This is a genomic window from Burkholderia sp. BKH01 (genome assembly GCF_025685725.1).
Taxonomy (GTDB): domain Bacteria; phylum Pseudomonadota; class Gammaproteobacteria; order Burkholderiales; family Burkholderiaceae; genus Burkholderia; species Burkholderia pyrrocinia_C.
Window position 1 is genome coordinate 399591 of the sequence record NZ_JAOTQT010000004.1, and the last position, 53797, is coordinate 453387.

The 53797-nt window shown below is 68.1% G+C and carries 56 protein-coding genes, 1 pseudogene and 2 riboswitches (1 of these 59 running past the window's edge); of the genes and pseudogenes, 32 read left to right on the forward strand and 25 right to left on the reverse strand.

Annotated elements, in window-relative coordinates; all coding sequences use genetic code 11:
* The 3 genes from OEJ37_RS09595 to OEJ37_RS09605 form a co-directional block, all read left to right on the forward strand.
* Positions 1 to 1085: the end of a GH36-type glycosyl hydrolase domain-containing protein gene (locus OEJ37_RS09595; protein ID WP_263344129.1), read on the forward strand. Its footprint begins 7561 nt before the window's first position; 1085 of the gene's 8646 nt are visible here — the last part of the coding sequence; its start codon lies off the left edge, out of view; the stop codon is at positions 1083 to 1085.
* Between the two features lie 168 nt (positions 1086 to 1253).
* Positions 1254 to 1472 (forward strand): glycine zipper 2TM domain-containing protein, encoded by a 219-nt coding sequence (locus tag OEJ37_RS09600; RefSeq protein WP_174417027.1) that lies wholly within the window; start codon positions 1254 to 1256, stop codon positions 1470 to 1472.
* Between the two features lie 92 nt (positions 1473 to 1564).
* Positions 1565 to 2746 (forward strand): acyl-CoA desaturase, encoded by a 1182-nt coding sequence (locus OEJ37_RS09605; RefSeq protein WP_263344130.1) that lies wholly within the window; start codon positions 1565 to 1567, stop codon positions 2744 to 2746.
* Between the two features lie 55 nt (positions 2747 to 2801).
* Here OEJ37_RS09605 and OEJ37_RS09610 read toward each other — a convergent pair whose 3' ends face one another.
* Together OEJ37_RS09610 and OEJ37_RS09615 are read right to left on the reverse strand one after the other, a co-directional pair.
* On the reverse strand, positions 2802 to 2981 hold the full coding sequence (locus OEJ37_RS09610; protein ID WP_175920078.1) for a hypothetical protein: 180 nt from the start codon (positions 2979 to 2981) through the stop codon (positions 2802 to 2804).
* 306 nt (positions 2982 to 3287) lie between these two features.
* The gene (locus OEJ37_RS09615) at positions 3288 to 3569 is read right to left on the reverse strand and encodes a hypothetical protein (protein ID WP_263344131.1); all 282 of its coding nucleotides are present in this window, start codon (positions 3567 to 3569) and stop codon (positions 3288 to 3290) included.
* A 24-nt stretch (positions 3570 to 3593) separates the two neighbouring features.
* Here OEJ37_RS09615 and OEJ37_RS09620 point away from each other — a divergent pair, with 24 nt between their 5' ends.
* Complete coding sequence (locus OEJ37_RS09620; RefSeq protein ID WP_175920145.1) at positions 3594 to 3788, forward strand: hypothetical protein; 195 nt, start codon at positions 3594 to 3596, stop codon at positions 3786 to 3788.
* Between the two features lie 66 nt (positions 3789 to 3854).
* Positions 3855 to 4190 carry a hypothetical protein gene (locus tag OEJ37_RS09625; RefSeq protein ID WP_174417230.1) on the forward strand — a complete coding sequence of 112 codons (336 nt, stop codon included), beginning with the start codon at positions 3855 to 3857 and terminating at the stop codon, positions 4188 to 4190.
* Positions 4191 to 4285: 95 nt separating this feature from the next.
* On the opposite strand, the gene OEJ37_RS09630 is transcribed toward OEJ37_RS09625, so the two are convergent.
* Positions 4286 to 4462, reverse strand: a complete 177-nt coding sequence (locus OEJ37_RS09630) for a CsbD family protein (RefSeq protein ID WP_174417024.1) — start codon at positions 4460 to 4462, stop codon at positions 4286 to 4288.
* Between the two features lie 597 nt (positions 4463 to 5059).
* Between OEJ37_RS09630 and OEJ37_RS09635 the strand changes: the two genes are divergently transcribed.
* Positions 5060 to 5206 carry a DUF3096 domain-containing protein gene (locus OEJ37_RS09635; protein ID WP_012328534.1) on the forward strand — a complete coding sequence of 49 codons (147 nt, stop codon included), beginning with the start codon at positions 5060 to 5062 and terminating at the stop codon, positions 5204 to 5206.
* A gap of 191 nt (positions 5207 to 5397) precedes the next feature.
* On the opposite strand, the gene OEJ37_RS09640 is transcribed toward OEJ37_RS09635, so the two are convergent.
* Entirely contained in the window at positions 5398 to 6687 is a 1290-nt protein-coding gene (locus tag OEJ37_RS09640; protein ID WP_174417229.1) for a cation:proton antiporter, read from the reverse strand.
* Positions 6688 to 6914: 227 nt separating this feature from the next.
* Complete coding sequence (locus OEJ37_RS09645; protein WP_174417023.1) at positions 6915 to 7700, reverse strand: PRC-barrel domain-containing protein; 786 nt, start codon at positions 7698 to 7700, stop codon at positions 6915 to 6917.
* 455 nt (positions 7701 to 8155) lie between these two features.
* On the opposite strand from OEJ37_RS09645, the gene OEJ37_RS09650 reads away from it, so the two are divergent.
* Positions 8156 to 8494, forward strand: a complete 339-nt coding sequence (locus OEJ37_RS09650; RefSeq protein WP_254624481.1) for a PRC-barrel domain-containing protein — start codon at positions 8156 to 8158, stop codon at positions 8492 to 8494.
* Between the two features lie 120 nt (positions 8495 to 8614).
* On the opposite strand, the gene OEJ37_RS09655 is transcribed toward OEJ37_RS09650, so the two are convergent.
* Positions 8615 to 9334, reverse strand: a complete 720-nt coding sequence (locus OEJ37_RS09655; protein WP_175920079.1) for a Crp/Fnr family transcriptional regulator — start codon at positions 9332 to 9334, stop codon at positions 8615 to 8617.
* A gap of 583 nt (positions 9335 to 9917) precedes the next feature.
* The gene (locus OEJ37_RS09660) at positions 9918 to 10949 is read right to left on the reverse strand and encodes an ABC transporter substrate-binding protein (RefSeq protein ID WP_263344132.1); all 1032 of its coding nucleotides are present in this window, start codon (positions 10947 to 10949) and stop codon (positions 9918 to 9920) included.
* Positions 10950 to 11085: 136 nt separating this feature from the next.
* Positions 11086 to 11208: riboswitch (guanidine-I (ykkC/yxkD leader) on the reverse strand.
* Between the two features lie 457 nt (positions 11209 to 11665).
* Positions 11666 to 11801, forward strand: a riboswitch (guanidine-I (ykkC/yxkD leader).
* A 58-nt stretch (positions 11802 to 11859) separates the two neighbouring features.
* Between OEJ37_RS09660 and OEJ37_RS09665 the strand changes: the two genes are divergently transcribed.
* From OEJ37_RS09665 to OEJ37_RS09690, 6 genes are read left to right on the forward strand one after another with little or no spacing between them, the layout of a single operon-like run.
* A complete protein-coding gene (locus OEJ37_RS09665) occupies positions 11860 to 12615 on the forward strand; it encodes an urea amidolyase associated protein UAAP1 (protein WP_263344133.1) in 756 nt (251 codons plus the stop codon).
* 11 nt (positions 12616 to 12626) lie between these two features.
* Complete coding sequence (locus OEJ37_RS09670) at positions 12627 to 13283, forward strand: urea amidolyase associated protein UAAP2 (RefSeq protein WP_174417019.1); 657 nt, start codon at positions 12627 to 12629, stop codon at positions 13281 to 13283.
* On the forward strand, positions 13280 to 16900 hold the full coding sequence (gene uca / locus OEJ37_RS09675; protein WP_263344134.1) for an urea carboxylase: 3621 nt from the start codon (positions 13280 to 13282) through the stop codon (positions 16898 to 16900). The genes OEJ37_RS09670 and uca overlap by 4 nt, the downstream gene beginning before the upstream one ends.
* On the forward strand, positions 16897 to 18843 hold the full coding sequence (atzF, locus tag OEJ37_RS09680; protein WP_263344135.1) for an allophanate hydrolase: 1947 nt from the start codon (positions 16897 to 16899) through the stop codon (positions 18841 to 18843). Before uca ends, atzF begins: the two co-directional genes overlap by 4 nt.
* A 48-nt stretch (positions 18844 to 18891) precedes the next feature.
* Positions 18892 to 19866, forward strand: coding sequence for an ABC transporter permease (locus OEJ37_RS09685; protein WP_174417016.1), 975 nt, complete (start codon positions 18892 to 18894; stop codon positions 19864 to 19866).
* Positions 19867 to 19911: 45 nt separating this feature from the next.
* Positions 19912 to 20826 (forward strand): ABC transporter ATP-binding protein, encoded by a 915-nt coding sequence (locus OEJ37_RS09690; RefSeq protein ID WP_175920147.1) that lies wholly within the window; start codon positions 19912 to 19914, stop codon positions 20824 to 20826.
* Positions 20827 to 20899: 73 nt separating this feature from the next.
* Here OEJ37_RS09690 and OEJ37_RS09695 read toward each other — a convergent pair whose 3' ends face one another.
* The 15 genes from OEJ37_RS09695 to OEJ37_RS09765 form a co-directional block, all read right to left on the reverse strand.
* Complete coding sequence (locus OEJ37_RS09695; protein ID WP_174417015.1) at positions 20900 to 21742, reverse strand: formate/nitrite transporter family protein; 843 nt, start codon at positions 21740 to 21742, stop codon at positions 20900 to 20902.
* Between the two features lie 335 nt (positions 21743 to 22077).
* On the reverse strand, positions 22078 to 23433 hold the full coding sequence (locus tag OEJ37_RS09700; RefSeq protein WP_263344136.1) for a nitrate regulatory protein: 1356 nt from the start codon (positions 23431 to 23433) through the stop codon (positions 22078 to 22080).
* Positions 23434 to 23795: 362 nt separating this feature from the next.
* Entirely contained in the window at positions 23796 to 25493 is a 1698-nt protein-coding gene (locus OEJ37_RS09705; RefSeq protein WP_263344137.1) for a M4 family metallopeptidase, read from the reverse strand.
* 351 nt (positions 25494 to 25844) lie between these two features.
* The gene (locus tag OEJ37_RS09710; protein ID WP_263344138.1) at positions 25845 to 26267 is read right to left on the reverse strand and encodes a hypothetical protein; all 423 of its coding nucleotides are present in this window, start codon (positions 26265 to 26267) and stop codon (positions 25845 to 25847) included.
* Positions 26264 to 26851, reverse strand: a complete 588-nt coding sequence (locus tag OEJ37_RS09715; RefSeq protein ID WP_174417003.1) for a hypothetical protein — start codon at positions 26849 to 26851, stop codon at positions 26264 to 26266. Before OEJ37_RS09715 ends, OEJ37_RS09710 begins: the two co-directional genes overlap by 4 nt.
* Before the next feature lie 220 nt (positions 26852 to 27071).
* Complete coding sequence (locus OEJ37_RS09720; RefSeq protein WP_263344163.1) at positions 27072 to 27212, reverse strand: hypothetical protein; 141 nt, start codon at positions 27210 to 27212, stop codon at positions 27072 to 27074.
* Between the two features lie 4 nt (positions 27213 to 27216).
* Positions 27217 to 27384, reverse strand: a complete 168-nt coding sequence (locus OEJ37_RS09725) for a hypothetical protein (protein WP_263344139.1) — start codon at positions 27382 to 27384, stop codon at positions 27217 to 27219.
* Positions 27371 to 28177, reverse strand: a complete 807-nt coding sequence (sctT, locus tag OEJ37_RS09730; protein WP_174417002.1) for a type III secretion system export apparatus subunit SctT — start codon at positions 28175 to 28177, stop codon at positions 27371 to 27373. The genes OEJ37_RS09725 and sctT overlap by 14 nt, the downstream gene beginning before the upstream one ends.
* A gap of 75 nt (positions 28178 to 28252) precedes the next feature.
* Positions 28253 to 28759 (reverse strand): type III secretion protein HrpB7, encoded by a 507-nt coding sequence (locus OEJ37_RS09735; protein ID WP_263344140.1) that lies wholly within the window; start codon positions 28757 to 28759, stop codon positions 28253 to 28255.
* Positions 28756 to 30084: a type III secretion system ATPase SctN gene (gene sctN, locus OEJ37_RS09740; protein WP_175920095.1), complete on the reverse strand. Its 1329-nt coding sequence runs from the start codon at positions 30082 to 30084 to the stop codon at positions 28756 to 28758. Before sctN ends, OEJ37_RS09735 begins: the two co-directional genes overlap by 4 nt.
* Complete coding sequence (gene sctL / locus OEJ37_RS09745; RefSeq protein ID WP_263344141.1) at positions 30081 to 30797, reverse strand: type III secretion system stator protein SctL; 717 nt, start codon at positions 30795 to 30797, stop codon at positions 30081 to 30083. The genes sctN and sctL overlap by 4 nt, the downstream gene beginning before the upstream one ends.
* Positions 30782 to 31456 carry a type III secretion protein HrpB4 gene (locus OEJ37_RS09750; RefSeq protein ID WP_174416998.1) on the reverse strand — a complete coding sequence of 225 codons (675 nt, stop codon included), beginning with the start codon at positions 31454 to 31456 and terminating at the stop codon, positions 30782 to 30784. The genes sctL and OEJ37_RS09750 overlap by 16 nt, the downstream gene beginning before the upstream one ends.
* Entirely contained in the window at positions 31453 to 32301 is an 849-nt protein-coding gene (gene sctJ / locus OEJ37_RS09755) for a type III secretion system inner membrane ring lipoprotein SctJ (protein WP_263344142.1), read from the reverse strand. Before sctJ ends, OEJ37_RS09750 begins: the two co-directional genes overlap by 4 nt.
* A 2-nt stretch (positions 32302 to 32303) precedes the next feature.
* Positions 32304 to 32720 carry a type III secretion protein HrpB2 gene (locus OEJ37_RS09760; protein WP_072436863.1) on the reverse strand — a complete coding sequence of 139 codons (417 nt, stop codon included), beginning with the start codon at positions 32718 to 32720 and terminating at the stop codon, positions 32304 to 32306.
* A gap of 13 nt (positions 32721 to 32733) precedes the next feature.
* Positions 32734 to 33303, reverse strand: coding sequence for an HrpB1 family type III secretion system apparatus protein (locus OEJ37_RS09765; protein ID WP_174416996.1), 570 nt, complete (start codon positions 33301 to 33303; stop codon positions 32734 to 32736).
* Positions 33304 to 33538: 235 nt separating this feature from the next.
* On the opposite strand from OEJ37_RS09765, the gene sctU reads away from it, so the two are divergent.
* The 12 genes from sctU (at position 33539) to OEJ37_RS09825 (ending at position 44238) form a co-directional block, all read left to right on the forward strand.
* Positions 33539 to 34621 (forward strand): type III secretion system export apparatus subunit SctU, encoded by a 1083-nt coding sequence (sctU, locus tag OEJ37_RS09770; RefSeq protein ID WP_175920101.1) that lies wholly within the window; start codon positions 33539 to 33541, stop codon positions 34619 to 34621.
* Complete coding sequence (gene sctV, locus OEJ37_RS09775; RefSeq protein ID WP_072436860.1) at positions 34618 to 36690, forward strand: type III secretion system export apparatus subunit SctV; 2073 nt, start codon at positions 34618 to 34620, stop codon at positions 36688 to 36690. Before sctU ends, sctV begins: the two co-directional genes overlap by 4 nt.
* A complete protein-coding gene (sctP, locus tag OEJ37_RS09780) occupies positions 36687 to 37295 on the forward strand; it encodes a type III secretion system protein SctP (RefSeq protein ID WP_174416994.1) in 609 nt (202 codons plus the stop codon). Before sctV ends, sctP begins: the two co-directional genes overlap by 4 nt.
* A gap of 34 nt (positions 37296 to 37329) precedes the next feature.
* Positions 37330 to 38472: a type III secretion system cytoplasmic ring protein SctQ gene (gene sctQ / locus OEJ37_RS09785; RefSeq protein WP_263344143.1), complete on the forward strand. Its 1143-nt coding sequence runs from the start codon at positions 37330 to 37332 to the stop codon at positions 38470 to 38472.
* Positions 38459 to 39109: a type III secretion system export apparatus subunit SctR gene (gene sctR / locus OEJ37_RS09790; protein WP_010109702.1), complete on the forward strand. Its 651-nt coding sequence runs from the start codon at positions 38459 to 38461 to the stop codon at positions 39107 to 39109. The genes sctQ and sctR overlap by 14 nt, the downstream gene beginning before the upstream one ends.
* 27 nt (positions 39110 to 39136) lie before the next feature.
* Complete coding sequence (sctS, locus tag OEJ37_RS09795) at positions 39137 to 39400, forward strand: type III secretion system export apparatus subunit SctS (protein ID WP_174416992.1); 264 nt, start codon at positions 39137 to 39139, stop codon at positions 39398 to 39400.
* Positions 39397 to 40269 (forward strand): type III secretion system protein, encoded by an 873-nt coding sequence (locus OEJ37_RS09800; RefSeq protein WP_263344144.1) that lies wholly within the window; start codon positions 39397 to 39399, stop codon positions 40267 to 40269. The genes sctS and OEJ37_RS09800 overlap by 4 nt, the downstream gene beginning before the upstream one ends.
* Positions 40270 to 40455: 186 nt before the next feature.
* On the forward strand, positions 40456 to 41454 hold the full coding sequence (gene hrpD5, locus OEJ37_RS09805; protein WP_263344145.1) for an HrpD5 family protein: 999 nt from the start codon (positions 40456 to 40458) through the stop codon (positions 41452 to 41454).
* A gap of 13 nt (positions 41455 to 41467) precedes the next feature.
* Positions 41468 to 41719 carry a type III secretion protein gene (locus OEJ37_RS09810; RefSeq protein ID WP_174384132.1) on the forward strand — a complete coding sequence of 84 codons (252 nt, stop codon included), beginning with the start codon at positions 41468 to 41470 and terminating at the stop codon, positions 41717 to 41719.
* Between the two features lie 167 nt (positions 41720 to 41886).
* Complete coding sequence (locus tag OEJ37_RS09815) at positions 41887 to 42063, forward strand: hypothetical protein (protein WP_006762820.1); 177 nt, start codon at positions 41887 to 41889, stop codon at positions 42061 to 42063.
* Between the two features lie 91 nt (positions 42064 to 42154).
* Positions 42155 to 42610, forward strand: coding sequence for a CesT family type III secretion system chaperone (locus OEJ37_RS09820; RefSeq protein WP_174416989.1), 456 nt, complete (start codon positions 42155 to 42157; stop codon positions 42608 to 42610).
* A gap of 191 nt (positions 42611 to 42801) precedes the next feature.
* Positions 42802 to 44238: a helix-turn-helix transcriptional regulator gene (locus OEJ37_RS09825; RefSeq protein WP_174416988.1), complete on the forward strand. Its 1437-nt coding sequence runs from the start codon at positions 42802 to 42804 to the stop codon at positions 44236 to 44238.
* A 137-nt stretch (positions 44239 to 44375) separates the two neighbouring features.
* Here the strand turns inward: OEJ37_RS09825 and OEJ37_RS09830 are convergent, their stop codons facing one another.
* The gene (locus tag OEJ37_RS09830; protein WP_263344146.1) at positions 44376 to 45203 is read right to left on the reverse strand and encodes a hypothetical protein; all 828 of its coding nucleotides are present in this window, start codon (positions 45201 to 45203) and stop codon (positions 44376 to 44378) included.
* 263 nt (positions 45204 to 45466) lie between these two features.
* Here OEJ37_RS09830 and OEJ37_RS09835 point away from each other — a divergent pair, with 263 nt between their 5' ends.
* Positions 45467 to 46078 carry a GNAT family N-acetyltransferase gene (locus OEJ37_RS09835; RefSeq protein WP_263344147.1) on the forward strand — a complete coding sequence of 204 codons (612 nt, stop codon included), beginning with the start codon at positions 45467 to 45469 and terminating at the stop codon, positions 46076 to 46078.
* Positions 46079 to 46386: 308 nt separating this feature from the next.
* Here the strand turns inward: OEJ37_RS09835 and OEJ37_RS09840 are convergent, their stop codons facing one another.
* Positions 46387 to 46872: an HrpB1 family type III secretion system apparatus protein gene (locus tag OEJ37_RS09840; RefSeq protein WP_006761741.1), complete on the reverse strand. Its 486-nt coding sequence runs from the start codon at positions 46870 to 46872 to the stop codon at positions 46387 to 46389.
* Positions 46873 to 47099: 227 nt separating this feature from the next.
* Between OEJ37_RS09840 and OEJ37_RS09845 the strand changes: the two genes are divergently transcribed.
* The 4 genes from OEJ37_RS09845 (at position 47100) to OEJ37_RS09860 (ending at position 51274) form a co-directional block, all read left to right on the forward strand.
* Positions 47100 to 47705, forward strand: a complete 606-nt coding sequence (locus OEJ37_RS09845) for a hypothetical protein (protein ID WP_174417223.1) — start codon at positions 47100 to 47102, stop codon at positions 47703 to 47705.
* Between the two features lie 133 nt (positions 47706 to 47838).
* Complete coding sequence (locus OEJ37_RS09850) at positions 47839 to 48915, forward strand: sensor histidine kinase (protein ID WP_175920152.1); 1077 nt, start codon at positions 47839 to 47841, stop codon at positions 48913 to 48915.
* A 50-nt stretch (positions 48916 to 48965) separates the two neighbouring features.
* On the forward strand, positions 48966 to 49715 hold the full coding sequence (locus tag OEJ37_RS09855) for a response regulator transcription factor (protein WP_174416986.1): 750 nt from the start codon (positions 48966 to 48968) through the stop codon (positions 49713 to 49715).
* Complete coding sequence (locus OEJ37_RS09860; protein ID WP_263344148.1) at positions 49712 to 51274, forward strand: secretion protein; 1563 nt, start codon at positions 49712 to 49714, stop codon at positions 51272 to 51274. Before OEJ37_RS09855 ends, OEJ37_RS09860 begins: the two co-directional genes overlap by 4 nt.
* Before the next feature lie 166 nt (positions 51275 to 51440).
* Here the strand turns inward: OEJ37_RS09860 and OEJ37_RS09865 are convergent, their stop codons facing one another.
* A complete protein-coding gene (locus OEJ37_RS09865; protein ID WP_263344149.1) occupies positions 51441 to 52547 on the reverse strand; it encodes a type IV pilus twitching motility protein PilT in 1107 nt (368 codons plus the stop codon).
* Positions 52548 to 52859: 312 nt separating this feature from the next.
* Between OEJ37_RS09865 and OEJ37_RS09870 the strand changes: the two genes are divergently transcribed.
* Positions 52860 to 53363 carry a toxin co-regulated pilus biosynthesis Q family protein gene (locus OEJ37_RS09870; RefSeq protein ID WP_263344150.1) on the forward strand — a complete coding sequence of 168 codons (504 nt, stop codon included), beginning with the start codon at positions 52860 to 52862 and terminating at the stop codon, positions 53361 to 53363.
* Positions 53363 to 53797 (forward strand): annotated as a pseudogene (locus tag OEJ37_RS09875) (PilN family type IVB pilus formation outer membrane protein); the annotation flags it as partial. The gene OEJ37_RS09870 and the pseudogene OEJ37_RS09875, both read left to right, overlap by 1 nt.

Sequence of the window (53797 nt, forward strand, 5' to 3'; positions counted from 1 at the left end):
AAACGAGCGCGTCGCTGTTCGAGCATTGCGTGCGCGGGCTGGAGTCCAGCCTCGCGCATGTCGGCGAGCATGGCCTGCCGCTGATCGGCACGGGCGACTGGAACGACGGCATGAACCGCGTCGGCGAGGCCGGGCGGGGCGAAAGCGTCTGGCTCGGGTGGTTCCTGCATGCGACCCTCACGGCGTTCGCGCCGCTCGCCGCGGCGCGCGGCTCGGGCGATCTGGCGGCGCGCTGGCTGACGCGCGCCGACGCGTTGCGCGACGCGCTCGCCGATGCGGGGTGGGATGGCGAATGGTATCGGCGCGGCTACTTCGACGACGGTACGCCGCTCGGCTCGGCCGGCAACGCCGAATGTTCGATCGACGCGATCGCGCAGTCGTGGAGCGTGCTGTCGGGCGCGGCGGACCCGGCGCGCGCCACGCAGGCGATGGACGCGCTGGACGCGCGGCTGATCCGCCGCGACGATGGCCTGGCGCTGCTGTTCGCGCCGCCGTTCGATCGTTCGCCGGTCGATCCCGGCTATATCAAGGGCTACCCGCCGGGCATCCGGGAAAACGGCGGCCAGTACACGCATGCGGCCACGTGGTCGGTGCTTGCGTTCGCGCAAATGGGGGACGGCGATCGCGCCGCGAAGCTGTTCGCGCTGCTCAACCCGGTCAATCGCAGCCGCACGCGCAGCGGCGCGAATCGCTATCGGGTGGAGCCGTACGTGGTCGCGGCCGACGTCTATTCGGTCGCGCCGCATGTCGGCCGCGGCGGATGGACCTGGTACACGGGCTCGGCGGGCTGGCTGTATCGCGCGGGCGTCGAAGGCCTGCTCGGCCTGCGCAGGCATGGCGACATGCTGTCCATTCAACCGTGCATACCGCGATCCTGGCCGGGCTTCAGGGCCACGCTGCGCCACGGGGCGTCGCACTACGACATCGTCGTCGAGAATCCGGACGACGTCAGCAGCGGCGTGTCGCGTCTCGTCGTGGATGGCGTGCGGCTCGCCACCGGCGAGGCGGCGGTGCGGCTCGTGGACGACGGGCGGCGCCATAGCGTGGTCGTGACGCTGGGGGCTGCGCAGGCGGTGCTGCTGTGAGCCGGCAGGCCGGCATCCCGGCCGGTACGTTAGCGGACGGACTTTGCGCAATTTACCGCCCATCATGAAACATGAACCGACGTCCCGAATTTGATCGGGATGTCGGCGCATGGGCTTCCGTGCGTCGTGCCGGGTCGGACGGCGCGGCGGCAACCCGAGGAGATGATCATGAGAAAGCTACATTCCATGGCTGTCGAGATGGCGATAGTGACCATGACGGTTGTCGTGCTGGCGGGTTGCGGCGGTATGTCTCGCCGCGGAACGGATACCGTGATCGGGGCGGGTGTCGGCGGCGTCGCCGGTGCGGTCCTGACGGGCGGCAGTGCGTTGGGCACGGTTGGCGGTGCGGCTGTCGGCGGGGTTGTCGGCAATCAGGTCGGGAAATAGGCCGGCCGGTTGAAGGGTAGGGAAGCGGCACGCGCACGCGCCGTCACGGCGAAGCGCGCGCGGATAGGTGCGTGGCGCGGAGTGCGACCGGTATGTCGGCATTTCTCCTGAACGGTGAGCTGAAGCTGTCCTGGTGGCAGCTTGCGTGGGTCGTGTTCGCACTCACGCATGTCACCATCATCAGCGTGACCGTGTACCTGCACCGCTGCCAGGCGCACCGGGCGCTGGATCTGCACCCGTGCGTCAGTCACTTCTTCCGGTTCTGGCTGTGGTTGACGACCGGCATGCTGACCGCGCAGTGGGTCGCGGTGCATCGCAAGCATCACGCGCGAAGCGAGACCCCGGAAGACCCGCATAGCCCGCGCACCCGCGGCCTCGCGACCGTGCTGCTGCGCGGCGCGGAACTGTACCGGGCGGAAGTGCGGAACGAGGAAACGCTGCGCCGATATGGATCGGGTACGCCGGACGACTGGCTCGAACGCCACGTCTATGACCGCTATCCGAATCTCGGCGTCGGGCTGCTGGTCGTGATCGACGTCGGGCTGTTCGGGCTGCCCGGCGTGGCGGCGTGGGCGATCCAGATGATGTGGATTCCGTTCTGGGCCGGTGGCGTGATCAACGGTTGCGGCCACTTCAGCGGTTATCGGAATTTCGCGACGCCCGATGCGAGCACCAACCTTTTCCCGCTGGGCATCCTGATCGGCGGAGAAGAGTTGCATAACAATCACCACGCATACGTGACGTCCGCCAGGCTGTCGAACCGCTGGTTCGAGTTCGACATCGGCTGGCTGTACATCCGCCTGCTGGCGGCATCGAGACTCGCGACCGTTCGGCGAGTCACGACGAAGCCGTGCCTGCTCCCGAACAAGGCAGTGATCGACGACGCGACGCTGCAAGCGGTCATCCGCAACCGGCATGCGGTAATGGCCGCTTATGCGCGCATGCTCGAACTCGCCTGCCGTCGGGAGTTGCGCCGCATCAAGGACATGAGCCGCGACGACAAGCGCGCGTTCGCGCTCGGCATGAAACGCTGGCTGCGCCAGGCCTGGGGCCATCGGGACAAGCCCGATTTGCGGGCGCTGACGAGCCCCAATGCGAACCGGCGAATGCGCGTGTACGTGGACATGCATGACGCGTTGCTCGAGTTATGGGCGTGGTCAAACGCATCGCACGAGCAATTGCTGATTCAGTTGCAGGATTGGTGCCGTGGCGCGGAGCAGAGCGGCATCAAGGCGATCGCCGATTTCTCGATGCGCCTGCGCCGGTATGCGTGATCGCGGCACGCCTGCGTGCGATGCGATGCAGGATCGGCGTGCAACGGTGCGCAGTTCATTTCACTCGATTGTCGGGACACGAATAACGCCACTTGCTCGCATTGGAATTGATGCCGGCAGCCTGGCGGATACGCTTTTCGGCGCGTTCGACGTCGGCACGGGCCAGATCGTCCCGCTGCTTTTGCCGGGTCGCGTCATCGCGCCGATCGATCGAGGTGCTTGAGTAAGATTTCATGGATTGCTCCTGAGTGAGGTGTGCTCGCGTCGCGAGACGCCGCGTCGAGCCGGATGCGGCGGACGGATCAGATCGCGGTAGCAGGCGATCCTGCCATCCACGATGTCCTTGCCGAATTGCATCGCCAGGTCGATTGCGAGCACCGCCGTTTGCAGAGTGCCATGCTCGAAAACGGTCGAGTAACACGTTGCCGTTGCCGAGGTCGCTTCAATCGTGTCAATGCGTACGAATGAAGCAGAACGCTACGGGCCGGGGGCGTGGGGATCGCCGAACAGCGGGAACAGGATTTGCGAATAGGCACGCAGTTCACGTCTGCGATATTTGACAGTGGGGAGGGTCATGATGTGCCCCTGACAGAGCAACCGTTGGCACCGAAGGATTCAAGGGCGCCGATGCCTTGACAACAAGCCGGCAGGTGTCTGCAGTGTGCGCGCCCGATACCGGTTTGGCAACGAACACATCGGATGCCGAAGCATATTTCGATGCAGATGAATCGCCGGTTTCCAATACGGCAATTGCGGTGCCGGAATAACCCGCTTCAGAATAGTTGATACCGTACAGACGCAGGCGTTTTGCACGATTTACCATGAACTCGATACCGAGGAGGCCGCCATGTGCATCCCACTTTCACCCGAGGTCGTCGAGACCCTCAAATCGCTTGATCGAATTCCGGCTTCCCAAGCCGATATACCGCGCGCGATAGCCAATGAACTGTTGATTCACGGGCTTGCGTACGAGTCGCGCACCGGCGGCTCGATCAATATGACGGCCGCCGGCCGGCTATGGCTGAATCGGTGCGCCGATTAGCGCGCGTTGACCGGACGAGACGGGAGTTTTGTTGCGTACAACGCTCCATGGACAAGTGAGGCAATGATGAAAATCCAATCTACACGATGGTTTCCGCTCGACCGATATGCGCCTGTTCGCGACGGATGGTATGAGGTTCGACTGGTAAACGGCGACACGGCATTTGCGAAGTTCGGCGACGGCGAATGGACCGAAAAGCCGGTGCTCGCCTTTACGCGCTGGCGAGGCTTGCGCTCCGATCCGGCCAAGTCGGGCGACCAGGAGACGTTTGCCGCGGATGCGACCGCAGCGGAGGGTATACGGGACGCGTGGGATGCGTTCTTTCCCGGCGTCGGAGACGAGCAGCACAAACCACGTGCCGCCGCGCACGGCCATCATGCCCGACGCATTGCGGCATCGTGACGGTCGGTCGGGAAGCGGGTATCGCCGGATGCATCCACGCACGCGCCGTCGATACCCGCCGAATCCGCGGCATGTTGCCCGTTCGCGCGAACGCCCTACGGACGCTTCTTGAATTGTTCTTTCACGTCGCCGAATGACGCCTGTGTCTTGCCGGCGACCTGCTCGATCTTGCCGTGCATTCTGGTCGATCTATTTCCGATGACCTTGCCGACCATTACCTTCAGCTTGCCTTTCGCTTCCGCGATGCGGCCTCTCACCTGATCCCTGTTCATGACATTGCTCCTTGACATGGGGCGCCCGTTTCACCGGTACGAAACCCGGAACCATCGAAGCGTCGTATCGGGCGCTTTGGCGCGGGACACTCAGGATGCCCTGACACACAGTGCATGCGATCGTGACGGAAGTCGGTACGATGCCGTACGCGAATCGGCGCCGACGCGCCAGCGGCTGCATGCGGGCGGCGCTCGCGGCGATCGCCGCGAAGAGGGCTTGTATATGTTGTCTGTTTTGGCACGCTCGGTACGTTTTCGTACCGCATTCGCATTCGCATTTGCCCGTGTGCAACGTCAGTATATCCACAAGCAATCCGCGGCGAATCATGCTGCGACGAACATTTCCATCAGGTGCGCCGGGATCGATCCTTGCTATCGGTGCAGTAGTTCCGGGATGCACGACGACCGGCACCGCCGACGCCTGTGGCAGCCAGATCGACCAACGCCACACCATCGACGCGGGCGCCGGCCCGACCCTTGCGCACCCTTGCACGACTGCCGAAGGCTTGCGTGTCGCCCGGCTCAAGCCGCTGTAACGAACGTCGGAGGCAGGGCGGCTTTGTATTCATGTGTTGTTTTCAATCTTGCGGAGGGCGTATGCACATCCTCACGAGCGCGGGGCCACTGGTTTCGCTGATCGCCGGCATTCTGATTCTGGTGGTGCCCCGTCTGTTGAATTACATCGTTGCGATCTACCTGATCGTCATCGGGTTGCTCGGGCTGTTCGGCGGACATATCCACTGAGCCGGGCCACAGACGAAAAAGCGGGTTTCGAACCTTGCAGGCGGCACCCGCGATCGTCGGCCGCTGCCGTTGACAGGTCCGCACGGTGTCGACCGCGCAGCGATGTGCGGGCCCGTTGCCCGATTGCACCGTCGCGTACCGATTGCAATCGACGTGCGCGGCCGGAACGATGTGCCGCGACGTTCGCGATTTCACGCATAGCGGCGCATCAGCGGCGCCGCTGAAATGCCGTGCAGCACGATCGACACGGCGATGATGGCCAGTACCCACGGCACCAGCGGCAACAGGTCCGCGCGCGGCCCTTGCTCCAGAGCCAGCATCAGGTAATACAGCGAACCCACGCCGCGAATGCCGAACCAGCTGATCAAGCGGCGCTGGCGGTGCGACGCCCGGGAGCCGATCAGCGCGAGCTGGATGGCGGCCGGCCGGATCACGAACAGCAGTGTCGCGACCACGGCCGCGCCCGTCCAGGTCAGCATGTCGGCCCAATAGCGTGAGACGAGTGCGCCGATCAGCAGGATCAGCACGGCTTCGGCGATGTGTTCCAGCTCGGCCGTGAATCCCATGACCGATTCCGCGACGAACGCATGGGCTTTGTCGGGATCGGTGGCGGTGGCCTCGACATCCTCGCTGTCCACGACGCCGACCGTCTCCTTCGGCGTCTTCCGGCCGCTGGTTCGATGCTCGACGCGCCGCATCGCGACACCCGCCGCGAACACGGCCAGGAACCCGTAGCCGTGAATGGCGAGCGCCACGCCGTACGACAGCATGATCAGGCCCAGCGCGAAGAACCCTTCGAGGCCGAGTGCCTGTCCGTGCCGGCTGCGCAGGAAGGCGACGAGCCGGGCAGTGGCTAAACCGAACAGCCAGCCGGCGCCCACACCGGACGCGATGCCCCATGCAATGCCGCCGACCATGCTCCAGTGAAGCGCCGACGTCGTGCCGGAGCCGCACAAAAGCAGGCCGAGCACCGCGCACGGGTAGGCCGTGCCGTCGTTGATCCCGCCTTCGCCGGACAACGAAAAACGCACCAGCTCGACGTCGCCCGCGTCGCGCACGCCGACGTCATGAGCGAGCACGGGGTCCGTCGGCGCGATCATCGCGCCCAGCAGTACCGCGACGCCGAGACTCACATGCAACACCAGCACGCCGAGCGCGGCGATCGACGCGACGGTGAGGATCATTGCGACGACGCCGAGCCGCAGCGGCAGCATCCAGCGGCGATCGGCGGGCGGGACACGCAGCTTCAGGCCGATCGCGAACAGCGAGATCAGCAGGCCGATTTCGGCAGCGATGCGCAATTGCGTGACGTCATCCGGCAATGTCATCAAAAGGAAGCCGGTGCCGGCCGGCCCGATCAGAAAGCCGATCCCGAGATACACCATGGCCGCGCTCAACGGCAGGCGCTCGAGCGACGATCCGATGAGTCCCATGAAAATCAGCAGGGCTCCGAAGATGAGGCATCCGATCGTTTCGGTCACGTTGATTATCCCGCATGGGTAAGGCCGCGCTCGCCGCGCGTCGATGGCCCTTATTCTCATGCTCGAGCGTCGCGCGGGCAAGCCGATCGCGCCCGGAGTATGGCCGGCTCGTCGGCCGACACCGGAACGCGAGGCGCTACGCCGCGTAGCGTGTTCGGGCGTTCGGGCGTTTCCTGCAGGCGGGGCGCCCGCAACCCGCCGACCGCGCGCCGGCAGTCATTGCTCTGTTATCGGTCTCCGGACCAATAACCGTGCTTGCCGTAGAACTCATGCAACTCGATCTCGTAGCTTCGATGAACGAGCTGCGAGTCGTCGTATACAGGGCTGCGGCGGATCGCGTCGCGCGTGAGCGTGGTCGATACCGTTTCCGTGGGCCAGTCCACCTGGTCGAGCCAGTGAGTCGCGATCAGCACTTCCTTGCCCGTCGACCACCAGCTCGACGTGTCGATCGCCAGATAGCGGATCACCCAGGCTTCTTCATCGTAAATGAAGTCGGACACGTGACCGATATGTCCGTCCTTGACTTCGAGCCGATATCCGTCGACCTCGCCGGTGCTGTGCAGATGCGTATCCGGCGCTGCGCTGGGCGGCGCGGTGCGCGAGACAAGCGGATCGCCCGCTTCAGGGTCCTGCGATGGCCCGGCGGGATCGAAAGCCGGGTACGCGCCCATTCCCCAAAGATTCGGGCCGCCCCAGTAAGTCGGGTAGTTGTAGTAACGCAGGTACTCGATCTCGTGCTGGCGCGATACCGGCTTGTGCGTGTCGAGATTCGGGCTGTCCCTCACCTGCTGTTGCGTGAGGTTGACGTATAGCGTGCGGGTTTCGGGTTCGGCATGCGTGACGGAATACGGCGAGATCAGCACCGGCCTGTCGTGCAGCCAGTCGCCCGTCTCGACGACGAGGTAGCGGATGCACCAGTTGTCATCGTCGAAATAGGCCTGGTGGATGTGCCCGATATCTCCGTCCTTCGCTCGAACGGTATCTCCGTGCAATCTTCGGATGCTTCGCAACATGATGTCCTCGCGAGAGCGATGCTCGGCACGTCGGTGATCCGGCTGGCTGCCCGCCGAGCGGTGGCACCCGGCCGTTCGTCCGCCGCTGCGGAGCGATTCCTGCCGATCGCGTCCGCCCGGACGGCCGGCATGTTTTAGACGCTACACGCGACGAAGGGCCGATGCGGTACGAAACCGTACAATGCGCGCCCCGGGTCGAGCACGGGACATCCAGCGGGGAGCCGATATTCGCGGCGTGCCCGGGTACGGAACCGTACCGACTTCCGATGCCGGTGCGCGCAGCGCTTTCTCGTGCGTCGAGTGGCATTGCAATGTCGAGACCGTGCGCGAAATTGATACTCCGGAATCCTATCCAGGAAGGGCATCATGAGAATGCTCCGCACCCCCGATCGATCCGGGGATGACAGCAACAGAGGCAAGCTGGTCGAACGCGATGCCGGCGATGAACGCGGCATATGGTGACGACCGCGGATGTCCTGAAGGGCAGCAAGATCATCGCGTCGGACGGCGAGGATATCGGAAATGTTTTCGACATCGTACTCGATTTGCACCACGGCCGAATTGCGTACGCGGTCGCTTCCAGCGGAGGCGTGGTCGAGACGCTTTGCGCCATTCCGTGGAGTGCGATGAAATACGATACCGACCACAAATGCTTCCATCTGGATGTGACGGCCGCACATGTCACAGGCACCCCGGGCTTCGACGACGAGAATTGGTCGGTGATGACGCAATCGCAGTGGGGAATGTCGCTTCACCAGTACTACAACCGGACGCCGTACCGGGTAGCCGGATGAGACGAGGTCGGGGGATATTCCGTCGCGCCGATGACGGCAAGGTGTCGATCGTCCGCTGCCACGCCTTCGACGCATCAACGGCATCTGCGGGAAGGCCGGTACGATGCGTCGCAGTAGCGGCTAGAGTCGCTTCAGATCGGGAAGCAGGCGATCGAATTCGCGTTTGACCACGCTGTAGCATTCGCACACGCGCTTTTCGAGCCCCGGCCGGTCCAGCACCTCGATATGGCCATAGTTGTAGCGGATGAGGCCCGCGTCCTGCAGCTTCAATGCCGCTTCCGTCACGCCCGACCTGCGCACGCCCAGCATGTTGGCGATTAGTTCCTGCGTCATGCGCAGCTGGTTCGAGGGCAGGCGGTCGAGGCTGAGCAGCAGCCAGCGACACAGCTGCTGATCGATCGAGTGATGCCGGTTGCATACCGCGGTCTGGGCCATCTGCGTGATGAGCGCCTGGGTATAGCGCAACAACAGGCGCTGCATCGCGTTGCCGCGCCGGAATTCTTCTTTCAGGATGCCCGCGTCGAGCCGGTATGCCTGCCCCGCGCTTTGCACGACGGCGCGACTCGGCGTCGTTTCGCCGCCCATGAACAGCGACACGCCGATCATGCCTTCGTGGCCGACGATCGCGATTTCAGCGGACGAGCCGTCCTCCATCACATACAGCAGCGACACGATCGACGTAATCGGAAAATAGACGTGATGAAGCTGGCCGCCCGACTCGTACAGCACGTTTCCCAACGGCATGTCGACGAGCGTCAGGTGTGCGGCGAGGTGGGCGCGCTCGTTTTCCGGCAGCGCGGCAAGCAGGTGATTGTCGATAACGGGCGGGGTGTCCTGCATGCGTGGCTCCTGCGCTTGCACCCGGTTGACGATGGAGACTCCGGCCGACGTGGGTGCAGCGGGAATCGGGGGGAGGGGTCAACCATCATACTTTACCGATCCGGAAGCCGGACGCGAGGGTGGCGGCAACGTGCCCCTTTTCCCGATGAGATCGGGATGCCCGACCGTTCGAATGCGAATCCACCTTCAAAAATTATAGTGTCGATACATGTGCCATCAAGGTGCGCGCCATCCGGCCCGCACGATACGGAACCGATATTTCACGGAGCGATTGACGGGAAATCGCGGTCGCCACGCGTGCCGTGTGGTTCGCGATCGAGCTCGCGAAGGCGCCGTGCGTGACGTGACTGAGCACCGAGACGCGCAACGGAAAGCAGCACGGCTTCGGGGCGAAGCGGTGCCCGACGCGCTTCGGCATTCACCGTGCGCGTGCTGCTCGCGTCGTCCGAAGCGCCGCCGCCAGGCCGAGGGTGAACCGTACCGCGACATACGCGGCGACGCGCCCCGCGCGCCGCGTTGCCGGAACGCGCCGCCGACCGGGCCGAGCACGCCCGACCCGAGCCGGGCGGCCCGCCCGCCGCCCTCAGTGCGATTCGACGAGACGCGGATCGATATACGCGTCGATGTCCTGCGACTGCTTGTAGACCGCGTTGCGCACGTTGAATGCGTTCGCGTTGCGGGTCGATCCGTAGATCGAATCGAGACCGTCGCCCTTGCGGAACGCCTGCTTCGCGGCCGCGGCATCGAGCAGGTGCGTGCCCTTCAGCAGCGGCAGATATTGCGCCGGCGCGAGGCCCACGCGGGCGGACATGATCTTCACCGCGTCGGCCTGCGTCTTCGGATCGTTGATGTAGGCCACGCAGCGATACCAGACCTTGACGACCTTCGCCCAGTCGGCCCGGCGTGCGGCGAGGCTGGTCGGCGTGACCGTGATCGCGTCGTAGATCAGCCCCGGCGCATCCGCCGACGTGAAGATCGCGCGCGCGCCCGGTGCGCGTTTCAGCGCCTCGCCTGCGTTCGGCTGCCACGCCGCGACCGCCGCGATGTCGGCCGACGCGCCGAGCACCTGCGGCAGTTCGTTGGTCTTCGCGTTGACGAGCGTGACGTCGCCGTCCTTCAGCCCGTGCTTCTGCAGCGCGGTTTCGAGCAGCAGGTGATCGACGAGCCCGAGCTCGACGCCGACCTTCCTGCCCTTCAGGCCTTCGACGGTCCGCAACGGCGGTTTCGCGATGATCATGTCGTTGCCGGCCGAATAGTCGGTGAGCAGGATCATCACGTTCTTCGCGCCGGACGCGCCCGTGACGAGCGCATCGCCGTTGGTCACGGCAACCGCGTCGAGCTTGCCGGCGGAGAACGCGTCGAGCGACGCCGAGTAATCGAACCATTCGAAATCGACGTCGACGCCGGCTTCCTTGAACCAGCCCTTGTCGAGCGCGACCTGGAACGCGACCCAGCCGGGCCAGTCGCTGTAGCCGATTTTCAGCGGTGGAGCCGCATGCGCGGCGGGCGCGGCGAACAGCGACGTCGTGACGGCGACGGCGGCGAGCGCATGGCGGACGGAACGGAGGTGCCGGGAGGACAGCAGGTGGCGGAACGGCGAGGCGAGGCGGGTCATCGTTTTCTCCAGGAGACCGGGATCGGGATCGTCGGCACGGGTCGCGCCCATGCGCGATCCGGCCGCGTGACCGGTTCCTGCGGATGCGGGACGAACGACCGGCCACGGAGAGGCGCGACGGCCGTCGCCATCGCCAATCTCCCGGGCTTTTGTCCCGCCGTGTAGCGCCATGCGCGCACGGTCAGACGACCGTACGCACCGACGCCGGGCTGCTCTCGGACCAGACGTTCGACGAACCGGAACCCTAGCATCCCTAAGATGCGACACCGCCGCACCTCTCGGCACCGGAGCGAGCGAGAAGCATGCCAGCGGTGTGATCCGGCGGCTGACGTGCGTCGGAAACGCGCCGTTCAGCGACGGCGCGCGGCACGCTGCAGTTCGATGAAACGCACGGAGAACAGCGCGGCCAGCGCGCGCCGAAGCAGGTCGAGTTTGTTCATGAGCGGTCGGTCGGCAGAGTGACGGTGCGCGTATTCAGCAATGGCCGTGCCATTGCGATCGCACGCGGTGCGCATGCGTATCGCTGCCCCGCGCTGGTGCCGGCCGCGTTCGTCTGGTGCGCGCGCTGCCCAACGGGAGGGCGGGCCGATGCGCGTGCATGGCGCGCCGTTCGCCCTCGCATGCCCCGCCGAACGGGGCCGCGCGTGCTCGGATGCACGCGCTGGCACGCAACTCGCTTATTCGCAGTCCGAGAGGTGCGAAGCAATTTGCATCATCTTCAGGATCGCTAGGGTTCCGGTCGCAAGGCGTCACACGCCGCGCGATGCCTGGTCCGAGAGCAATCCGGTCTTGCCGCCTGCCTTGTTGCGAGGATCCGGCGAGGCTCCACGGAGGGACAAAAGCCCGGGAGGTCGCGATGTCGTTCGGTCGCCCTCTCACGCCTTTTGTCCAACCGATCCGAGGAGCCGCCATGTCGCCGAGCCCCCAAGCCCCGCTTGTCCCGTTGCCGCACGTCGTGTGGGAAACGGTCGTTCCCGCCGGAACCCACTGGTCCGGCATCCTGCGCCGCGGCCTCGCGTTGCGCATCGTCGACGTCGACGGCGGCGCGAACCTGTCCGCCGTGTTTCATCGCCACGAAGATCCGCTCGAACGCTACAACATGGCCGATACGCTGAAGGCGCAGCACACCGCGCACCTGACGCGCGGCCACGCGCTGTATACGGACATGGGCCGCGTGATCGCATCGATCACGGCCGATACGCTCGGCTGGCACGATCCGCTCGGCGGCATCGGCGATGCGCGGCTGTTCGCGCGCAAGTACGGCGAGTCGTCGTATCAGGCCGATCGCAACGCGATGATCCGCAACGGCCGCGACAGTCTCGTGCTCGAGCTCGCGAAATACGGGTTGTCCGCACGCGACCTCGTCGCGAACGTCAATTTCTTCAGCAAGCTCGCGCCGCACGACGACGGTTCGTTCGATTTCGTCGCGGGCCACTCGCCGGCTGGCAGCGCGTTCGACCTGCGCTTCGAGATGAACACGCTTGCCGCGTTCTCGACCGCGCCGCATCCGCTCGATCCGCAGCCGGCCTATGCGCCGAAACCCGTGAGGTTGATCGCATACCGCGCCTACCCGGCCGACGGTGCCGCGCCGGACGACGATCCGTGCCGCACCGCGTGCGCGGAGAACACGCGCGGCTTCGTCAACACCGACCGACTGTTCGCGTAAGGAGCCCCGACATGCCGATCATCGAAAGCCGCCTCGACCCGCGGCACGCGATCTACGACACCACGCTGAACGCCGGCGAGCCGTGGCTGCACGACGTGAAGCGCGGGCAGGTGCTGCGCATCCTCGATCTCGAAGGCAACCAGGCCGTCGACACGCTGTTCTATCGCACCGACGCACCCGACGAGCGCTACAGCGCGCAGGACACGATCCGCGAGCAGCGCAACCTGTACCTGAGCGCGGGCAGCGTGCTGCTGTCCGGTCTCGGCAATCCGATGGTGACGATCGTTGCGGACACCTGCGGCCGCCACGACACGCTCGGCGGCGCCTGCGCGGCCGAGAGCAACACGGTGCGCTACGCGCTCGACAAGCGCCACATGCACAACTGCCGCGACAGCTTCCTCAACGCGATCGCGCACTGCGCATGCGGCACCGGCGCGCGGCTGACCAAGCGCGACCTCGTCGGCAACGTCAATTTCTTCATGAACGTGCCGGTCACGCCGCTCGGCGGGCTGACGTTCGAGGACGGCATTTCCGCGCCCGGCAAGTATGTCGAGATGCGCGCGGAGATGGACGTCACAGTGCTGATCTCGAACTGCCCGCAGCTCAACAACCCGTGCAACGGCTACAACCCGACGCCGGTGCGGCTGACGATCTGGGGACCGCAATGAGATTCACAAAAGTCCTCGTCGCGAACCGCGGTGAAATCGCCTGCCGCGTCATCCGCACGCTGAAGCGGCTCGGCATCGCGTCGGTCGCGATCTACTCGGAAGCCGATCGCGATGCGCGCCACGTGTCGCTCGCCGACGAAGCCGTCTGCGTCGGCGCCGCGCCGGCGGCCGACAGCTACCTGAACGTCGCCGCGATCCTCGCTGCGGCGCGCGCGACCGGTGCGCAGGCCGTGCATCCCGGCTACGGTTTCCTGTCGGAGAACGCCGATTTCGCCGACGCATGCGAGGCCGCCGGCCTGCGCTTCATCGGGCCGCGCGGCGCGCAGATGCGCGCGTTCGGCCTCAAGCACACCGCGCGCGAACTGGCGCGCGCGCACGACGTCGCGCTGCTGCCGGGCACCGGGCTGCTCGCCGATGTCGCGACGGCACTTGTCGAAGCCGATGCGATCGGCTATCCCGTGATGCTGAAAAGCACGGCGGGCGGCGGCGGCATCGGCATGTCGCTGTGCCGCGACGCCGCGCAGCTCGCGGCGGCCTTCGAATCCGTCGTGCGGCTCGGCAGCGCGAACTTCGCGCATGCGGGCGTCTATCTGGAGAAGTTCGTCGAACACGCGCGGCACATCGAGGTGCAGATCTTCGGCGACGGACGCGGCGGCGTGATCGCGCTCGGCGAGCGCGACTGCTCGGTGCAGCGGCGCAACCAGAAGGTGATCGAGGAAACGCCCGCGCCGGATCTCGCCGACGGCGAGCGCGCCGCGCTGCACGCGAGCGCGGTGCGGCTCGCGCGTGCGGTCGCCTATGCGTCGGCCGGCACCGTCGAGTTCGTGTTCGATGCACGCGAGCGCCGCTTCTATTTCCTCGAGGTGAATACGCGGCTGCAGGTCGAGCATTGCGTGACGGAAGCAGTGACCGGCATCGATCTCGTCGAATGGATGATCCTGCAGGCCGAAGGCGACCTGCCGCCGCTCGATACGCTCGCCGTCGCGCCGCGCGGCGCGAGCATCCAGGTGCGGCTCTATGCGGAAGACCCGCACCAGCAGTTCCGGCCGAGCGCGGGCGTGCTCACGCATGTCGCGTTTCCTGACACGGTGCGCGTCGATACGTGGATCGACGCGGGCACCGAGGTCAGCGCCTATTACGATCCGCTGCTCGCGAAACTGATCGTGCGCGGCGACACGCGCCGCGAGGCGCTCGCGGCATTGCGCGACGCGCTGGCGGCCACCGAGCTGTACGGGATCGAGACCAATCTCGACTATCTGCGCGCGATCGCCGGTTCCGACACGTTCGCGCGCGGCGCGCAGACCACCGCGTTCCTGTCGCGTTTCGCGTTCGCGCCGCACACGATCGACGTACTCGACGGCGGCGTGCAGACGACCGTGCAGCAAACGCCGGGCCGCGTCGGCTACTGGGCCGTCGGCGTACCGCCGTCCGGGCCGATGGACGACCGCGCGTTCGATCTCGCGAATGCGCTGCTCGGCAATCCGCGCGATGCCGCCGGCCTCGAGTTCACGATGGTCGGCGCCACGCTGCGCTTCAACACCGACACGCTGTTCGTGCTCAGCGGCGCGCCGCTCGCGGCGACGCTCGACGGCGCACCCGCACCGTTCTGGCAGGTGCTGCGCGCGGCGCCCGGCGCGGTGCTGAAGCTGGGCGGCGTGACGGGCGCCGGCGTGCGCGCGTGCCTCGCGGTGAAGGGCGGGCTGCAGGTGCCCGACTATCTGGACAGCAAGGCGACCTTCACGCTCGGCCAGTTCGGCGGCCACGCGGGCCGCGCGCTGCGCAAGGGCGACGTGCTGCACCTGCATGCGGACGCGGGGCGCGGCGAAGCCGGCGCGACGCTCGCCGAAGCCGACCGGCCCGCGCTGACGCACGCATGGACGCTCGGCGTGCTCGACGGCCCGCACGGCGCGCCGGATTTCTTCACGGCGGACGACATCGCGATGCTGTACGACACGCGCTGGACGGTCCATTACAACTCGAGCCGCACGGGCGTGCGGCTGATCGGCCCGAAGCCGCAATGGGCGCGCGCGGACGGCGGCGAGGCGGGCCTGCATCCGTCGAACATCCACGACAACGCGTATGCGATCGGCGCGGTCGATTTCACCGGCGACATGCCGGTGATACTCGGGCCCGACGGGCCGAGCCTCGGCGGCTTCGTGTGCCCGGTCACGGTCGTGCGCGACGAGCTGTGGAAGCTCGGGCAGTTGCGGCCGGGAGACACCGTGCAGTTTGCGCGTGTGGCCGCCATGCCCGCGCACGCTCCGACGCTTGCGGCGCCGGCGCGGCTGCCGGCGTCCGGCGAGTCGGCCAACGGCGCGAACGACTGCGTGCTGTACCGCGATCCGGCGGCCGGCAACGGCATCGGTGTCGTCTACCGGCGCTCGGGCGACCGCAACGTGCTGATCGAATACGGCCCGCTCGTGCTCGACCTGCACCTGCGTTTTCGCGTGCATGCGCTGATGTGCTGGCTCGACGCGCACCGGCTGCCCGGCATGCTCGATCTCACGCCCGGCATCCGTTCGCTGCAGGTGCACTTCGATGCGCACGCGCTGCCGCTCGATGCGCTGCTCGCGCATCTGCAGGCGGCCGAGCGCGAGCTGCCCGACGTCGCCGACATGCGCGTGCCGAACCGGATCGTGCATCTGCCGCTGTCGTGGGACGACCCGTCGACGCGCGTCGCGATCGAGCGCTACATGCAGTCGGTGCGGCCGGATGCGCCGTGGTGCCCGAGCAATATCGAGTTCATCCGCCGGATCAACGGCCTCGACGGCATCGACGCCGTGAAGCGCATCGTATTCGACGCGCGTTATCTGGTGATGGGGCTCGGCGACGTCTATCTCGGCGCGCCCGTCGCGACGCCGCTCGATCCGCGGCACCGGCTCGTGACGACCAAGTACAACCCGGCGCGCACGTGGACGCCGGAGAACGCGGTCGGCATCGGCGGCGCGTACCTGTGCGTGTACGGGATGGAAGGGCCCGGCGGCTATCAGTTCGTCGGCCGCACGGTGCAGATGTGGAACCGTCACCGGACGACGCGCGCGTTCGAGCCCGGCAAGCCGTGGCTGCTGCGGTTCTTCGACGAGATCCGTTTCTACGAGGTCGGCGAGGCCGAGCTGGCCGAACTGCGCGCGGATTTCATCGCGGGCCGCGCCGAGCTGAAGATCGAGGAATCCGTGTTCGATCTCGGCGCGTACAACCGCTTCCTGCGCGACGAAGCCGACTCGATCGCCGCGTTCAAGGCGATGCAGCAGGCCGCGTTCGATGACGAGCGCGAGCGCTGGCGGGCCGCCGGCCACGCCGAGTATGCGGGCGAAGCCGGGCAGGGCGATGCCGGTGCCGGTGCTGGTTCTGGTGCGGCCGAAGACACGCTCGCCGACGAACAGCGCGGCATTACCGCCGACGTGTCGGGCAGCGTATGGAAGGTGCTGGTCGAAACCGGCGCGCGGGTGACCGAGGGGCAGGTCGTCGCGATTCTCGAATCGATGAAGATGGAGGTGTCCGTGGTGGCGATGGAAGACGGCGTGATCGAGACGGTCGATTGCGTGCCCGGCGCGGCGGTCGTCGCCGGCCAGCGGCTGATGGTGATGAAGGCCGGCGCGGCCGAGGAGGTCGCATGAAGCCCATCGATCGTGATCCGCTACCCGACCTGCGCTCGATCGCCGCGCTGCGCGCGCGGTACGAGGCCGGCAGCCTCACGCCGCATGCGCTCATCGACGCGATCGCCGCGCACTTCGACGCGGGCGATCCGCATCATGCGTGGATCCGGCCGCTGACGCACGACGAAATGACACGCTTCGCGGATGCGCTGGCCGGACGCGACATCGCCGCGCTGCCGCTGTATGGCGTGCCGTTCGCGATCAAGGACAACATCGACCTGGCCGGCATACCGACGACGGCGGCATGCCCCGCTTACGCGTATGTGCCGTCGCGCAGCGCGCCGGTCGTCGAGCGATTGATCGCCGCCGGCGCGATCCCGATCGGCAAGACCAATCTCGACCAGTTCGCGACGGGGTTGTCCGGGCAGCGCTCGCCGTACGGCGCGTGCCGCAATGCGCTCGATCCGCGTTATGCGTCGGGCGGATCGAGTTCGGGATCGGCCGTGGCCGTCGCGCTCGGCGTCGCCGCGTTCGCGCTCGGCACCGACACGGCCGGATCGGGCCGCGTGCCGGCCGCGTTTCACGGGCTCGTCGGGCTCAAGCCGACCAAGGGCGTGCTGAGCACGCTCGGCGTCGTGCCGGCGTGCCGGTCGCTCGACTGCGTGTCGGTGTTCGCGCATGCGCCGGGCGATGCACGCGCGGTGTTCGCCGTTGCGCACGGCGTGACGGACGGCGATCCGTACGGACGCGCATGGCAGCCGCTGCTCGACGCGGACGGCTGTCATGCGCGGCACGCTCGACCGCTCGCCGGCATGCGCTTCGGCATGCCGCGCGCCGATCAGCTCGAGTTCTTCGGCGACGCGTCGTACCGGGCCGCGTGGCAGACGGCCGTCGAACGCCTGCGCGCGACCGGCGCACGAATCGTCGAGATCGATTTCAGCGCATTCCTCGCGACCGCGCGGCTGCTGTACGAAGGGCCGTGGGTTGCCGAGCGGCGCGCCGCGATCGGCGCGTTCTTCGCGGAACGGCCCGACGCGCTGCATCCGGTGATTCGCGAGATCGTCGGCGGCGCGGCGCGTTTCAGCGCCGCCGACGCGTTCGCGGCGTTCGACCGCCTCGCCGCGCTGCGCGTCGATGCCGCCCGCGCATGGGACGGCATCGATGCGATCGTGATGCCGACGTCGGCGACGACCGCCACCGTCGACGAACTGGAAGCCGATCCGATCGGCGTCAACGCGCGCTTCGGCTATTACACGAACTTCGTCAACCTGCTCGACCTGTCCGCGATCGCGGTGCCGGCGGGTGTCTGCGAAACCGGGCCGCATGCAGGTTTGCCGTTCGGCATCACGTTCGTCGGCCGCGCGCACGACGACGCGATGCTGCTCGACCTGGCCGACGCGTGGGGCGCTGCGCAGCACGGCGACGCCGTGGCGGGCGAGGGCGCTTGTAACGCCAATGTCGATGCCGACGATCATGCAACCGCAGGCACGAACGAACCTCATGCCGCCGCGCGCGACAAGCGTTCCGATGCGATCACGCTCCCGCTCGCCGCGCCGGCGGGCGTCGTGCGCGTGGCCGTCGTCGGCGCGCATCTGCGCGGCGAGCCGCTGAACGGGCAGCTCACGCAGCGCGGCGCGCGCTTCGTCGCCGCGACGACCACCGCGCCGGCCTACCGCCTCCACGCATTGAGCGCGGTGGTGTCGGGCGGCGTCGCGAAGCCGGGCCTCGTGCGCGTGGCGGAAGGCGGTGCGGCAATCGCGGTCGAGATCTGGGAGATGCCGGTCGCGGCCTACGGCAGCTTCGTCGCCGGCATCGGCGCGCCGCTCGGCATCGGCACGCTGACGCTCGCGGACGGCGCGCAGGTGCAGGGTTTTCTCTGCGAGCCCGCCGCGCTCGACGGCGCCGTCGACATCACGCGCTTCGGCGGCTGGCGTGCTTACCGTGCGAACGGTGCGCCGCGCTGAATGCCCGGTCGCTCGCGACCGGCAAGCAACACGATACGGAGATTCACCATGTCAGTGACCCGCAATACGACCGACTGGCTCGCGGTGCGCCGCGAGCTGTCGACCCGCGGCAAGTGGACGCTCGGCGTCGCGTCCTTCCTGCTGCCGCTCGCCGTCTGGTGCGTGCTCAGCTACGTGCCGTTCGTCTGGCATCCGCAGGTGCGCATCACGAACCCCGGCAGCGTCGATTATTTCCAGCCCGGCATGCAGGTCGACCGCGCCGTGTTCGACGACGAACTCGCGCATGCGCGCGCGACGCATGCGGCCGTGCCCGAAGGCGAGCGCGCGAACCCCGTGTACCTGCCCGCGCCGCATCAGGTGCTGCGCGCGTTCTACACGGCATTCACGACGCCGCCGGCTTCGCGCGACGGCGTATGGCTTCATGAAAGCCTGTGGCACAGCATCCGCATCATCTTCTGGGGCTTCGTGATCTCGTCGGCGATCGGCGTGCCGATCGGCATCGTGTGTGGCACCTTCAGCGCGCTCGCGCGGCTGCAGGAGCCGTTCTTCGAGTTCTTCCGCTATCTGCCCGCGCCGGCGTTCGGCGCGCTGATGGTGGCGATCCTCGGCATCTACGACGCGCCGAAAATCGCGATCATCGTGATCGGGACGTTCTTCCAGCAGGTGCTGATCGTCGCGAACACCACGCGCAAGCTCGAGTACGGGCTGTTCGAGGCGGCGCTGACGCTCGGCACGAAAAAGCCGGGGCTGATCGCGCACGTCGTCGTGCCGGGCATCCTGCCCGACCTGTATCGCGACCAGCGGATCCTGCTCGGCTGGGCATGGACCTACCTGATCGTCGCCGAGCTGGTCGGCACCAGTTCGGGCATCACGTGGTACATCAGCCAGCAGGCGCGCTACCAGCATTTCGACAACGTATATGCGGCGATCCTGATGATCGGGATCATCGGCCTCGGGACCGACATCGTGCTCGCGCTGCTCGGTCGACGGCTGTTTCCATGGGACCGCACGCTGAAGGCGTGACGGTTGAAGACGATGACCCACCGCACCCTTTCGGAAGAGACGATCATGCAGAATCCGCACAGCCTTCCCGACTACCTGCTCCAGTCCGACGCCGTGAGCGAACGCTTCGCACGCCTGAAGGCGCGCGACGTGATCCTCGACGTGCGCCATCTCGGCAAGCGCTTCCGGTCGCCGCAGGGCGAAGTGGTCGCGCTCGACGACATCAGCTTCCGCACCCACCGGCGCGAGTTCGTGTGCGTGATCGGGCCGTCCGGTTGCGGCAAGTCGACGTTGATCCGCATCCTGGCCGGCCTCGAGTCGCAGACGAGCGGCGACGTGCTGCTCGACGGCAAGCCGGTGCAGGGCCCCGGCGCCGATCGCGGGATGGTGTTCCAGGGCTACACGCTGTTTCCGTGGCTGACCGTGAAGAAGAACGTGATGTTCGGCCTGAAGCGCAACGGCAGCAGCAGCGGCGAGGCGGAGCGCGAGGCGCTGCAGTGGCTCGACCTCGTCGGGCTCGCGCGCTTCGCGGACGTGTATCCGCACCAGTTGTCGGGCGGGATGAAACAGCGCGTCGCGATCGCGCGCGCGCTCGCGAACCGGCCCCGCATCCTGCTGATGGACGAACCGTTCGGCGCGCTCGATGCGCAGACCCGCGCGAAGATGCAGGCGCACCTGCTCGACATCTGGCGCAACATCGACGTGACGGTGCTGTTCATCACGCACGATCTCGACGAGGCGATTTTGCTAGCGGACCGGATTCTCGTGCTGAAGGCCAATCCGGGCAAAGTGCAGGAGCTGATCGAGGTGCCGGTGCCGCGCCCGCGCGGTTATTCGCAGTTCAACACGCCGGAATTCATCGCGACGAAGGCGCGGCTCGAAGCGCTGATTCATCCGGAGCCGACGGGCGAGGCGCCGGACGAAGACGCGGTGCGCCCGCACATGATCCGGATGACGGACGTGACGGACAACGTCGAATGAGACGTATGCCGCCCCGCTGCGCGAAGAACGCAGCGGGGCGGCCTGTCACGGCTTGCCGGGGCCGCAGGATGGATCAGGCCTTGCGTGCGACGACGCCAACCGGCGAAGCGGGCACGCGTTTCGGCGCGGTCTTGTAGTGCGTGCTGTACAGCGCCGCGCCGACGAACAGCAGCCCGCCGACCAGGTTGCCGAGCACCGTCGGGATCTCGTTCCACAGCAGATAGTCGGCGATCGTGAAGTGGGCGCCGAGCATCAGGCCGGACGGGAACAGGAACATGTTCACGACCGAGTGCTCGAAGCCCATGTAGAAGAACACGAGGATCGGCATCCACATCGCGATCACCTTGCCGGGAACGGACGTCGACATCATCGCGGCGACCACGCCGGTCGACACCATCCAGTTGCACATCACGCCGCGCACGAACAGCGTGAGCATGCCGGCGGCGCCGTGCGCCGCATAGCCGAGCGTGCGCGCTTCGCCGATGCCGCCGATCTTCTGTCCGATCGCGTTCGGCGCCTCCGAAAAGCCGAACGTGAAGATGATCGCCATGAACAGCGCGACCGTCAGCGCACCCGCGAAATTACCGAAGAACACCAGCGTCCAGTTGCGGAACACGCCGCCCCAGGTCGCGCCGGGCCGGCGGTCGATCACCGCGAGCGGCGCGAGCGTGAAGACGCCGGTGAGCAGGTCGAAGCCGAGCAGGTACAGCATGCAGAACCCGACCGGAAACAGCAGCGAACCGGCCAGCGCGTTGCCGGTGTTGATCGTGATGCTGACCGCGAACGCGGCCGCGAGCGCGAGGATCGCGCCGGCCATGTACGCGCGGATCAGCGTATCGCGGGTCGACATCGACAGTTTCGATTCACCGGCGTCGACCATCTTGGTGACGAACTCGTTGGGCGTGAGGTAGGCCATGGTGTGCGCTCGCAAAGTTGGACGAGCAAAAAAAACCGCGCCGGGCACTCGCTCGACATGCGAGTGCCCGGCGCGGACACTGTTATCCACGTGATCGTCCGCCATGGTTCGACATGGCGCGACCGTCAGGCCGCCATTAGCCCGACGAACCTGTCGTTCGCAACTTTCATACCAGTGGCGGGGAAATCGCGACGCAGGCAGGCGGGGCGCGACATGCAGGGCGCGGCGGTCGCGAGCCGATCGCGGCGAATCGCACTCGCGCGGTGCAATTCGCGCCTCCTGCATGCACGGTGGGCGCTACCGCGGTGCGTCACGCGTCGAGCGCTCCGGTCAGGTCAGGTCGTGCCGTCGTCACGCGGTGCCTTCGGCGCGCTTCGCTGCGTACGTCGCCGCGCGGAAGGCTGCACGTGCTCGTCGACGAATCGCTCGGGCGACGTCAGCGCGTCTTCCGCGATATCGGCCAGCGGCCGATTGCCATCCATCGACGCTTTCTGCAGCATCCGGTACGCCTCGTCCTCCCGCAGGTTGAAGCGCGCCATCAGCGTGTTTTTCGCGCGCTGCACGAGCTTGCGTTCGTAGAGCGCGCGACGTGCGGCGTCGAGCTCGACCTCCGCGTCGGCCAGTCGCGCCGATTGCGATTCCAGCAGGGATTTGAGGCTGGCGAGCGTCGACGGATCGGCGCTCGACAGGCGCTCCGGCAGTTCGTGAACCGCCGCGCGCGCCGACAGCGGATCGCCCGCGAAGAAATGCGCAAGCGCCTGGATATGCGGCGGCGGATTGTTCCGCAACTGCGCCATCAGGCGCTCGGAGTCGCGCAGCGTCCGACGCGCGTCGTCGATCCGCGCACCGCACGTTTCCTGCACCTGCAGCGTCAGCGCGATCTGCAGGTGCCAGAGATCGTCGATGCGGGCGCTCGCGGCGTCGAACCATGCTTCGCTCAGGCCCGCATCGAGCGCGTCGCCCGCCTGCGCCGTGCACAGTATGCGTCGCAGCTTCTCGAGCGCCGCCACGTGCGGCCCCGTCATGCGCGTTTCCCGCCATGCGTTTTGCTCGGCGCTCGCGAAATTCGCAAAGACTTCAAGACTGCGCTCCTGCGCGGCGATCAGATACAGCAGGCGTTGCTGCTGGTCCGCCGAAAACGCGCCCGCCGCGAACATGTGCGCGCCGACGGCGCGTTCCTGCCCCGCTTCCTCCTTGCCTTCGACGACGTGGACAAGCGCGATCAGCATGCGCGATACCGACGGATCCGCCGCACTGTCGGCGAGCTGGAAAATCAACTCCACCAGGCCGCCGATCACGGTGCTGAACGCCTGGACGGAATCCGGCGCGGACAGCGCGATGCGGTCGATCCGTTCCCGCAGCACATCTAGCGATTCCAGGTCGAGCAGCACCCATGCGATCAGCGACAGCAGGCGCGACGTCGAGCCTTGCGAGGGCGACAGTTCCAGATCGAGGCGCTCGCGCAGCTGCGCGACGAGCGGTGCGGATTCGTCGCGTGCCGCCGCGCGTTCCGCGATGAAACGCCGGCCGAGCGACGCCAGATAGATGCTGGTCGCGCCGCGCTCGCGCTGCAGCGCGTGGATCAGGCGGCCGAGCAGGTCGATCAGCTCGATCTGCCCGGCCACGCGGCGCAGCGACGCGATTTCCTGCTGCTTGGCGGACAGCGCGAATTGCAGGGCGGTGGCTGACATGGTGGCGTTGAACGGCGGCAGGGGCTAACTGCAGTGTAGTGCGGACAATAAATGTCGTGGACAACACCTGTTGGCGTGCGTCGATCGAAAACTCACCCGCGTACCGCTTGCCGCTCATCCCGACCTCCTGGGTTGCCGAAAATCATGGATCGTTGGCATCCCGCCGACGTCGCTTGCGCGAACCCGCAGTCCGGCCGCGCGAATGAATTGCCCGCCGATCGGCCGCCTGCAATCGCAGGCGGCCGATCGACACCCACCTTTCTCACGCCTGAGCGCCGCGTGACCTCGATCGGCTCGTTTTCCTCCGAAGCGAAGTACCGCCACGCGGTTTTCCGGCGTTCAACACGCCCAGCCAAGCGCCATCAGTTCACCCCGACCGCACTCCACACGCGCGCGACCGTGGCGCTCTCGGGCGAGTTCGCGCCATACAGGTCGTTCGCCGCCTGGATCGACGCACGCCGCGCGCTCGGGTAGCTCGAGTTGGCGTTCAGGTACACGGTCAGCGTTCGGTACCAGATCTTGCCGGCCTTCTCGCGGCCCAGGCCGCTGAAGGTCGTGTCGCCGTTGCAGACCAGTTGCGACCTCGACAGACCGGTGTCGGTCGACGGCACCGCCGGGCCTTCCGACAGCAGGTAGAAGAAGCGGTTGCCGACGCCCGACGTGAAGTGCGGATCGTGGCGCGGATTCGACCACGAGAAACCGCCGGACGGATAGCAGCTGAACGACCGGCCATCGAGATCCTGCTTGTACATCTTGCGCAGGCCGCCGCTCACCACGCGCGCGCCGATCACGTAGTTGCCGGGATCGTTCGGGTTGTTCGCGTAGAACTTCACGAGCGTGCCGAAGATGTCGGACGTCGATTCGTTCAGGCCGCCCGCGTCGCCCGAATAATTCAGGTTGGCGGTGGCCTCGGTCACGCCGTGGCTCATCTCGTGCCCGGCCACGTCGACCGACACGACCGGCTTCGGCAGGCTCGTGCCCGACTGGCCGTCGCCGTACACCATGATGTGCGACGGCATCCATGCCGCGTTCGCGCCGGTCGTGCCGCTGCCGGTGTCGAACACCACGTGCGCGAAACTCTTCACGCCGCGCCCGTCGTTGAAGATGCCGTTACGGTTGTGCGTGGTCTTGTAGTAGTCCCAAGTCAACGCGAGGCCGTAGTCGATGTCGGCGGCGACGGTTTGCCGATCGGTGGTCGAGCTGTTGCCCCACACGTTCGTGCTGCTCGTGAAGATCGGCAGGTCGGTCGCTTGCTCGACGTCCTCCGCGATCAGCCCGCGGCCGTCGTAGACGGAGCCGCTGCCGCGGGTCGGATCGAGCATCCGGTATGCGTTCGTGCCGGTCTGGTCGGTGGTCAGCGTCAGGTTGCCGTAGTACAGCGAGCGGCCGGTGCCGGTCGCGGCGGCGGTCTTGATCAGGTCCTGCGCGTCGAGCACGGTGCCCGTGCGCGCGTCGACGTAGTACAGCACGGCGTCGCCGTGCGCATCGGTCGCCTTGCCGTATACGCGCACCGCGTAGGCCAGCGTCGGCGTGACGTCGCGCGCGAACACGACGAGTTCCGCGTCATCGATGCGGCGCACGTCAGAGTTGAAACGCGCGGCCGCGATGCGCTTGACCCTGGCCGCACCCACGTCGGGCGCGTTGCGCACCACGAAGCGGTCGCCGACCTTGCCGATCTTGCCGGCGAGATCGATCGGCGCGGGCTGGGTCACGCTTGCTTGCTTCAATTGCCCCTGGTTCGAATGGACGACGACGTCGCCGCCGATCACGGGCAGGCCCGCGTAGAAGCGGTCGAAGCGCACGTGCTCGGTGCCGTCGGGATCGACGATCACGTCGCGTACCTGGAACTGGTCGCCGTCCGTCGGCGCGCTCGCCTGCGGCGCCGCGAACTTCAACGTGCGTGCGGCGCTGCCGGTAGCCAGGCTGAAGGCGGACGGGTTCTGCTGGATCAGTTGCAGCGCCCTGTCGACCGCGGCCGGCTGGTCGCCGGCTTGGGCAAAAGCGCTGAGACTCGCGAGGGTAATCGCGGTGATGGACAGCAGACGAGACAGTTTCTTCATGTAATCCCCCAGATTATGAATGAATGCGTGATTTTCGAGGAATGCATCAAGTATCAACCTTGATTCAAGACATGTCGCGAACCGCAGGGGCATGCTAGAAGGCCGCTCTTATAATTACAAGATATTTTCAAGCGGATTAATTTTTTATACTTTCCATGTTAATCAAGTCGGGATTTGGTGAGGAATATGAAATGATCTTGTCGGCCGCGTTGGCTGTATCGGCAACATCGCGCTGGTGGAGTGCGCTTGGGGCGGATCGGAAGGCTCGAGCGCGGGGCAGGGTGTGGTGAGGCCTGATGCCGCTCGAGCGGAACGGGCGATGTCAAGCGAAACGACAGCGACGAACATAATTTACTTTATTAAATATTTGCCTTTATTGTTTCCGCCGTTTGCGTGGAAATGCAATTTATTCGTGACGCTGCGTTTGTGAATTCTGACGGCGAGCGGCTTTAAATTCGCAATGGACGTCCAGCAAACGAACGGCGGCCATGTTTCCGAGGTTGAAGCAGCGTGACGTTCCAGCAAGGTAGTTTCATTGGAGGCAGCTGCAAGCTGATTCGCGACGACGATGTGGTCACCGTCAACTCGTCGAGCGGACTCGGGTGATATCGGGCGATGGCAGGACAGGTTGGATCGCGCAAGGATAAGCCCGAGACATTTCTCGGACTTCGAGTTCGTTAGTTTGATCAGGAACCTTGCTTGCTCCGCATGCGCCTGCGCCCCCCGCGGACCGGGGGCGAGGCGCCGCGCCGCGTGACGCATCGAATCCGTCATTCGCGCGTCGGAGAAGGCAGCGTCGCGAAGTCCTGATGCAGGCTCGCCGACGCGGCCACGGAGATTTTCGGATCCGGATGTTGCCGGGCCGTCTCGAAATCGCGCGCGGGCCCGACGGTCATCGAAGCCACGGCGTTGATCGCCGAACCGGCCGCGGTGACCGCGGCGTCGCGATACTCTCCGCGCTGAAAATGCTCGACCGCGTCTTTGCCGAACGACTTGCTTTCGTTCATGTGCGCGCCCGTATGCGTCTGCTTGCCTTGCGAGATGCCGTCGAGATTGCCCACCACGCTGTTGTGCGAGCCTTCCGTGATGCCGAGCTGGCCGTGCTGCAGCACCGAGCTGACCCCAAACACGGCCGCCGAATAGTACGTCGCGCCCGGTTTCTCCATATGGCTGGCCGCCTGGTTCGTTACGTCGTTGCGGCGTGTATGCGGCGTCGACAGATTGTTCAGTCCGCTCAGCGTCGCGCCGCCCGTCGGTCGATCGCTCGAACGCCGGGTCGACTGCGAATCGTCGCTCGACGAAGTGGTCGTGGTGTGATTGTCGAGAGGCGCGGTGCTGCCGCCGGTGATTTTTGGCATGGTCGGTACCTTCGATCAAGAGGAGGAAATTGCGTCGGGTGCCGTGGCGCTCGACGCCGAAATCGACGGGCCGCTCCGCCGTCGGAACCGCATGACGGTGACTGCCGATCGATGGAGGGATGATGCGCGTCGCGGCGGGGCGTGATGGCCGGATACGCGAAGCGAGCGACGCGGATGCGAAACGTCGAGTGCGTGGATCGGAATGCCGTGGACGCGTAACTCACCCAAACCCGGATGGTCGGATACTGGCCTGATTGACGCGTCTCGACAGTTCCTCCGCACTTTCCTTCCGCTCGCTGTACCGGTTGACGAGATAGAGCACGACGCACGGCTCGACGCCGCGCATGCCGAGATCGAGCATCAGGTTACGCGTTGACGAGGTCGGCGTCGTGGTCGATCGCGTCGCGCAGCGCGCGCTTCTTCCGCGACGTCGACGCATCCTTCGCACGAATGCCCGCGTAGAACCGCCCCGAACGTCCGCCGTCTCGATGACGCTCGCTGTGCGAAGCAGCTGCCCGCCTATCGGCCGGCAAGCTGCTTCACCTGCTGCGCGAGTCCCGCCAGCGAAATCTGCCCGCGCATCTCGCTCACGAAACTCCCCGCCAGTACCGCGACGATCAGCACCGCGATCGCGCCCTTGAGCGGCTGGCTGACCGACATCAGATCGAGCTTCTGCGCCGAGCGCGAGACGAACGCGAGGCCCAGGTCGACGAGCAGCAGCATCGCCATCATCGGTGTCGCGATCCGCGCGATCATGTTCATCAGCATGTCGAGCCGCGCTTGCGCGAACATTTCGAGCAGCGGCGCGGGAACCGGGTTGAACGACCCGAGCGGCCACCACGCATACGATTCGTACAGTGCGCCGAGCAGGAACGTCATGCCGCCCAGCATCCAGAACGACGCGATCGTCAGTTGCCCGAGCAGCGTCGCCATCAGCGACGTTTGCGTGCCCGAGCTCGGGTTCTGCATCTGCACGTTGTTGAAGCCGGCGACATCGTCGACATACGTGCCGATCGCCTCGGCGGCCCAGAACACGGTGGAGGCCGCGATGCCGAGCACGAGCCCGATCACGGCTTCCTTCGCGCAGGCGATCACGAGGAACGCGCCGCGAAGCTGCGGGATCAACGCCTGCTGTCCACATGCGACGAACAGGCACCAGACCGCGGCCGCGCCGCTGCGCAGCGGGCCTTTCAGCACGTTGTCGGCGGTCGCGGGCAGGATCGTCATGATCACGAGAAGCCGCTCGCTCGACAGCGCGAGCAGCACGATGAAGCCGATGAATTCGTCGCCCAGGTGCTGCAGCGGAAAGATGTCGTAGGTCGTCATGCGCATGTCCAGGGCACGTTCCCGCGATGTCGAGAATGCATTCGCAGGGCCGGCCGTCATTGGCGGGAACAGGATTCAGGTCGAGGCCCGCACGGCCGCAAGCCGGCGTGCGAGCACGCCTTCCTCGATCTCCTCGTCCTGTACGTCTTCGGCGGCCGCCTCGGCCGCGCACGCGAGCCGCCGGATCCGCTCGCGCACGACGTCGATCTGCGCGTCGTTGCGCGCGATCCGGCGTGCGGTCGCGGCGAGCTGCTCGACCTTGGCCTGCAGCGCCGCACGCAGGCGAGCGCACTGCGCGCTTGCGAGCGTGTGTTCGTCGAGCAGCACGTCGCGATACCGGCGACACGCCGCGTAATCGCCGATCGCAAACGCCGCATGGCCGGCCGCCATCGCGTCGACGCGCGCCGCATAGCGATTCGCCGCATCGAGCTTCGCGTGCGCTTGCGCTTCGCCCCGCGCGAGCTCGGCCGCCGCCGCGTCGTGTTCGGCGCGCTGCGCGGCCTGCTCGGTACGCAGCTTCGCGCCGCGCTGTTCGCGCCGCGCAAGCAGCGTCTCGAAGGCGCGCTGTTTCCGGTTCCTCATTGGACGAGCGCGTGCAGCGCGGCAAGCGTCGCGTCGGGCGGCGCGTACTCGTCGGTGCGCTGGTTGAGGAACGTGCGGATCCGGTCGATCTTCGCGACCGCTTCGTCGGCTGCCGGGTCGCTGCCCGCCTGGTATTCGCCGAGCTGCAGCAGCGTTTCGATCTCGCGGTGCTTCGCGAGCAGCTGGCGCAGCCGGCCGGCCGCGCCGACGTGCTCGCGCGTCGCGATCTGCGGCATGATCCGCGACAGGCTGCCGAGCACGTCGATCGCCGGATACTGGTTGCGCGCGGCGATCTCGCGCGACAGGATGATGTGGCCGTCGAGAATCCCGCGCACTTCCTCGGCGATCGGGTCGCTGCCGGAATCGTCTTCGGCGAGCACCGTGTAGAGCGCGGTGATCGAGCCTTGCTCGCCCATCCCGGTGCGCTCGAGCAGGCGCGGCAGCTCGGCGAACACGGAAGGCGGGAAGCCGCGCCGCGCGGGCGGCTCGCCGGCCGCGAGGCCGATTTCGCGCCCGGCGCGCGCGAAGCGCGTCAGCGAATCCATCATCAGCAGCACGCGCTTGCCCTGGTCGCGGAAATACTCGGCGATCGCGGTCGCCGCGTACGCGGCCTTCGCGCGCTCGATCGACGAGCGGTCGGACGTCGCGCACACGACCACCGAGCGCGCCATGCCGTCCTCGCCCATGATCAGCTCGACGAACTCGCGCACTTCGCGGCCGCGCTCGCCGATCAGCGCGATCACGTTGATGTCGCACGACGCGCCGCGCGCGAACATCCCGAGCAGCGTGCTCTTGCCGACACCGGCCGGCGCGAAGATCCCCATCCGCTGGCCTTCGCCGAGCGTGATCAGGCCGTCGACGATCCGCACGCCGGTCGCGAGCGACGCGTCCACCATCCGCCGCGACATCGGGTTCGGCGGCGGCGCGAGCACGGGGCGCAGCGCGTCGTAGTCGAGCGGGCCGCGCCCGTCGATCGGCTCGCCGAAGCTGTCGATCACGCGGCCGAGGATGCCGTTGCCGACCTTCACCGACAGCGGCCGCCGCAAGCCGATCACGCGCGTGCCGCGATTGATCTCGCCGAGCGTGCCGAACGGTGACAGCAGCGCGACGTTGCGCGTGAAGCCGACGACTTCCGCATGCTGGAGCAGCGCGCCCGACGCGCTGCGCAGCTCGCACAGCTCGCCGAGCGTCGCTTCGAGGCCGACGACGCGCACGAGCGTGCCGATCACTTCGAGCACCTTGCCCGTCATGCCGACGGCAGGCTCGATCGCAAGCCGCGCGGCCATCGCGTCGGCGACGCGGGACAAATCGGTCAGTGCGTTCATGGGCGGCTCGCGTCGTCGAGTGCGCGGCCGAGCGCCGCGCGGATCGCATTCAGTTGTGTGTCGAGGCTCGCGTCGACGGTGCCGAAGTCGGATTCGCACACGCAGGTGCCGGGCGCGACGCGCGGCTCGACGACGACCTCGACCGGCACGTTGCGTCCTTGCCGGCGCCACGCGTCGGCGAGCAGCCCGAACTGCTCGCGCGCGGAGTCGTAATCGGCGTCGCACACGCGGACCGTCAGATAGCTCGCACCGGCGACGACGCGCTCGACCGTCTCCGCCGCGCGCGCGAACAGACCGCGCGCGTCCTCCGCACGCACCATCTGCTGGACGGCCGCGGCGACGAGCTCCGCGAGCCGTTCGCGCATTTTGTCGCGCACGCGCCGCTCCTGCTCGAACGAGTCGGCCGCCTGCGCGTGCCAGTCGGCGATCGCCTGCGCGCGGCCCGCGTCGTAGCCGCGCGCGTATGCGCTATCGTGCTCGCGCCGCGCGGCTTCGACGAGCGCGACGGCCTGCGCGCGCGCGTCGGCGCCGATCCGTTCGGCTTCGTCGCGGGCCGCGTGCAGCACCGCGTCGCGTTCGGCCGCGAGCGCGTCGAGCGCGGCGTCGAGCGCCTGAACCGTCTCGAACGCGTCGCGGCGCAGCACGCCGTGCGGTGCGTCGATGCAGAGATCGTCGGTAAGCGGAATCTGCCGGTTCTTCAGCCAAAAAGCCATGACCACTCCGGAAACAGCGACGGCAGGCGCGCGAGCAGCGTCGCGCCGTCCGCGTCCGCCGCCGCGCGTTCGATCCACGGCGGGCGCGCGGTGTCACGCGGCAACGCGTGGCGCACGATGCGCATCGGCCCCGCCGGCGCCCAGGCCCGTTCGCGCTCGAACAGGCACCAGCCTTCCCACGCGATGTCGTCGCCGGACAGTTGCGCGAGCGGCGCGACCGGCTCGCGGCGATCGAGATCGCGCGCGCGCGGCGCGTCGGGCAATACCGCGAGCGCGTTGCAGCCGTCGGCGCCGACCCAGCCGGCGAGCCGCTCGCGGCTCGCACGGTCGATCCAGTGGCGCAGCTCGGTGCGCCGAAACAGCAGCGCGCGCACGCGCAGCAGCCGCAGCGTGTCGGCGACGGGCAGCGCGGCGAGCCGGTCAGCACGCGCATTGAAACCGTCAAGCGACGGCGACGTCGCCCCAAGCGTGCGCAACAGCAGCAGCGAGCACGCGGCGCGCAGCGCGGGCGCATGCTCGCGCGTCGTCGCGACGAGCGGCGCGAGCGCGCCGTGCCAGCTCGCGTGAACCCAGTCGGCCGCGCGTCGCGCGTTCGCGTCGTAGCCGGCGAGCCACGCGGCCCGCGCCGTGACGCCCTCGATCGGCGCACCGCCGCTCATCGCGCGCCGGCCTGTTGAGGCGCGGTCGCGGCCTGCGCGTCGTTACCGCCGCGCAGCCGCGCGGCCAGCCCGCCCACGCCCGCGCCCACGCCGCCGTGCTTGCGCGCGCGCCACCACAGCACACCGCCCGCGGCCGCGAGCACGACGCACACAAGGAGGGCGATCAGCAGGCCGACGAGCGTCGCGCCGCCGGACTTCTGCGCGCTCGGCTGCGCGGCCGACACGAGATCGACCGGATCGGCGGCGACCGACGTGACGCTCACTTCGTCGTACGTCAGTCCTTCGACGCTATGGACGACGAGGTTCTTGATCTGCGGCGTCAGCGTCGCGAGATTCGCGTTCGGCCGGTACTTGATGAACACCGACGCCGACGACGGCTTCGCGACCTGCGCGAGCGGATCGTTGTTCGGCAGCACGATGTGCACGCGCGCGACGACGACCCCGTCGATCTTCGACAGCGTGTCCGACAGCTCCTGCGACACGCCGTAGATGAACCGCACGCGCTCCTCCGTCGGCGTCGACACGAGGCCGTCCTTCTTGAACAGCGCGCCGAGATCGTCGTAGCGCGTCGCGGGCAGCCCGCGCGCGCGCAGCACTTCCATCGCCTTGACAATCTGCTTGTCGTCGACGGCGAGCGTCCACGTCTTGCCGCCGTCGGGCGTCTTCTTCTGCGCGTCGACACCGTTCTGCAGCAGCGCAGCCATCATCTCGTTGCAGTCGCGCTCGGCGAGGCCGCCGTACAGCTCCTGCTGGCAGCCGGCGACGAGCGCCGCGCATGCGAGCAGCGCGGCAAGTCGGGCCGCGCGGCGGCCGCCGACGGCGATCGGGGAAGGGAGTCGTTCCATGGTCACTGGTTCTTCATCAGGGAGCCGATCGCGTCCTTCGTCGACGTGACGACGCCCATCTTCGCCTGCAGGTCGATCTGCATCGCGGTCGCCTCGGCCGACGCCTGGATCGACGCCGCGAACATCTGGTTCATCGACAGTTCGTCCGCGTGCTGGCTCAGGTAGGCGGAGTTGTCGAGCACCTGCTTGATCGCGGCGTCCGACGTCTCGACGAGCTTCGACACGGCGCTTGCTTCGCGCGAATGCGCGACGGGCGGCGTCGGCGTCGCGTTCGACATCAGCGCCTGGAAACGGCTGGCGACGTCTGCCGGGACGTCGGGCGTCGGCGCGGCGGTCGCGCCGGCCGGCGCCGCTGCCGCGTCGGAGAACGCGACGTCGAGCGCGCGGGTCAGGTCGACCGGGGAAAGCGGGGCATTCATGCGGGCCTCCTAGTCAAAGACGCAGATATTGCTGATGCGCGAACGCGGCCTGTGCATCGAAGCCGCCCGCCGGGTTCGAGGGCGGCGCATCGGGCGTGTCGCCGTTGGCCGCCGCGGTCGATTCAGGAAGCTCCCAGACACCCGTGCGATCCGCGTGCTCCTTCGCGAGCATCACGTCGTGCTGCCGCTCGAGCGCGCGCACGAGCGCGACCGCCTGCGCGGGGCTGCCGGCAGCGAGCACCTCGTCGGCGGCGAGCCGCCATTCCGGATCGCGCTTCAGTTGCAGTGCGAACGCGAGCAACGCCTTGCCGTAGATGGCGTTCGTCGTGCCGTTCGCGATCTCCGCGAACACGCGCACCGCGTCGTCGAAGTTGCCGAGCGCGACGTGCAGCATGCCGTCGAACATGTCGGCGGCGGGCAGTTGCGGCGCGAGCACGCGCAGCGCGTCGATCAGCAGGCCGATGTCGTAGGGGTCGGCGGTCGGGCCGTCGAGCGCGCCGCCGAGCGCGAGGTTCGCGGCGTCGATCAGTTCGTTCAGCGCCGCTTGGTTGCATCGCAGATAGGTCGGCCGGGATTCGTCCATGGTGTGCGCTCCGTGTCGCCGCGCGAGCGGCGCATGTCGTTGAGGAAATGGCGTATGGAGCGCAAGGTAGCAGCGCGCCGCGCCCGCCCGGCCGCCGATGCGAAGTGCGCGCGCGCGAGGCGAAGCGCCGCGCGCGCTTCGCGCCGGACGGCGCCGCTTCGGGTCGACGCGCGCGGCCGCCGCCACGTGTCGCTAACGTACGCGCCATGTCCGACTCTCGACAGGAACGGCGGCGATGGCCGAAGAGAAAACCGAAGAACCCTCCGAACGGAAGCTGAAGAAGGTCCGCGAGAAGGGCCAGGTCGCAAAGAGCAAGGACGTCGCGGACGCGGTGACGCTGGCCGCCGCGATCGGCGTGCTGACGGCGGGTGAATCGATGCTCACCGGCGGCCTGTCGCGCACGATCCGCACCGCGCTCGATTTCGTGAATGGCGAACGCACGCCGCAGGCGACGCTGTCCGCGCTGCACGACCTCGCCGCGAGCGCCGCGCTGACGATGCTGCCGTTCGTCGTCGCCGCGATCGTCGCGGGCATCGTGTCGCAGGCGCCGCAGGCGGGTTTCATGATCACGCTCGAGCCCGTGATGCCGAAGTTCGACGCGATCAATCCGATGGCGGGCATCAAGAAGATCTTCTCGATGAAGTCGCTGCTCGAGCTCGTGAAGATGATCGTCAAGGCGGTCGTGCTCGCGTGCGTGATCTGGAAGATGATGATGTCGCTGTTTCCGCTGGTCGTCGCGAGCGTGTACGAGGCGACGCCGCAGTTGTCGCGCGTGCTGTGGACCGTGCTGATGAAGCTGCTCGGCGTCGTCGCGCTCGTCGTCACGGTGTTCGCGGCGGCCGACTACAAGATCGCGCGCATGATGTTCATGCGCGACAACCGGATGACGAAGGAAGAGGCGAAGCGCGAGCACAAGGAGAGCGAAGGCGATCCGCACACGAAGGGCGAGCGCCGCCGGCTCGCGCGCGAGATCGCGACGAGCGCGCCGGCGCGGCAGAAGGTCGGCCAGGCGAACGTGCTCGTCGTCAACCCGACGCATTACGCGGTCGCGATCCGCTATGCGCCCGACGAGCATCCGCTGCCGCGGGTGATCGAGAAAGCCGTCGACGACGGCGCGCTCGCGCTGCGCCGCCACGCGCACGCGCTCGGCGTGCCGATCGTCGGCAATCCGCCCGTCGCGCGCGCACTGTACCGCGTCGAGCGCGACGCGGCGATTCCCGAAGAACTGTTTGAAACGGTGGCCGCGATCCTGCGCTGGGTCGAGTCGGTCGCGGGCGCGCGCACCGACGCCGCCGTTCCCTCCGCGAGGTCGTCATGACGCTGAAAACCCTCAAACTCCCCGCCGGCGGCGAGGTCGGCATCACGGTGCTGGTCGTCGCGATCGTCTCGCTGATGATCCTGCCGCTGCCGCCCGAGGTGATCGACGTGCTGCTCGGCATCAACATCGCGATCAGCGTCACGCTGCTGATGGTGACGATGTACGTCGGCAGCATCGTGTCGCTGTCGGTGTTTCCTTCGGTCCTGCTGTTCACGACGCTGTACCGGCTGTCGCTGAACATCGCGTCGACGAAGTCGATCCTGCTGCACGCGAACGCGGGCGACATCATCGAGAGCTTCGGCGAGCTCGTCGTCGGCGGCAATCTCGTCGTCGGCCTCGTCGTGTTCCTGATCATCACGACCGTGCAGTTCATCGTGATCGCGAAGGGCTCGGAGCGCGTTGCCGAAGTCGGCGCGCGCTTCACGCTCGACGCGATGCCCGGCAAGCAGATGAGCATCGACGCGGACCTGCGCGCGAACATCCTGACGCCCGACGAGGCGCGCCGCAAGCGCGCGACGCTCGCGAAGGAGAGCCAGTTGCACGGCGGGATGGACGGCGCGATGAAGTTCGTCAAGGGCGACGCGATCGCGGGGCTCATCATCACGCTCGTCAACATCGTCGCGGGCATCGCGATCGGCGTGATGTATCACGGGATGACGGCCGGCGAAGCGGCGAACCGCTTCTCGATCCTGTCGGTCGGCGACGCGATGGTGTCGCAGATTCCGTCGCTGCTGATCTCGGTCGCGGCCGGCGTGATGATCACGCGCGTCGCGGACGATCACGACGAAGGCGAAGGCACGTCGCTCGGCTCCGAGATCGCGAAGCAGCTCGGCGGCAGCTATCGCGCGCTGTACTTCGCGGCGGTGCTGCTGATCGGCTTCGCGGCGGTGCCGGGCTTTCCGGCGGCGCTGTTCGTGCTGCTGTCGGCGATTCTCGCGTTTTCCGGCTACCGGCTGCAGAAGGGCGCGCGCCGCACGACCGCGCGCGGCGAGCCGGTGATCGCGCTGCAGCGCGCGGGCGCGAAAAGCAGCACGCCGTCGATCCTGCCGCGCGCGCCGCTCTTCACGTGCGCGATCGGCGTGCGGGTGTCGCCGGATCTCGTCGCGCGGCTCGCGCCCGCCGCGCTCGATCGCGCGTTCGACGAGGAGCGCGCGAAGCTGCAGGAAGAGCAGGGGCTGCCGTTTCCCGGTATCACGCTGTGGACGAGCGACGCGCTGCCCGAAGCGACGTGCGAGATCCTGATGCGTGACGTGCCGCAGACGCGGCTCGAATTGCCGGCCGACCAGACGATGCTGCCCGACGCGGCGTCGGACCCGGCGCTCGCCGGCCGCTGCACGAAGCGCGGCCCGGCGGGCGGGCTCGCCGAGAGCTACTGGATCGACGACAAGGCGGTGCCGGCCGGCGCGCGCGCGTGGCGTGCCGAGCAGGTGATCGCGCACGAGACGATCGCGCTGTTGCGACGCAACGCGCATCTGTTCCTCGGCATCCAGGAAACCCAGTGGATACTCGACCAGCTCGGAACCGACTATCCGGGGCTCGTCGCCGAAGTGCAGAAGGCGCTGCCGACGCAGCGGATCGCCGACGTGCTGCGTCGCCTGCTCGAAGAGCACATCCCGATCCGCAACGCACGCGACATCATGGAGAGCCTCGTCGCGTGGGGGCCGAAGGAGAAGGACATGCTGATGCTCGCCGAATACGTGCGCGGCGACCTGTCGCGCTATCTCGCGTATCGCGCCGCGCGCGGCGCGCGGCAACTGCCGGCCGTGCTGCTTGATCTGCCGGTCGAGCAGCATATCCGGCAATCGATCAAGCAGACGCCCGCGGGCAACTTCCTCGCGCTGCCGCCCGAGCAGGTCCGCTATCTCGTCGACAGCGTCGCGTCGTTCGTCGGCGAGACGCCGCGCGACGACGTCGCGCTCGTCACGTCGATGGACGTGCGCCGCTACACGCGACGGATGATCGAGGCGCGGCTCGGCTGGCTGCCCGTCTACTCGTATCAGGAGCTCGGCGACCAGGTCGAACTGAAGCCGGTCGGCCGCGTGACGATGCCGGCGGCGGCCCACGCATGAGTGCCGCCGATCTGAGGCCCGTGCGAATCATCGCGGGCGAGCCTGCCGCCGGGCCGGACGGCGCGTGCGCGTCGCGCACGGCGCGGCGCGGCTTCGACTATGCGCAACTGATGCGGCGCTCGCGCGTCGCGCCGGCCGGCGAGCGCGCCGCGGCCGACGACGAGCGGCGACACGACGCGTCGATGCCCTGGCACGACGGCGCGATGCCGTCGTTCGAACGCGATCCGGCCGCGCTGCCGGACGCGGCCGGGCGCGAAGCGATGGCGCGCGCGTGCGCGGGCTCCGATGCGTTCGTCAATCAGGTGTTCGCGCAGCGCGAGCGGATGGTGCGCGTCGCCGAGGCGCTCGTGGCCGAGATTGCGGCGCTGTGCGGCGACGACGCGTCGGGCGACTGGGAGATCAGCCTGCCGCTCGACGCCGCGCTGCTGCCGGACACGGTGCTGCACCTCGTTCTTTCGCGTTTCGACTTGCGGCTTCGGTTCGAGACGCCGGACGCGGCGACGCGGCACTTACTCTGCACGCATGGCGCAACGCTGCACGCGCGACTCGACACGCTGCTCGCCCATCGCGGCGCGCCGCGCACGATCGAGATCGACGTCGACTGAGCGCCCGTACAACCGAACCCGACCGACCGCGACGATGGAACCCGAGACAATCGAACTGGAACTCGCCGCCGCCGCGCCGCGCGGCATCGACGCCGCGCTGCCGCTGCTCGCATGCAACGCGTTCGACGCGGCGCTCGCGCGCATCGTCGCCGATGCGCGGCTCGCCGCGTGGCTCGCGCGCTTCCCGGCGTTGTCCGACTGGCGCGCGGCGCCGGGCGAGCGGCCGCGTTTCGAGCGCCCCGGTGTGCTCGACCTGCGACTGAACGGCGCGACCGCGCGCGTCGCGATCGACCTCGCGGCGTTTCCGGCGCTCGACGTCGTCGCCGCGCCGACGCCCGACGCGCCCGGCGACGCGAGCGTGTCGCTGCGCACGGCGCTCGCGTCGACGCTGCTGGCGCCGCTCGTCGCCGCGTTCGCGGCGGCGGGGCTCGACGACGTGACGATCGGCGGGCTGCGCGCCGTGCATCCGGCGGCGCTCGACGCGACGCGCTGCGTGCTGTCGTTCGCACTCGACGGCGCGCCGATGCGCTGCGCGCTGCTCGACGCTCAGACGCCATGGCTCGACGCGCTCGCGGCCCGGCTGCGACGCGAGCGGACGGGCGATACGGCGAGCCTGCTCGCATGCATTCGCCTGCCCGGCCGCGTGCGGCTCGGCTCGCGCGCGCTGCCGCTGTCGGTGCTGCGCGGCCTGCGGCCGGGCGACGTGCTGCTGGACATGGTGCCGGCCGCGCTCGACGCCGTGCGGGCAGGCCCGCTGCACGCGTGGTGGGGCGCGCGTCGCGCGACGCAATGGCATGCAACCGTTCTGATCGAGGGAACCACGATGACGATGACCGAAACACCAGACACCGCCGACGATCTCGACGAGCCGATCGTCGCGGGCGACCTGCCGGCCGCCGCGCCGGACGAGGACGCTCCGCTCGCGGCGCCCGAGCCGGCCGCGCTCGGCGACGTCGAACTGCCCGTGCACGTCGAGATCGACACGCTGTCGCTGTCGATCGCCGAGCTGGCCGCGCTGCGGCCGGGCTACGTGCTCGAGCTGCCGCTCGCCGTGCGCGACGTGCCGGTGCGGCTGGTCGCATACGGCCAGGCGATCGGCGGCGGCAGGCTCGTCGCGGTGGGCGCGCATCTCGGCGTGCGGATCGACCGGATGGCGGGCGACGATGGTTCAGTTTAACGACATCACCGGCCTGCTGATCGCCGTGCTCGTAATGAGCATGGTGCCGTTCATCGCGATGGTCGTCACGTCGTACGCGAAGATCGTCGTCGTGCTCGGCCTGCTGCGCAACGCGCTCGGCGTGCAGCAGGTGCCGCCGAACATGGTGCTGAACGGCATCGCGATCCTCGTGTCGCTGTACATCATGGCGCCGATCGGTTTCGCCGCGCAGCAGCAGCTACAGGGGCAGGCGCTGTCGCCGCAGCCGACGCAGGCGATGCTGCAGGCGTTCGGTGCGGCGAAGGAGCCGTTCCGCCAGTTCCTCGCCGCGCACTCGCGCGAGCGCGAGAAGCGCTTCTTCCTGCGCTCCGCGTCGGTGATCTGGCCGAAGGCCGCGGCCGCGCAACTGCGCGAGGACGACCTGATCGTGCTCGCGCCCGCGTTCACGCTCGCGCAGATGACCGACGCGTTCCGCATCGGCTTCATCCTCTATATCGCGTTCATCATCGTCGATCTCGTGATCGCGAACGTACTGATGTCGATGGGGATGAACCAGGTGCAGCCGACCAACGTCGCGATCCCGTTCAAGCTGATGCTGTTCGTCGTGATGGACGGCTGGTCGACGCTCGTGCACGGCCTCGTGCTGACCTATTCCTGATGTCCCGATCCCGAGGAGGCTTGTCCGATGGAAATCGATGACCTGATCCGGCTCACCTCGCAAGGCATGATGCTGTGCCTTTACATCTCGCTGCCCGTCGTGCTCGTCGCGGCCGCATCCGGGCTCGCGATCTCGTTCCTGCAGGCGATCACGTCGCTGCAGGAGCAGAGCATCTCGTACGGCGTGAAACTGGTTGCGGTGACGGTGACCGTCGCGATCGCCGGGCCGTGGGCGGCCGCCGAGATCCTGCATTTCGCGCAGCAGTTGCTGGCGGCGGCGGTGCCGTCATGAGCCGCATCACGCGCGCGATCGCGCAGACCATCCACGCGGCGAAGCCCGATCCGCGACGACGCCGGCCGGTGCGCGCGCGCACCGCGACGACCTACGGCAAATACGGTACGCGCTTCACGTATTCGAACGGCAATCAGGCGGCCGCGCTCGCCGCGCGCAACCAGATGCTCGCGAAGCTGAAGCCGCGTCCGAAGGCGGGCGCCGCGGGATCGCGGCGGCGCCGGCGCGCCGACAGCCAGGGCGAAGCGTCCGATGCGGGAGAGGAATCGACGGTGCCGCACGCGCACGTCGCGCCGCACGACGAGCACGACCGGCATTCGGGCGGGCAGGGCGGCGGCCGGGAGCAGCGCGAGCAGGACGAACGCGACGGCGATTCGGCGAACGTCGCCGCGCTGCCGCGCGTGCGCGCGTCGCGAGCGCGTCCGGCGCCCGTGCCCGCTCAGCGCGCGCTGCGCGACGTCGCGCATACGCTCGCGGACCCGATGGAGCGCGAGCATGCGTTGCGGCATCTGTGGGCCGACATACTGCTCCAGCTCGGCCGGCGCGTCGATACCGAACCCAGCGCGCGCATCACGGCCGCGCTGCTGAATCACAACGCGGACCTGCTCGCTGCCCGCTTGCGCACCGGGCCGTGGACGCCGATCGGCTGGAGCGGCGTGAAGCAGTTGCTGCTCGACGCGATGCGAAGCGCGGGCGGTGCGCCGCGCGACGTGTCGGCCGCGCGTAGCGAGCGTGCGAGCACGCATTATTTTCTGCTGCCGCTCATCGTGTTCAACGCGGAGCGCCCGTCGACGAACGCGCAGCTCGCACGCGCGTATGCAAGCGTCGAGACGTTGCACAAGGGCGTGTTGGCCGCTCAGCATTCGTGAACGTCGCGGCGCACGCGACGCTTCGCAAATGCGGCGGCGAATTCGCGCGACGGACGACCCCCGATGCCGCGTCGAACTATTCTGGCTGCATGGACGAACGATGCGGCGCGATCGAACGGATGCACCGATCGCGATCGATTCGATCGACGCAAATGAAACACACGACGCACGGATAAGGAGCAACCGATGAAGCTGCTGCGGATCCTGACCGGCCTGCATGCCGGTGCGGAAATCGCGCTCGATGCCGGCGAGCACCGGATCGGCGCGGGCGACGACGCGGAGATTCGCATCACCGACTGGCGCGACGGCGATCTGCTGCTGTCGATCGATGCGCAGGGCGCAACCCGCGCACGACGCGCGGCGCCCATGCCGGCCGAGACGGCCGCCGATGCGTTCGACGCGGATGGTTCGCCGCTCCTGATGCTCGACTTCGTGCCGGTGCCGTTCGGCGAGACCGCGCTGTGCGTCGGGCCCGCGAACGGCGAGTGGCCGAGCGATCTCGAGCTGCTCGCGACCTTGTGGGCGCCGCCGCCGGGCGCCGATGCGGCGCGGCGGGGCGCGCAACGCAAGCTCGCCGCGTGCGCGGCGGCAGGCGGCGCGCTGGTCGCCGGCCTGCTTGCGATGGGGGCCATGCTGGCGAGCGCCCATCCGGGCGTGCCGCCCCCGGTCGAGCGTGCCGACGCGCTCGCGACGCGCATCGGCGCGGAGCTGCGGCGCGCGGGCTATGCGGAGCTGCACACGGCGCCGCGCGGCGCGATGGTCGCGGTCGCCGGGATGGTCGCGACGCCGGCCGACGACCTCGCCGCGCGCAAGCTGCTGGACCGGCTCGCCGCGCACCGCGTCGAGCGCCAGTACGACGTCGCGCAGGACGATGCGCAGAGCATCGGCGAATCGCTCGGCGTGTCGGGGGCGACGGTCGCGTATGCGGGGCAGGGGCGCTTTCGGGTGTCGGGCGTCGTGCGGGACATCGCGCAGCTACGCGCGGCGGTCGAGCGCGTGCGCGCCGACGTCGGGCCGAACGTGCGCGCGATCGACGTCGATGCACGCCAGTCCGGCGACGCACCGGTGCCCGTCGCGTACTCGGGGATGCTCGAGATCGGCGATGTGCGCTACATCGAGACGCCGGACGGCGTGAAGCACGTGTTTGCGGGCGCGTCGGCGGACGGCGCGCCGGACCTCAACTGACGGGAGAAGCGGCATGTACGAAGCATTGGAACGGGCAGCGGATGAATGCGGACCGCTCGAGCAGGCGCTCGGGGCGCCTGACGCGGCGATACGGATCGGCGTGCTCCGCCAGGCGCTCGGCGAGACGGCCGAGCGGGTGAGCGCGGCCACCGCGCAGGCGGCGAGCGACTACGACCGAGACGCGATGCAGAAGGTCTATCGCGGCTTGCTGGCGGCGCAGCGGATTGTCGCGACGTTGCACGAGGCGAACGCGGCGGCCGCATAGCGGCCATGGTTTCGCCGCGCAGCGTGCGGCGGCGGACGGAGCGGCGCGAGCCGTTCCCGACGATGCCGCACGCTGCGCGGCAAAAAAGCGGCGGGCCGCGACATGAAGCGGCGGCGCCGGAACTTTGTCAACGCGTGATCGAATCACGCACTTTCTGGAGAGTAATCATGTCGGCATTGGTAGGTGGTGCACTGGGCGAAATGACGAAGGACACGATGGCAGGCATCGCGTTTTCGAAGGCGGCAACGAAACTGCAGCAGATGCAGGAGATGACGAAGGCGGAGAACGACGTGAAGAAGCAGGCCACGAAGATGGTCAGCGACGCGTCGAAGCCGGCGCAGTAAGCCGGCTGCCATTCGGCATCGTGTTGGGCGGCCGGCGCGCGAGCGCCGGCTGTATTTTTTGGGGGACGCCGGATACCGGGGTGAAACTGTCATGAGTTGGGAACGTTATGCACAGGTCGTCGCGGAGGTATGCGCGGTTGTCGGCTTGCCGGACGTCGATTACGTGCTCGAGACGCGCACGATCGACGTCGAGGGCTTCGACGTGCGCATCGACTACTTCGACGAGGATCCGGAGTCGATGTACGTGAATTTCCATTACGGCATCGTCAGCGCGGGCCGCACGCTCGCGGTGTACCGGCTGCTGCTCGAGGCGAACCTGCTGATCTACGCGCAGGACCAGGCGCAGCTCGGGATCGACGCGGACACCGGCAGCATCGTGCTGCTGATGCGATTGCCGCTCACGCCGGACGTGACGGGCGAGACGCTCGCCGATCTGTTCGCGCACTATGCGGAGCACGGCCGCTACTGGCGGCAGAACATCATCGAATCGGGCGACGAGATGTTCAGCGGTATCGCGTCCGGCGAATATTTCTGGCTGCGGGTGTAGCGGAGCCCGACGGCGGCACGCGCAACCGGCGGGCCAATCGTAACGGAACGTCACAAATTGCTGCGCGGATCCGACGCGAACGAGACGATAGCGGCACGCATCCATGCGCTGCGCCCCGCGACGAGCGGTGGCGCGGCGCGCGGATCGAGCCCGAACTTCGTATTCGAACCCGCTTGCCGAGAGGATCCACCATGTTTTCGACACTCTATTTCGCCGCCGCCGCCGCGCTTGCCAATCCGGCGTCGAACGACGCCTACGCAGCGCGCGTGTTCGACGGCCGCTTCGCCGAAGCGGCCGCGCTCGTCGCCGCGCGCTGCGAAGCCGACCCGGGCGACCCGGCCAACGACGTGCGCGACGTCAGCGCGTACGCGGACATCCAGCTCGTGCTCGGCCGCTTCGAGGAGGCCGAGGACACTTTCCGCCGCGCGCTGAAGCTGCTGCGCGATTCGCGCGACCAGACGCGCGTGACGACCTGCCGCAACGCGAGCTGGCAGGCGTTCTTCCAGAATCGTTTCGGCGTCGCGCAGGCGGGCTTCCGGCGGATCGTCGACGATCGCGCGGCGAGCGTCGGGCAGAAGCTCGAGAGCCTCGTCGGCGCGTGCGTCGTCATGCATCATCTCGGCCGCGCCGAGGACGCGATGGTGGCGCTCGACGGGCTCGACGCAGCCGCTCGCGATGCCGATCCGCGCTGGCGGCAGCTCGCCGGCGCACTGCGCGCGGACTTGCTGCTGCAATACCGGATCGGTCGCGCCGACGCGCTCGGCGATCACGTTTACTGGCGCTCCGCGCTGGCCGATCTGCCGTTGTCGGCGTTCGCGGAAACGGGCGCGCCGGCGGCCGATGCCGACGCGCTGCCGCTGCTGCGGATGCGCGTCGACTACATGCGCCAGGCATGCGCGCTCGCCGCCGGCGACCACGCGGCGCTCGCGCGGATCGATGCGCATGTGAACTGGTGCGAGAAGACGGGCCTCGTCGACTACCAGCGCAGCGTGTGCCTGGAAGTCGCGCTCGCGGCGCTCGCGGGGCACGCGCCGAATGTCGCCAACGCGATGATCGCGCCGTATCGCGACGCGGCCGGACGCTGCGGCTCGCACGTGCGCTGGACCCTCGACTATCTGTACTGCGCGGCGAAGGTGTGCGAGCAGCAGGGGCGGATTCGCGAATCGTCGTCGCTGTATGCACGCTATGCGCTCGCCTCGGTGCGGCACGTGCGCTCGGACGGCGCGGCGCTCGCGCCCTCGCTCGCGGTCGCGCGGTGCGGCACGCACGCGGCGGCGCCGAGCGACGACGTCAGCGCGCGGCTGCCCGGCAAGTACCGGCGCGCGTATCGCTATTTGATGGAGCGGCTCGACCAGCGCGACCTGTCGGTGCGGGAGATCGCCGCGCACATCGACGTGACCGAGCGCGCATTGCAGGCGGCGTTCAAGACGTTTCTCGGGTTGTCGCCGAGCGAACTGATCCGACGGCAGCGGATGGAGCGGATTCGCGGCGAGCTGCTGTCGGAAGGGCCGCGCGCGGCGAGCGTGCTTGAGATCGCGAACCGCTGGGGGATCCAGCATCGGTCGACGCTGGTCAACGGCTATCGGCGGATGTTCGACGAGGCGCCTTCGCAGACCTTCGACCGGTGAGGACGCGGGGGCGACGCACAGCGCGTCGCCGCCGGTCGGCTGTTGCACACTGGGCGATCGTTCTGGCCGGGCGAAGCCGGGGCGCGGGCTCGCCGCGCCAATGCCTCACCGCGTTGCTTCGATGTCGCGTCGACGCATTACGATCGCGACACAGCCTTCTTGATCATGTCGATCAGTTTCATCTGGAAGCTGTTGATCATCTCCGCCACCGCGAGCAACTGGTTCGCGAAACCGATTGCACGCTGCAATCTGATCGTCTGCTCGGTCTCGTGATGGATCTGGTGGATGCTCGGCATCCCGGCCGCGGCAAGCGTCTGTGCATCGTGGGCGCCGTGTGCTTCATGCGCGGCGGCGGATGCGGGTTTCGAAGGCGGGGTGCCCGCAGCCTGCGATTGAGCGTGCGCGGCCCCGAGCGGCGACGGTTGCCCGTGCGCGGCTTGCGGTGCCGGTGGCGGATCGCTCAAATCGATGAGATTGCCTTCCGGCACATGTGCGGAATGAGGCACGGCCGGTTGCAGGACCGCATGATGCGCGACAGTCTGCAATTCGTCGGGCGTTGCCTCGAGCAGCGACGATGGCGTACCGGTGGGCTTCGTCGTGGAGGGCGGGTCGCTCAGGTCGATGAGGTTGCCTTCGTGCGGGTGTGCGGAATGAAGCACGACCGGTTGCAGGACTGGATGATGTGCCACCGTCTGCAATTCGGCGGGCGTGGCTTCGAGTAGCGACGCGTTGTTTCCAGTCGCTTCCGGCTTGACGGCGGTGCGCTTCAGTACCGACGCGTTCAGCGGACGGGCCTCGGGTCGAGACGTCGACTTGCCTTGCGGTCGCAAGCCTCCCAGCACGCCTGACGGCTTCGGTTGAGGAGCCGCGGCGCCGGACAGGGGCGCGCCGATCGACGGCGGGTTCTGCGAAGGCGGAGTCGAGCCCCCGGTTTGAATGGGGGATTTGATCGATACTGGCTGCACAATCCGGCTCCTGAAGAAGATAGACCTTGGCGCCCGACTGCCGCGCAATGGGCGCACTGGGCGACGTGGCGCCACTGTACGTCGACAGGCGCGCCGCGCCCGACCGCGGTGCGAAGCGATACACTCGCGCGCGAACGTCGCCGATGCGACGCGGCTCGCGGGATCGCGATTCGCATACGCCGCCGCGGCTTCGCGCGCATGGGGCACGCTCGCGCGTCGGCGCCCGACAATCGACGTGTCCATTCCCTGAACCGGAGCCGCCGATGAACGCCATCCGCCCACCCGAACTGATCGATACCGAGCGACTTCATCTGCGCCCGCTCACCGCCGACGACGCACGCGAAGCCTTCGACGCGCTGTTCGGCGATCCGGCGACGACGCTCGACCTGCCGTGGCCGATGCATCGCGGCGTCGACGAAACGCGCGCGTGCATCGGTCGTCTCGCCGAGGGTTGGCGCAGCGGCGCGTTTTTCAGCTGGGGACTGTTCGAGAAGCGCGACGGCCGTCTGATCGGCACCCTCGAGATGCACGGTCGCCTGCCGCGCGTCGAGATCGGGCTCGTGACGAGCTTCGCGCCGGGGCGCGTACGGACCCGCGCATGGTCGGAGATGCTGCGCAGGTTTCTCGACTGGCTGATCGCGCAGCCGGGCGTATACCGGATCGAGGCGTTCTGCTCGGTGACGGGCCGCGCCGCGCCGTTCATGCCGAAGCTCGGTTTCGTCAGCGAGGGCGTCGTGCGCAACTACGAGGCGCGTCCGAATCGCGGGATGAGCGCGGGCGACAGCTATCTGTTCGCGATCACCAGGGCGCCGGGGCCATTGGGCGAGGCCGTCGCGACCCGCGACGCGCAGGCGTCGGCGCGGCAGGCGGCGTGAACAAGCGAGGACCTTGCACGGGTGCGCCAGGGCGGCGGGGTGGCCGCGACGATCCGCGCCTACGCTCGCGCCGGGCATCGATTGCCTGCGCGCGACTCGTCGCGCCGCGCATCGCGGATTTCGTGCGGTCTCGCTGACTTTCGCCGGCGCGTCCGATCATTGACGGAAGTCGCGACGGAGATGCGGGTTCGCTGGGTCGAACGTCGCGCGTATCCGGGCTCTCGGCATTCCATTCGGGTTCGCGTGACACGGTGACGACCGATGTGCGGCTCGCCACGATCGCCGCAAACCGCAAACCCGCCCGATCTTCACCCCATCCCGCTCGCATGCACATGCCGCGCCCATTGATACCGGTCGAGCCGCAGCAGTTGCGAGATGCGTGCGGCGACGTCGCCGTCGTGCGCGCCGGCGCCCTCCGCGAGCTCATCCACTTTGAGGAACCGGCCGACGAGCACCGTCGACGCCCGATCCCCCGACAGCACCACGGTCTGCGCATAGCGCCGCCAATCGTCGTCTTGCAGCGCGTACAGGCACCAACTCTGCAGCGCCGTGCACAGCGGCGTGCCGCGCTCCTGGTCTTCGAGCGTGCGCAGAATGTGCAGCGCGCCGATCCAGTCGCGCCGGCTGATCCGCAGCCGCACGTCGCACAGGTCGACCGCGGCGTTGCGCGGCTGCAGGACGCGCAGCGCGATCAGCAGTTCGTCGAGGTCCGCGTGTGCGCTCGCGCGCAGCCCGACCGAAAAGGCCGAGAGCAGCGCGCGCAATGCGGCTTTGTTGCACGATTTGATCGCCATGTCGGTGCGATGCGTCGAGAAGAGATGATCCGTCGGCGATGATCGCCGTCGTACGCGCGCGAGCGGCCGGTGCGTGCGAAGCGACATCGTGCGTGGCGAAGCGATGCGCGCGTTGCGGCGGCGGCGCACGATGCGCAACCGATCGTTTCGGTCGCCGCGACGTCGCTTCGCGTGGTTCGCGGCGCGCGCGTACGCGCTGCCTAAGCTTGTCGTCGAACCGCGGGCGCATGAGCGCCGTGCGCGTTCTGTTCCCTTTCCTTCAGTCGATTCACATTCATAGCGAGACGATCATGAGCGTTAACGGCATTACATCGACGACTATCCACCCGTCGCAGTTCAACTCCTCGTCGACGTCGTCGAGCAGCCGCGATCAGAAGATCGACAAGCTGCTCCACGAAATCGAAGCGCTGCTGATGCAGGACGATTCGGGCGACGGCGACGACACGGACATCGGTGGCGATTCGAACGGCAACACGCCGACGGGCAACAACACCCCGACGAACCACGTGACGACGTCGACGGGCGACAAGCCCGGCGAAGACATGCGCGACGTCAAGCTGAACACGAAGGCGGGCGGCGAGGCGCTACACCTGAAGATGGACTCGCAGGGCAACCTGTACAACGGCAGCGGCAATTCGGTCGGCGTCGTCGACAAGGACGGCAACGTGAAGCTGAACTCCGGTGCGACGAAGGAGCTGGAGCGCCTCGAGACGGGCGGCAATCCGTTCATGAACGCGAACGTCGGCAAGCGCGGCGCCGGCGGCAACATGGAGTTCACGCCGGACGAAGTGACGGTGAGCGCGGGCGACGTCGACCAGAAGAACGACTTCTGACCGCGCGGGCGGCGCGGCGCGGCGGCACTGGACACGCGCTTTCGAATCGGTGCACACTGCGCGCTCGCGCCGCCGCGTCGCGGCCCGTCCAATCATTCGCGGACCGCGACGTCCGCCGGAGTCGAACTTGATCGTGTCGCAACGGGCCGACGCCCGAATCCTCGAGGTGATGCAGGCCCGGCAGGCGTGGGGCACGCTCGCGCTCGACCGCGACGGCGCGATCGTCGCGGCCACCGAGCGCGCGCACGCGCTGTTAGGCCGCACGCTCGCCGCCGGGCTGCCGCTGCACGCGCTGCTCGGCGACGCGGCGGGCGCGGATCCCGCCGCGCTGTTCGACACGCTCGAACAAGGATTCGAATTCGAAACCGACGACGCGATCCTGTGGCTGACGCTGCAGCCGGTCGAGCACGATCCGGCGATCGCGGCGACGGTCACGGTCGCCGACGTCACGCCGCTGCGCCGCGCGCTCGACGAGCGCGTCGCATCGCTGCGCTTTCTGGCGCACGACCTGCGTTCGCCGCAGAATTCGATACTCGCGCTGACCCAGTTGCACGACGCCGATCCCGACGCGTTCGCCGCGTGCGGTGGCCTCGAACGGATCGCGCAACTCGCGCGGCACGCGTTGCTGCTCGGCCAGGACTACCTCGTCGCGTCGGCGGCGGACGATCTCCGGCAGCGCCATTTCATGCGCTTCGACCTGCGCACGATGCTGCGTGAGCTCGTGCCGAAGCTCGAAGTGGGCGCCGTCTATCGCGGCGTCGCGTTGCAGCTCTGGCTCGACGACGCCGTACCGCTGTGGTTGCGCGGCGCGCGCGTATTCGTCGCCCGCGCGCTGCAGAACCTGATCGACAATGCGGTGCAGGCGTCGCGACAGGGCGCGCGCGTCGAGATCCGGCTGCACGTGCGTGACGCGCACGCGGAAGTGACGATCCGCGATTGGGCCGGCGGCCTGCCGGGCCTCGCCATGGACGGACGCATGACCGATTTCGCGCCGCTCGCGAAGCGTGGCTCGATGGGCTTCGGCCTCGGGCTGCAGCTCGCCGCGCAGGTCGCCGCCGCGCATGCAGGCACGCTGTACGCCGAATCGAATCGCGGCGTCGGCACGGCGTTCGTGATGCGCTTGCCGATGCCCGCGCCGGCAGGCGCGGCAGCTTCGGCCGTGCCGGACGGCATCGCGCGCTGGCGCGCGAGCGTCACGCCCGACGGCTGAGCGCCGGCATCCTTTTCTTTCCTTTTCGCTTGACGAGCCCTATTTCCGCGATGTCCGAACCGAACATGCAGCGCACCGTGCAGCAGCCCAAGCAGATCGTCGTCGTCGAGGACGATCCGGTGCAGCGCACACTGCTCGTTACCTGGCTCAAGGCCGAGGGCTACCGCGTCGAGGCGTTCGACGACGGGCTCGACGCGCGCCGCTTCCTCGGCGACAGCTGGGCCGATCTGCTGGTGCTCGACTGGGACCTGCCCGGGATGACGGGCGAGCGGCTGCTCGGGTGGGTGCGTGGCCGCGCGCGCTCGATCGTCCCGGTGATCTTCCAGACCGTGCATTCGGACGAAGAAGACATCGTGAAGATTCTCGACGCCGGCGCGGACGATTTCCTGATCAAGCCGCTCGAGAAGCAGACGCTGCTCGCGCGCGTGCGTGCGTTGTTGCGGCGCTTCGCGGCGCTGTCGGTCGACAGCGGGCGCATGCAGCTCGGCGGCTGCGTGTTGTCGCGCGCGACGCTGACCGTGTCCGACGGCAGTGCGTCGCACGCATTCAGCGCGAAGGAGTTCGACATTCTCTGGCATCTGGCCGAGCATCCCGGCGCCGTCGTGCAGCGGCAGGATCTGTTGCGGCTCGTGTGGGGCGCGGAAGCGTCCGCGCAGACCCGCACGGTCGACATGTACGTGAGCCGGCTGCGCAGCCGGCTGAAAGCGGCGGGCCTCGGCTGGACCGTGCATGCGGCGTACGCGACCGGCTACCGCCTGAACCTGGGTGCGGACGCCGAGCCGGCGGATCGCGCATCGTGACGCGGCGCGCGGCCGCGTCGGCTGCCGCCATCGCGCTTGCGCTCGCGAGCCATGCGCCGGCGCTGCATGCGGTGCCGCTCGCGTGGCCGCTCGCGCGCTTCGACTATCGCGTCGGGCCGGTGAGCGCCGCCGCCGCGTTGAGCGAACTGAGCCGCCGCTCGGGCGTCGCGATCGACGTGGACGCAGGCGCGTCGTGCCGGCTCGACGTGCGCGAGGCGCTGCCGCCGCGGCGTTTTGTCGACTGGGTTGCGCGCACGTGCGGACTTGCGGCGTACTACGACGGCGCGGTGCTGCAGCTCGTCGCGCCCGATGCGTTCGAGCGTGCGGCGGTGCGGCTCAATTACGCGACGCCGGCCGAGCTGCGCGCGACGCTCGCACGGCAGCGGATCGTCGACGAGCGCTGGCGGCCCGGCTATGACGACGCGGCGCGGATCGTGCGGGTCGCCGGCCCGCCGCGCTATGTCGCGCTCGTGCTCGCTGCCGCGCGCGCACTCGACGAAGCCGCGCAGGCGCGCGTGCCGACCGAGACGCGCGCGTTCAGGCTGCATGCGCGCGCGGCGGCTGACCGCGCCGTGCGAGGCGCCGCGGGCGATGCGTCGCTGCCGGGGCTCGCGACGCGGCTGCGCCGCCGGCTCGAGCAGGACGGCGTCGCGCCGCGCGCGGTGCCCGGCGTGCGCGAATTCACGGCGTCGCTGCCGATAGTCGACGCGGATGCACGCTCGAACACCGTGCTGATCCGCGACGTGCCCGCGCGGCTGGCGCGCGATGCACGGCTCGTCGCGCAGCTCGATACGCTGCCCGCGTCGATTCGGATCGATGCGTTCGGCGCGACGCTCGCGCACGCGCAGATCGACGCGCTCGGGTTGCGGTGGCGCGACGACACGCAGGCGTCCGTATCCTCCGGCGCATCCGCCCCGCGCGTGGCGATCGCGCCCGCGCCGGACGGCTGCGCGCCGATGCGCGCGCGCGTCGCCGAGCTTGCCGCGCACGGCGACGCATCGATCGACGCCGACGGCTCGACGCTGACGCTCCCCGACGACAGCGCGGATTTCGGCCGTCTGCGGCAGGTGTTCGTCACGTCGGGCAACAGCGATGCGCGATCGCTCGACGCGCAGCGGAACGGATTCGCGATGCGGGTTACGCCGCGCGAGACCGCGCAGGCGGGCCGTTATGCGCTCGACATGCGGATCGTCGAGCGCTGGGCGGACCGCGACAGCCGCTCGGCCGGCGCGTCGTCGCCGCGCGAAACCGTGTCCGGCGCGACGCTCTCGGCAGGGGAATGCGTGGCGCTCGCGCTGCCGCTTGCCGCTGGACATGAGGCGCAGCGGCTCGTGCTGGTGACGCCGCGCGTGACGTCCGCCGATCCCGTGCGCCGGCCGCCGCCGGCATCGCCGACCGCGCAGGCGCGACGCGCGCCGGCCGCGACAAGCGCAATCGCCAGCTTCCCCGAAGCCGCGAAGCGCGCGACGCAAACGCGCGAGACGTTACGCGCGCATTCGCCGGCAACGCCGCCGGACGGCCTCGGCCTCAGCACGCAGACGCGCCTGCTCGGCAATTGATGCAAACTCCACGCATTATTAAACGACGGTCTCGCATGATTTAGACGCGCGACGACAATCGGATTTTTAAATGAATTTCACCAGTCGATTAACACGGGATTTCGCGTGTTTATACGATTGTTTCCGATTTTAGATCGGCATGAGAAATACCGGATCGGATGCGCGCCTAACGATTAACAATCGACTGCATCATTTCATTCAGCTCGATCCGATTGTAAGTCGCCCGTAACGCGTCTTTCGTCGAGATCCGGTTGCGGGCCGCGAGCGCGGCGAGGTCGTCGTTCAGGGAGCGCGACATGTTGTCCTCGCGGCGCCGCAGGAACTCGTTGACGAGGTGCAGCTTCGTCGGATCCACGATCAGCTTCGCGACCTGGTTGTTGTTGTTGAACAGCAGTTCGCTCGCGAGCACGAGGCTTTCGCCGTCCGCGCTCGGCACGAGGCTCTGGCAGACGATGCCGATCAGCGATTCGGCGAGCGCGACCGCGTGCCGGTCGCGCTGCTCGACCGGAAAGAACGACAGCAGCTTGTTGAGCGCGCTGACCGCGCTGCCCGTGTGCATCGTCGCGAGCACGAGATGCCCCGATTCGCCCGCTTGCAGCAGCGTGTCGGCCGTCTGCGCGTCGCGCACCTCGCCGACCATCACGACGTCCGGCTTCTGCCGCAGCGCCTCGCGCAGCCCGTGCGGGAAATTCGGCGTGTCGGTCGGCACTTCGCGTTGCGAGATGATCGACTGGCGGCGCTCCAGATAGTATTCGATCGGCTCCTCGATCGTGACGATATGCGTGTTGCGCGTCGCGTTGATGTGCTCGAGCAGCGACGCGATCGTCGTCGTCTTGCCCGAGCCCGTCGGGCCCGTGACGAGGATGATGCCCTTCGTGTTGTCGAGCATCGAGCGCACGTAGACGGGCAGGCCGAGTTCCTCGAGCGGCAGCGGCTTGAGCGGCAGCCGGCGCATCGAGATCACGATCTTGCGGCCGCCGCCCGCGCGGTATACGTGGCAGCGCAGCCGGCAGCGCGTGAGGACGAACGGGCGGTCGAGCGTGCCTTGACGAAGCGCGGCTTCCCAATGCTCGTCGATCGCGTCGAGCAGCGGCCGCATGTCGTCGAGGAGCACCGGTTCGTCGCTCGTCTCGACCCAGCCGCGCGGCGTCTTGATCGTGACGGGGCGGTCCTGCTCGATGTGGATGTCGGTGAACATCTGCTTCAGGTCGATCAGGCCGAGCACTTCGCCCGCGAGATCGCGCAGCGGGGCGGCGGCGGCATGCTGGTTCATCTTGGCAGTTCGAATGAATGGATTGGGCGGCGCATTTCGCGCGGTGAAAGAGGAAGTTGAATGGTCTATTTAATTTTGCATGCAAACTAGCTTTTGTCAAACTGTTCGGGGTATATTTGCCGCGCAATAATCACTTCAATAATGCGACTGCGTGCGTAGACCTATTATGTAACGCTGCGGTAATCCCATGTTCGGAAAGCCATTTCCGGCCGCGCAGGCGGTCCGAGGCGTCGGACGCGGCATCCGGGATCATCGAGCAGCAAAGCGCGGGGGCCAGCGGCGCACGGCAGCAGTCGAGTAACGAGGACAATCATGATGCACGGCGCTACGGTCGCCGCGGCCGCGTTCATCGCGACCGCGCTTTTTGCAACCGATTGCGCGGCGAGCGGCCCGACCGCCGGCACCGATCCGGCGATCGGCGGCCCATTTGTCGAGCGCTTCGATCACGCACCGCTGACGGCAACGCGCGTCGACGTCGTGCGCGCGGTATCGCCATCGGCGTCAGCCGCGGCCGCGCCGACCACGGCCGCGCGGCCCGCGTCGCTGCCCGTTGCGGACGCACCCGTCTGGGACGTGCGCGCGTCCGACGGCACGATCCGCGGCGTCTTGTTGCGATGGGCGCGCACGGCGGGCTGGCAGCTCGTCTGGGATGCGCCGGTCGATTTCAGCATCGACGCGCAGGCGACGCTGCGCGGCTCGTTCGAGGATGCGCTGCAAGTGCTCGTCGCGAGTCTCGGCCGCACGGCGACGCCGGTCCAGGCGATTCTCTATCAAGGCAATCACGTGTTGCGCGTCGTCGCGCAGGGAGCGGGCTGATGCGCGTCTTTTTCGTCATTTCGTTACTGGCCGCCGCGCTGCTGAGCGGCTGCACCGGGCTGCGCAGCGGCATCGAGCGGGACGTGCGACGCGATTCGGATGAATCCGGCGCGCTCCTCAAGCGCACCGCCGACGGCGACAACAGCGTGCACGCGCTGTCGCCCGTCGTCGTCGACAACGGCCTGTGGGTGTCGGCGGGCGCCGTGAAGCTGCAGAGCCGCGAACAGCTCCCCGCGCTATTCGACGAGCCGGCGTCGTTCGACCGCGCGGTCTCTTCGTTATCCGAATTCGCCGAGCAGATCACGCGGCTCACGCAGGTACCGACGCAGGTCGCCGCGAGCGCGCAGCAGGCGGCCGCGCGTTCGCAGCAAGGTGGCGGCGCGGACGGCGTCGCGCGCGGCGCACCCGCGTTCCTCGACGCGGCGGGCGGGCGC

What these genes read in the sequence shown, in the direction of transcription:
- sctN (WP_175920095.1), bottom strand. Translation starts at nt 30,084, where the DNA reads ATGAACGCACTGACCGATTTGTCCCGCGTCGCCGACGCGATGGCCGCG.
- OEJ37_RS09845 (WP_174417223.1), top strand. Translation starts at nt 47,100, where the DNA reads ATGAGCGCCGTGCGCGTTCTGTTCCCTTTCCTTCAGTCGATTCACATT.
- sctT (WP_174417002.1), bottom strand. Translation starts at nt 28,177, where the DNA reads ATGACGACCTACGACATCTTTCCGCTGCAGCACCTGGGCGACGAATTC.
- OEJ37_RS09810 (WP_174384132.1), top strand. Translation starts at nt 41,468, where the DNA reads ATGTACGAAGCATTGGAACGGGCAGCGGATGAATGCGGACCGCTCGAG.
- sctV (WP_072436860.1), top strand. Translation starts at nt 34,618, where the DNA reads ATGACGCTGAAAACCCTCAAACTCCCCGCCGGCGGCGAGGTCGGCATC.
- OEJ37_RS09625 (WP_174417230.1), top strand. Translation starts at nt 3,855, where the DNA reads ATGAAAATCCAATCTACACGATGGTTTCCGCTCGACCGATATGCGCCT.
- OEJ37_RS09750 (WP_174416998.1), bottom strand. Translation starts at nt 31,456, where the DNA reads ATGAGCGGCGGTGCGCCGATCGAGGGCGTCACGGCGCGGGCCGCGTGG.
- OEJ37_RS09665 (WP_263344133.1), top strand. Translation starts at nt 11,860, where the DNA reads ATGTCGCCGAGCCCCCAAGCCCCGCTTGTCCCGTTGCCGCACGTCGTG.
- OEJ37_RS09600 (WP_174417027.1), top strand. Translation starts at nt 1,254, where the DNA reads ATGAGAAAGCTACATTCCATGGCTGTCGAGATGGCGATAGTGACCATG.
- OEJ37_RS09820 (WP_174416989.1), top strand. Translation starts at nt 42,155, where the DNA reads ATGAGTTGGGAACGTTATGCACAGGTCGTCGCGGAGGTATGCGCGGTT.
- sctJ (WP_263344142.1), bottom strand. Translation starts at nt 32,301, where the DNA reads ATGGAACGACTCCCTTCCCCGATCGCCGTCGGCGGCCGCCGCGCGGCC.
- OEJ37_RS09660 (WP_263344132.1), bottom strand. Translation starts at nt 10,949, where the DNA reads ATGACCCGCCTCGCCTCGCCGTTCCGCCACCTGCTGTCCTCCCGGCAC.
- OEJ37_RS09650 (WP_254624481.1), top strand. Translation starts at nt 8,156, where the DNA reads ATGGTGACGACCGCGGATGTCCTGAAGGGCAGCAAGATCATCGCGTCG.
- OEJ37_RS09700 (WP_263344136.1), bottom strand. Translation starts at nt 23,433, where the DNA reads ATGTCAGCCACCGCCCTGCAATTCGCGCTGTCCGCCAAGCAGCAGGAA.
- OEJ37_RS09620 (WP_175920145.1), top strand. Translation starts at nt 3,594, where the DNA reads ATGTGCATCCCACTTTCACCCGAGGTCGTCGAGACCCTCAAATCGCTT.
- OEJ37_RS09695 (WP_174417015.1), bottom strand. Translation starts at nt 21,742, where the DNA reads ATGGCCTACCTCACGCCCAACGAGTTCGTCACCAAGATGGTCGACGCC.
- OEJ37_RS09760 (WP_072436863.1), bottom strand. Translation starts at nt 32,720, where the DNA reads ATGAATGCCCCGCTTTCCCCGGTCGACCTGACCCGCGCGCTCGACGTC.
- OEJ37_RS09840 (WP_006761741.1), bottom strand. Translation starts at nt 46,872, where the DNA reads ATGGCGATCAAATCGTGCAACAAAGCCGCATTGCGCGCGCTGCTCTCG.
- OEJ37_RS09635 (WP_012328534.1), top strand. Translation starts at nt 5,060, where the DNA reads ATGCACATCCTCACGAGCGCGGGGCCACTGGTTTCGCTGATCGCCGGC.
- OEJ37_RS09690 (WP_175920147.1), top strand. Translation starts at nt 19,912, where the DNA reads ATGCAGAATCCGCACAGCCTTCCCGACTACCTGCTCCAGTCCGACGCC.
- sctQ (WP_263344143.1), top strand. Translation starts at nt 37,330, where the DNA reads ATGGAACCCGAGACAATCGAACTGGAACTCGCCGCCGCCGCGCCGCGC.
- OEJ37_RS09705 (WP_263344137.1), bottom strand. Translation starts at nt 25,493, where the DNA reads ATGAAGAAACTGTCTCGTCTGCTGTCCATCACCGCGATTACCCTCGCG.
- hrpD5 (WP_263344145.1), top strand. Translation starts at nt 40,456, where the DNA reads ATGAAGCTGCTGCGGATCCTGACCGGCCTGCATGCCGGTGCGGAAATC.
- OEJ37_RS09655 (WP_175920079.1), bottom strand. Translation starts at nt 9,334, where the DNA reads ATGCAGGACACCCCGCCCGTTATCGACAATCACCTGCTTGCCGCGCTG.
- atzF (WP_263344135.1), top strand. Translation starts at nt 16,897, where the DNA reads ATGAAGCCCATCGATCGTGATCCGCTACCCGACCTGCGCTCGATCGCC.
- OEJ37_RS09605 (WP_263344130.1), top strand. Translation starts at nt 1,565, where the DNA reads ATGTCGGCATTTCTCCTGAACGGTGAGCTGAAGCTGTCCTGGTGGCAG.
- OEJ37_RS09865 (WP_263344149.1), bottom strand. Translation starts at nt 52,547, where the DNA reads ATGAACCAGCATGCCGCCGCCGCCCCGCTGCGCGATCTCGCGGGCGAA.
- OEJ37_RS09670 (WP_174417019.1), top strand. Translation starts at nt 12,627, where the DNA reads ATGCCGATCATCGAAAGCCGCCTCGACCCGCGGCACGCGATCTACGAC.
- OEJ37_RS09610 (WP_175920078.1), bottom strand. Translation starts at nt 2,981, where the DNA reads ATGAAATCTTACTCAAGCACCTCGATCGATCGGCGCGATGACGCGACC.
- OEJ37_RS09800 (WP_263344144.1), top strand. Translation starts at nt 39,397, where the DNA reads ATGAGCCGCATCACGCGCGCGATCGCGCAGACCATCCACGCGGCGAAG.
- sctL (WP_263344141.1), bottom strand. Translation starts at nt 30,797, where the DNA reads ATGGCTTTTTGGCTGAAGAACCGGCAGATTCCGCTTACCGACGATCTC.
- OEJ37_RS09835 (WP_263344147.1), top strand. Translation starts at nt 45,467, where the DNA reads ATGAACGCCATCCGCCCACCCGAACTGATCGATACCGAGCGACTTCAT.
- OEJ37_RS09720 (WP_263344163.1), bottom strand. Translation starts at nt 27,212, where the DNA reads ATGCTCGATCTCGGCATGCGCGGCGTCGAGCCGTGCGTCGTGCTCTAT.
- OEJ37_RS09685 (WP_174417016.1), top strand. Translation starts at nt 18,892, where the DNA reads ATGTCAGTGACCCGCAATACGACCGACTGGCTCGCGGTGCGCCGCGAG.
- uca (WP_263344134.1), top strand. Translation starts at nt 13,280, where the DNA reads ATGAGATTCACAAAAGTCCTCGTCGCGAACCGCGGTGAAATCGCCTGC.
- OEJ37_RS09715 (WP_174417003.1), bottom strand. Translation starts at nt 26,851, where the DNA reads ATGCCAAAAATCACCGGCGGCAGCACCGCGCCTCTCGACAATCACACC.
- sctP (WP_174416994.1), top strand. Translation starts at nt 36,687, where the DNA reads ATGAGTGCCGCCGATCTGAGGCCCGTGCGAATCATCGCGGGCGAGCCT.
- OEJ37_RS09855 (WP_174416986.1), top strand. Translation starts at nt 48,966, where the DNA reads ATGTCCGAACCGAACATGCAGCGCACCGTGCAGCAGCCCAAGCAGATC.
- OEJ37_RS09735 (WP_263344140.1), bottom strand. Translation starts at nt 28,759, where the DNA reads ATGAGGAACCGGAAACAGCGCGCCTTCGAGACGCTGCTTGCGCGGCGC.
- sctU (WP_175920101.1), top strand. Translation starts at nt 33,539, where the DNA reads ATGGCCGAAGAGAAAACCGAAGAACCCTCCGAACGGAAGCTGAAGAAG.
- OEJ37_RS09825 (WP_174416988.1), top strand. Translation starts at nt 42,802, where the DNA reads ATGTTTTCGACACTCTATTTCGCCGCCGCCGCCGCGCTTGCCAATCCG.
- sctR (WP_010109702.1), top strand. Translation starts at nt 38,459, where the DNA reads ATGGTTCAGTTTAACGACATCACCGGCCTGCTGATCGCCGTGCTCGTA.
- OEJ37_RS09630 (WP_174417024.1), bottom strand. Translation starts at nt 4,462, where the DNA reads ATGAACAGGGATCAGGTGAGAGGCCGCATCGCGGAAGCGAAAGGCAAG.
- OEJ37_RS09710 (WP_263344138.1), bottom strand. Translation starts at nt 26,267, where the DNA reads ATGACGGATTCGATGCGTCACGCGGCGCGGCGCCTCGCCCCCGGTCCG.
- OEJ37_RS09615 (WP_263344131.1), bottom strand. Translation starts at nt 3,569, where the DNA reads ATGGTAAATCGTGCAAAACGCCTGCGTCTGTACGGTATCAACTATTCT.
- sctS (WP_174416992.1), top strand. Translation starts at nt 39,137, where the DNA reads ATGGAAATCGATGACCTGATCCGGCTCACCTCGCAAGGCATGATGCTG.
- OEJ37_RS09815 (WP_006762820.1), top strand. Translation starts at nt 41,887, where the DNA reads ATGTCGGCATTGGTAGGTGGTGCACTGGGCGAAATGACGAAGGACACG.
- OEJ37_RS09765 (WP_174416996.1), bottom strand. Translation starts at nt 33,303, where the DNA reads ATGGACGAATCCCGGCCGACCTATCTGCGATGCAACCAAGCGGCGCTG.
- OEJ37_RS09870 (WP_263344150.1), top strand. Translation starts at nt 52,860, where the DNA reads ATGATGCACGGCGCTACGGTCGCCGCGGCCGCGTTCATCGCGACCGCG.
- OEJ37_RS09645 (WP_174417023.1), bottom strand. Translation starts at nt 7,700, where the DNA reads ATGTTGCGAAGCATCCGAAGATTGCACGGAGATACCGTTCGAGCGAAG.